The 41394-nt window shown below is 68.7% G+C and carries 42 protein-coding genes and 2 pseudogenes (1 of these 44 cut by a window edge); 29 read left to right on the forward strand and 15 right to left on the reverse strand.

The features are described from left to right. The 3 genes in view from ACWGCN_RS24285 to ACWGCN_RS24295 are tightly spaced (at most 40 nt apart) and all read left to right on the forward strand, a layout consistent with a single transcriptional unit that may run on beyond the window. Nucleotides 1–509, forward strand: the final stretch of a protein-coding gene (locus ACWGCN_RS24285; RefSeq protein WP_379313050.1) for a sensor histidine kinase. It extends 706 nt beyond the left edge of the window; the window shows 509 of its 1215 coding nt (coding positions 707–1215); its start codon lies off the left edge, out of view; its stop codon occupies nucleotides 507–509. Continuing rightward, nucleotides 509–1534: a hypothetical protein gene (locus ACWGCN_RS24290; protein WP_379313051.1), complete on the forward strand. Its 1026-nt coding sequence runs from the start codon at nucleotides 509–511 to the stop codon at nucleotides 1532–1534. The genes ACWGCN_RS24285 and ACWGCN_RS24290 overlap by 1 nt, the downstream gene beginning before the upstream one ends. A gap of 40 nt (nucleotides 1535–1574) precedes the next feature. After that, nucleotides 1575–2774: a winged helix-turn-helix domain-containing protein gene (locus tag ACWGCN_RS24295; RefSeq protein WP_378992370.1), complete on the forward strand. Its 1200-nt coding sequence runs from the start codon at nucleotides 1575–1577 to the stop codon at nucleotides 2772–2774. Nucleotides 2775–2787: 13 nt separating this feature from the next. Here ACWGCN_RS24295 and ACWGCN_RS24300 read toward each other — a convergent pair whose 3' ends face one another. After that, entirely contained in the window at nucleotides 2788–3234 is a 447-nt protein-coding gene (locus tag ACWGCN_RS24300; protein WP_378992372.1) for a hypothetical protein, read from the reverse strand. Between the two features lie 114 nt (nucleotides 3235–3348). On the opposite strand from ACWGCN_RS24300, the gene dapA reads away from it, so the two are divergent. Together dapA and ACWGCN_RS24310 are read left to right on the forward strand one after the other, a co-directional pair. After that, nucleotides 3349–4257, forward strand: coding sequence for a 4-hydroxy-tetrahydrodipicolinate synthase (gene dapA / locus ACWGCN_RS24305; RefSeq protein WP_378992374.1), 909 nt, complete (start codon nucleotides 3349–3351; stop codon nucleotides 4255–4257). Continuing rightward, a complete protein-coding gene (locus ACWGCN_RS24310) occupies nucleotides 4254–6356 on the forward strand; it encodes an RNase J family beta-CASP ribonuclease (RefSeq protein WP_452459912.1) in 2103 nt (700 codons plus the stop codon). The genes dapA and ACWGCN_RS24310 overlap by 4 nt, the downstream gene beginning before the upstream one ends. Before the next feature lie 120 nt (nucleotides 6357–6476). Here ACWGCN_RS24310 and ACWGCN_RS24315 read toward each other — a convergent pair whose 3' ends face one another. Further along, nucleotides 6477–7031 carry a hypothetical protein gene (locus ACWGCN_RS24315; RefSeq protein WP_452459911.1) on the reverse strand — a complete coding sequence of 185 codons (555 nt, stop codon included), beginning with the start codon at nucleotides 7029–7031 and terminating at the stop codon, nucleotides 6477–6479. Between the two features lie 34 nt (nucleotides 7032–7065). Then, nucleotides 7066–7449 carry a DUF4189 domain-containing protein gene (locus tag ACWGCN_RS24320; RefSeq protein WP_378628262.1) on the reverse strand — a complete coding sequence of 128 codons (384 nt, stop codon included), beginning with the start codon at nucleotides 7447–7449 and terminating at the stop codon, nucleotides 7066–7068. Nucleotides 7450–7746: 297 nt separating this feature from the next. On the opposite strand from ACWGCN_RS24320, the gene ACWGCN_RS24325 reads away from it, so the two are divergent. Both ACWGCN_RS24325 and ACWGCN_RS24330 read left to right on the forward strand, forming a co-directional pair. Then, complete coding sequence (locus tag ACWGCN_RS24325) at nucleotides 7747–10293, forward strand: DNA translocase FtsK (protein WP_378992377.1); 2547 nt, start codon at nucleotides 7747–7749, stop codon at nucleotides 10291–10293. A 425-nt stretch (nucleotides 10294–10718) separates the two neighbouring features. Further along, nucleotides 10719–11699 carry a TerC family protein gene (locus ACWGCN_RS24330; protein ID WP_379313901.1) on the forward strand — a complete coding sequence of 327 codons (981 nt, stop codon included), beginning with the start codon at nucleotides 10719–10721 and terminating at the stop codon, nucleotides 11697–11699. Nucleotides 11700–11764: 65 nt separating this feature from the next. On the opposite strand, the gene ACWGCN_RS24335 is transcribed toward ACWGCN_RS24330, so the two are convergent. Both ACWGCN_RS24335 and ACWGCN_RS24340 read right to left on the reverse strand, forming a co-directional pair. After that, a complete protein-coding gene (locus ACWGCN_RS24335) occupies nucleotides 11765–12049 on the reverse strand; it encodes a YciI family protein (protein WP_378992382.1) in 285 nt (94 codons plus the stop codon). Nucleotides 12050–12077: 28 nt separating this feature from the next. Next, nucleotides 12078–12644: an amino-acid N-acetyltransferase gene (locus ACWGCN_RS24340; RefSeq protein ID WP_378992384.1), complete on the reverse strand. Its 567-nt coding sequence runs from the start codon at nucleotides 12642–12644 to the stop codon at nucleotides 12078–12080. 255 nt (nucleotides 12645–12899) lie between these two features. Here ACWGCN_RS24340 and pgsA point away from each other — a divergent pair, with 255 nt between their 5' ends. The 5 genes from pgsA (at nucleotide 12900) to pspM (ending at nucleotide 16683) form a co-directional block, all read left to right on the forward strand. Beyond that, nucleotides 12900–13535, forward strand: coding sequence for a CDP-diacylglycerol--glycerol-3-phosphate 3-phosphatidyltransferase (gene pgsA, locus ACWGCN_RS24345; RefSeq protein WP_378992386.1), 636 nt, complete (start codon nucleotides 12900–12902; stop codon nucleotides 13533–13535). Then, the gene (locus ACWGCN_RS24350; RefSeq protein ID WP_379313904.1) at nucleotides 13532–14023 is read left to right on the forward strand and encodes a CinA family protein; all 492 of its coding nucleotides are present in this window, start codon (nucleotides 13532–13534) and stop codon (nucleotides 14021–14023) included. Before pgsA ends, ACWGCN_RS24350 begins: the two co-directional genes overlap by 4 nt. Nucleotides 14024–14114: 91 nt before the next feature. Further along, complete coding sequence (locus tag ACWGCN_RS24355) at nucleotides 14115–14567, forward strand: helix-turn-helix domain-containing protein (RefSeq protein WP_378626573.1); 453 nt, start codon at nucleotides 14115–14117, stop codon at nucleotides 14565–14567. Between the two features lie 196 nt (nucleotides 14568–14763). Further along, nucleotides 14764–15582: a phage shock protein PspA gene (gene pspA / locus ACWGCN_RS24360; RefSeq protein ID WP_101466599.1), complete on the forward strand. Its 819-nt coding sequence runs from the start codon at nucleotides 14764–14766 to the stop codon at nucleotides 15580–15582. Between the two features lie 225 nt (nucleotides 15583–15807). Next, entirely contained in the window at nucleotides 15808–16683 is an 876-nt protein-coding gene (gene pspM, locus ACWGCN_RS24365) for a phage shock envelope stress response protein PspM (protein WP_452460068.1), read from the forward strand. Between the two features lie 67 nt (nucleotides 16684–16750). On the opposite strand, the gene ACWGCN_RS24370 is transcribed toward pspM, so the two are convergent. From ACWGCN_RS24370 to ACWGCN_RS24405, 8 genes are all read right to left on the reverse strand, one after another. Beyond that, nucleotides 16751–18244 carry a carboxylesterase/lipase family protein gene (locus ACWGCN_RS24370; protein ID WP_449967468.1) on the reverse strand — a complete coding sequence of 498 codons (1494 nt, stop codon included), beginning with the start codon at nucleotides 18242–18244 and terminating at the stop codon, nucleotides 16751–16753. A gap of 68 nt (nucleotides 18245–18312) precedes the next feature. After that, nucleotides 18313–19008, reverse strand: coding sequence for a maleylpyruvate isomerase family mycothiol-dependent enzyme (locus tag ACWGCN_RS24375; protein WP_452460069.1), 696 nt, complete (start codon nucleotides 19006–19008; stop codon nucleotides 18313–18315). Between the two features lie 100 nt (nucleotides 19009–19108). After that, a complete protein-coding gene (locus ACWGCN_RS24380; RefSeq protein WP_449967462.1) occupies nucleotides 19109–19858 on the reverse strand; it encodes a GntR family transcriptional regulator in 750 nt (249 codons plus the stop codon). 19 nt (nucleotides 19859–19877) lie between these two features. Beyond that, nucleotides 19878–21092 carry a M20 family metallopeptidase gene (locus tag ACWGCN_RS24385; protein WP_452460070.1) on the reverse strand — a complete coding sequence of 405 codons (1215 nt, stop codon included), beginning with the start codon at nucleotides 21090–21092 and terminating at the stop codon, nucleotides 19878–19880. After that, on the reverse strand, nucleotides 21089–22096 hold the full coding sequence (locus ACWGCN_RS24390; protein ID WP_452460071.1) for an asparaginase: 1008 nt from the start codon (nucleotides 22094–22096) through the stop codon (nucleotides 21089–21091). The genes ACWGCN_RS24385 and ACWGCN_RS24390 overlap by 4 nt, the downstream gene beginning before the upstream one ends. Continuing rightward, nucleotides 22093–23055: an ABC transporter substrate-binding protein gene (locus tag ACWGCN_RS24395; RefSeq protein WP_452460072.1), complete on the reverse strand. Its 963-nt coding sequence runs from the start codon at nucleotides 23053–23055 to the stop codon at nucleotides 22093–22095. Before ACWGCN_RS24395 ends, ACWGCN_RS24390 begins: the two co-directional genes overlap by 4 nt. A gap of 40 nt (nucleotides 23056–23095) precedes the next feature. Beyond that, a complete protein-coding gene (locus tag ACWGCN_RS24400) occupies nucleotides 23096–23869 on the reverse strand; it encodes an ABC transporter ATP-binding protein (RefSeq protein WP_452460073.1) in 774 nt (257 codons plus the stop codon). Continuing rightward, complete coding sequence (locus tag ACWGCN_RS24405) at nucleotides 23866–24618, reverse strand: ABC transporter permease (protein WP_387442387.1); 753 nt, start codon at nucleotides 24616–24618, stop codon at nucleotides 23866–23868. Before ACWGCN_RS24405 ends, ACWGCN_RS24400 begins: the two co-directional genes overlap by 4 nt. Before the next feature lie 401 nt (nucleotides 24619–25019). Between ACWGCN_RS24405 and ACWGCN_RS24410 the strand changes: the two genes are divergently transcribed. Both ACWGCN_RS24410 and ACWGCN_RS24415 read left to right on the forward strand, forming a co-directional pair. Beyond that, nucleotides 25020–25187, forward strand: coding sequence for a hypothetical protein (locus ACWGCN_RS24410; RefSeq protein WP_358072878.1), 168 nt, complete (start codon nucleotides 25020–25022; stop codon nucleotides 25185–25187). Nucleotides 25188–25210: 23 nt separating this feature from the next. Continuing rightward, nucleotides 25211–25921, forward strand: a complete 711-nt coding sequence (locus ACWGCN_RS24415; protein WP_378988511.1) for a PIG-L deacetylase family protein — start codon at nucleotides 25211–25213, stop codon at nucleotides 25919–25921. A 56-nt stretch (nucleotides 25922–25977) separates the two neighbouring features. Here ACWGCN_RS24415 and ACWGCN_RS24420 read toward each other — a convergent pair whose 3' ends face one another. Next, nucleotides 25978–26535: an HD domain-containing protein gene (locus tag ACWGCN_RS24420; protein ID WP_452460074.1), complete on the reverse strand. Its 558-nt coding sequence runs from the start codon at nucleotides 26533–26535 to the stop codon at nucleotides 25978–25980. A 119-nt stretch (nucleotides 26536–26654) separates the two neighbouring features. On the opposite strand from ACWGCN_RS24420, the gene ACWGCN_RS24425 reads away from it, so the two are divergent. From ACWGCN_RS24425 to ACWGCN_RS24435, 3 genes are all read left to right on the forward strand, one after another. Next, on the forward strand, nucleotides 26655–27806 hold the full coding sequence (locus tag ACWGCN_RS24425; RefSeq protein WP_378988515.1) for a glycosyltransferase: 1152 nt from the start codon (nucleotides 26655–26657) through the stop codon (nucleotides 27804–27806). A gap of 229 nt (nucleotides 27807–28035) precedes the next feature. Continuing rightward, entirely contained in the window at nucleotides 28036–28227 is a 192-nt protein-coding gene (locus ACWGCN_RS24430) for a DUF3046 domain-containing protein (RefSeq protein ID WP_062988054.1), read from the forward strand. A gap of 7 nt (nucleotides 28228–28234) precedes the next feature. Beyond that, a complete protein-coding gene (locus ACWGCN_RS24435) occupies nucleotides 28235–29455 on the forward strand; it encodes a phosphotransferase (protein ID WP_378988517.1) in 1221 nt (406 codons plus the stop codon). Between the two features lie 11 nt (nucleotides 29456–29466). Here the strand turns inward: ACWGCN_RS24435 and ACWGCN_RS24440 are convergent, their stop codons facing one another. After that, the gene (locus tag ACWGCN_RS24440) at nucleotides 29467–29982 is read right to left on the reverse strand and encodes a CGNR zinc finger domain-containing protein (RefSeq protein WP_449967436.1); all 516 of its coding nucleotides are present in this window, start codon (nucleotides 29980–29982) and stop codon (nucleotides 29467–29469) included. 129 nt (nucleotides 29983–30111) lie between these two features. Here ACWGCN_RS24440 and ACWGCN_RS24445 point away from each other — a divergent pair, with 129 nt between their 5' ends. The 12 genes and pseudogenes from ACWGCN_RS24445 to ACWGCN_RS24500 all read left to right on the forward strand — a co-directional run bounded on the left by ACWGCN_RS24445 (nucleotide 30112) and on the right by ACWGCN_RS24500 (nucleotide 41356). Continuing rightward, nucleotides 30112–30573, forward strand: coding sequence for a VOC family protein (locus ACWGCN_RS24445; RefSeq protein WP_387442396.1), 462 nt, complete (start codon nucleotides 30112–30114; stop codon nucleotides 30571–30573). 38 nt (nucleotides 30574–30611) lie between these two features. Continuing rightward, nucleotides 30612–31493: a pyridoxamine 5'-phosphate oxidase family protein gene (locus tag ACWGCN_RS24450; protein WP_378988523.1), complete on the forward strand. Its 882-nt coding sequence runs from the start codon at nucleotides 30612–30614 to the stop codon at nucleotides 31491–31493. Between the two features lie 19 nt (nucleotides 31494–31512). Continuing rightward, nucleotides 31513–31962 (forward strand): nuclear transport factor 2 family protein, encoded by a 450-nt coding sequence (locus ACWGCN_RS24455; RefSeq protein ID WP_378988526.1) that lies wholly within the window; start codon nucleotides 31513–31515, stop codon nucleotides 31960–31962. Nucleotides 31963–32134: 172 nt separating this feature from the next. After that, complete coding sequence (recA, locus tag ACWGCN_RS24460) at nucleotides 32135–33172, forward strand: recombinase RecA (protein ID WP_067460620.1); 1038 nt, start codon at nucleotides 32135–32137, stop codon at nucleotides 33170–33172. A gap of 508 nt (nucleotides 33173–33680) precedes the next feature. Beyond that, nucleotides 33681–34127 (forward strand): annotated as a pseudogene (locus ACWGCN_RS24465) (regulatory protein RecX); the annotation flags it as partial. Between the two features lie 216 nt (nucleotides 34128–34343). Continuing rightward, nucleotides 34344–34502: pseudogene (locus ACWGCN_RS24470) on the forward strand (recombination regulator RecX); the annotation flags it as partial. A gap of 205 nt (nucleotides 34503–34707) precedes the next feature. Further along, a complete protein-coding gene (locus ACWGCN_RS24475; protein WP_378628265.1) occupies nucleotides 34708–35358 on the forward strand; it encodes an ABC transporter permease in 651 nt (216 codons plus the stop codon). Further along, on the forward strand, nucleotides 35351–36520 hold the full coding sequence (locus ACWGCN_RS24480; RefSeq protein WP_452460360.1) for an ABC transporter ATP-binding protein: 1170 nt from the start codon (nucleotides 35351–35353) through the stop codon (nucleotides 36518–36520). The genes ACWGCN_RS24475 and ACWGCN_RS24480 overlap by 8 nt, the downstream gene beginning before the upstream one ends. A gap of 247 nt (nucleotides 36521–36767) precedes the next feature. Beyond that, nucleotides 36768–37541 carry an ABC transporter permease gene (locus ACWGCN_RS24485; RefSeq protein WP_378989117.1) on the forward strand — a complete coding sequence of 258 codons (774 nt, stop codon included), beginning with the start codon at nucleotides 36768–36770 and terminating at the stop codon, nucleotides 37539–37541. After that, the gene (locus ACWGCN_RS24490) at nucleotides 37538–38518 is read left to right on the forward strand and encodes a glycine betaine ABC transporter substrate-binding protein (protein ID WP_387442403.1); all 981 of its coding nucleotides are present in this window, start codon (nucleotides 37538–37540) and stop codon (nucleotides 38516–38518) included. Before ACWGCN_RS24485 ends, ACWGCN_RS24490 begins: the two co-directional genes overlap by 4 nt. 174 nt (nucleotides 38519–38692) lie before the next feature. Further along, nucleotides 38693–39553, forward strand: coding sequence for a 3-hydroxyacyl-CoA dehydrogenase (locus tag ACWGCN_RS24495; protein ID WP_452460359.1), 861 nt, complete (start codon nucleotides 38693–38695; stop codon nucleotides 39551–39553). 36 nt (nucleotides 39554–39589) lie between these two features. Next, nucleotides 39590–41356 carry an oleate hydratase gene (locus ACWGCN_RS24500; protein WP_452460358.1) on the forward strand — a complete coding sequence of 589 codons (1767 nt, stop codon included), beginning with the start codon at nucleotides 39590–39592 and terminating at the stop codon, nucleotides 41354–41356. Nucleotides 41357–41394 lie beyond the last annotated feature (38 nt).

Here is a 41394-nt window from a genome sequence, read left to right on the forward strand (position 1 = left end):
AGGCCTCGCGGGCGCAGCAGTCCTCGCCGGTGCTGCGCAACCAGGCCGCGCGCACCCTCGAACAGCTCGAGCTGTCGCGGACCGCGCCCGAGATCGACCACCTCGACGCCGCCGCGGCGATCGAATTCCTGCGCGAGGCGGTGCGCGAGGTGGAATCCGAGGTCCCGGTGCAGGTGTCCTCGCGGCGCGCGGCCGATCTGTGCCTGCCGATCGAGGCCGCCCAGGTGCTCGGGGCCGCGCTCTCGGAGGCGGTGCGCAACAGCGTGCGTCATGCCGACGTCCCCGGTCGGACGGTGCGGCGCGGTGTGTCGGTCACCATCGCGACCGGCGGCATCCGGGTGGTGCTGTCCGATGACGGCGCCGGGTTCGACCCGGCGCGGGTGTCGGCCGATCGGATGGGGATCGCGGGCAGCATCCTGGGCCGGATGCGGGCGCTCGCCGGTGGCGCGGCGTTCGTGGAATCGGCGCCGGGCGCGGGAACCGTGGTGACACTGGTGTGGGGTAGCTGATGGTCGATCGGGATCTGCCGTTCGCGATGCGCGATCTGTTCGGCCTCAGCGACGGCACGGCGTGGCTGTTCGTGGTGATCTTCGAAGCCACCATCGTGATGTACCTGCGGGTGAATTTCGATATCGCCCCGCCGGCGGCCGCGGCCGCCGCGCTGGTGCTGATGGCCGTGGCCGCGCTGGTGGTGCTGGTGTTCCCGGTGGACCCGCTGCCGTGGCCCGCCACGATCTACGTGGCGTGTGCCGGACCTGCGGCGATGGCGCTCACCGTGCCGTGGCTCGAGAGCTCGTCGGGGTTCGCCCACCAGCTGTGGACCGCCTATCCGACGTCGTATCTGCTGGCGATGCTGGTGCTGCGCGGGCGGATCGTGTCGGCCTGGCTCGGCGTGGCGGCCGCCGCGACGGTGCTGGTGACGATGGGGGTGTTCACCAGTTGGCACCCCGAAACCGTGGTGCGCGCGCTGACGCCGGTCGCCACCGTCGGCGCGGTGACGGTGTTCATGTCGATCGTGCGGCCCACCCAGCGTTCGCTGCGGGAACTGCGCAGCGAGGCCAATCGACGCGCGGCGACCGAGGCCGCGCTGGCCGCGGCCACTGCCGAGCGTGATCGTCAGCTGGGAGCACTCGACCGGGTGGCCGGGCCCCTGCTCGCCCGCATCGCCGCCGGGATCGAGCTCACCGACACCGAACGCGAACAGTGCAGGCTGCTCGAAGCCGAGCTGCGCGACGGGCTCCGGGCGCCGCAGCTGGTCACCGATCGGCTCAGCGCCGCCGCTCGGGGGGCGCGATCGCGCGGCGTCGAGGTCACCCTGCTCGACGACGGCGGCTTTCTCGGGGTCCCGGAATGGGTGCGCCACCACGTGATCGAGGCCGCGGTCGACGAACTCGACATGGCGGGAGCGGGCTCGGTGACCGTGCGCGTGCTGCCGGTCGGCAGACGCTGGGTGGCGACCGTGCTGGCCGCCGCGCCGGGCGGGGATCGGCGGACCGAGATCGACACCGCGGGTGAGGTCCGGGTCTCCACCTGAGCGCCGAAAACCTGTCGGACCCCTGTGTCAGGCTGAGCGAATGCAGCGGATGAATGCGGCGCAGGCCCGTCGAACGGCGCTGGCCGCGCAGGGCTTCGGCAAGCGAAGGCCCACCAACCCGAAGCGTCGGGCCGTGCTCGATGTGGTCGCCAGAACCCGTCTGCTGCAAATAGATTCGGTCTCGGCTGTGGTCCGCGCGCACTACGCGCCGGTGTTCAGCCGGATCGGCCCCTACGATCGCGGCCTGCTCGACGGCGCCGCCTGGAGCGACAGCGCGAAGGCGCGACGGGGGCTGGTGGAGTACTGGGCGCACGAGGCGGCGCTGATCCCGGTCGCCGACTGGCCGCTGATGCGCTGGCGGATGCGGGAGTACCGGCACGGGCGCTGGTCGGGGATGCGCACGATCGTCGAACGAAATCCCACGCTGGGCAAGGACATTCTCGATGTCGTGACCGAGGTGGGCGCGGCGAGCGCCGGGGAGATCGAACGTCATCTGGAACTGGACAAACCCCGGCCGAAGGGGACCTGGTGGAACCTGAGCGACACGAAGATGATCTGCGAGCAGCTCTTCGCCGCCGGTGAGCTGTCCACCGCCCGCCGGGTCGGGTTCACCCGGCATTACGACCTCACCGAACGGGTCGTCCCGGCCGATGTACGCGACCGGGAGATCGCCGAGGACGACGCCGTGCGCGAGCTGATCCGCCGGTCCAGCCGGGCCCTCGGGATCGGCACCGAGGCCGACCTGCGCGACTACTACCGCCTGGCCCGGCGCCAGAGCGCCCCGGCGATCGCCGACCTGGTCGACGCGGGCGAACTACTGCCTGTCGACGTCGACGGCTGGGATGCGCCCGCCTACCTGCACCCGGAGGCCGCCACCCCGCGCCGGATCACCGGGACCGCGCTGTTGTGCCCGTTCGATCCGCTGATCTTCTTCCGCCCACGTACCCAGCGGATCTTCGACTTCCACTACCGCATCGAGATCTACACCCCCGAACCCAAACGGGTGCACGGCTATTACGTCTTCCCGTTGCTCGTCGACGGCAAGCTCGTCGGCCGGGTGGATCTGCGCGCCGAACGCGCCACCGGCCGACTGCTCGCCCCCGGCGCGTTCGCCGAACCCGGCTACGCGACCGCCGAGACCGCCCAGGCTTTGCGCGGGGCACTGCGGGAAATGGCCGACTGGCTCGAACTCGACGAAGTCGTTATCGGCGAACGCGGCGACCTGGCCCCACTGCTGTGATCTCGGACGCCGCCTACCAGCCCTTGCCGCCGTAACCGCGCATCTGATCCTTCAACGCGCCACTGACGGCGCCGGAGAGCCAGGAGTTGAGCGACTGCCCGTTCTGCTGGGCCGCTTCCTCCGCGCGGGACTTGAGCTGTTCGACCAGTCGCAGGGTCACCCGGCTGATGTCGCCGGTCATTTCCTCGAAAGTCTGGGGTTCCTCCGCGCCCGGCGGCGTGTTCTTGCGCACGTCGGCCTTCGCCTGCGTGCCTTCCAGGCGGACGTGCACGGTGCGGTCACCGAGTTCGGTACTGATCTCGGCGGCCAGTTCCGACAGCGCCGACAGCAGCACCAGGCGGCTCGAACTCTCCACCGCGGCGGCGAGTGCGGCGGCGGTGGCCTGCGTTTTCTCGTCGCCGAGCGCGGCGGCGGCGATCAGTTCCTCGCGCAACCGCGCGGTATGAGCATTCAGATCCATGACATCATTGTGACGTCATATGTGACATCACGCAAGGTGAAAAACACCCACCGGCAGCCGCTTCGGGCGCTAGGGTGTCGAGGCGCATCCGGCGACCGGGTAGCCTTTCTGACCATGACGAACGGTGAATCGACGCCAACGGAGCTGCGCGCGTCCGGCACGGTCGGTGTCGCGATGGTGACCCCCTTCAGCGCTGCGGGCAAGCTCGACGTCGATGCCGGTGTCGCACTGGCGGCACACCTGGTCGACCGTGGGGTCGACCTGCTGATCATCTCGGGTACCACCGGCGAATCGCCGACCACGACCGAAACCGAGAAGCATGATCTGCTGCGGGCGGTCGTCGACGGCGTCGGCGACCGGGCCACCGTGGTCGCGGGCGCGGGTACCTACGACACCGCGCACTCGATCGAACTGGCGCGTGCCGCGGAGAACGCGGGCGCACACGGTCTGCTCGTGGTGACCCCGTATTACTCGCGGCCCACACAGGAGGGCCTGATCGCGCATTTCACCGCGGTCGCCGACGCCACCGCGCTGCCGATCACGCTCTACGACATTCCACCGAGGTCGGTGGTGCCTATCGCCATCGACACGATCCGGCGCCTTGCCGAGCATCCCAACATCGTCGCGGTGAAGGATGCCAAGGGCGATCTCGTCTCCGGAGCCGATCTCATCGCGACCACCGATCTGGATTTCTACTCCGGTGACGACGGACTGAATCTCCCCTGGCTCTCGGTCGGTGCGGTCGGGTTCATCAGCGTCATCGGACACCTCGTGCCGGAGCGACTGCGCGAGATCCACCACGCCTACACCATCGGTGACGTGGCCAGGGCGCGAGAGATCAACGCGACACTACTGCCGCTGTACGCGGCCATGACCCGCCTGGGAGGTGTGGCGATGTGTAAGGGAGGACTCCGATTGCTCGGCATCGACGTAGGTGAGCCCCGGTTGCCCCAGCTGATGCCGACGCAGGCACAGCTCGAGGAGCTGGCGCTGGACCTGCAGGCCGCGGGGGTGTCGGCATGACCGAACCCGTAGCCCGTAAGCCCCGCCGCCGTTCGGCATCGCGTGCCGCCGGTGCGCCGGAGCCGACGCCGGTGGAGACCGCGCAGGCCGCGGTGAAGAAGGTGGTCGCGCCCGAGGAAGCCCCCGCGGCGAAGGAACCGGCGATCGCCGAACCGATCGCCGAGGTCACCGCGGAAGCGAACCTGGCCGGTAGTGCCGAAGTGGGCACCGACCTGCTCAGCGTCGCCGAAGAACAAGTGACCGCGAAGAAGACCGCGCCGCGGCGCGCGAGGACCAAGCCGGCTACCGAAGTCAAGGGCAAGCAGGCCGAGGCCAAGAGCAAGCCCGCCGCCGAGCAGTCCCGCGGTGGCGGCCGTGGCAGGCAGGGCGGTGGACGCGGTCGAGGTTCCGCGCCGGTCGCCGAGCCGCGCGAGAAGGCGGCCCACGACAAGCTGGGCCCGCCGCCGAAGCTGGTGAAGAACGGCTTGCGCCTGTTCGCCCTGGGCGGCATCGGCGAAATCGGCCGCAACATGACCGTGTTCGAATACGGCGGCAAGCTGCTGATCGTCGACTGCGGTGTGCTGTTCCCCGAGGACCAGCAGCCCGGTGTCGACCTGATCCTGCCGGACTTCGGGCCCATCGAGGGCCGGATGGCCGACGTCGAGGCCATCGTGCTCACCCACGGCCACGAGGACCACATCGGTGCCGTGCCGTTCCTGCTGCGCCTGCGCCAGGACATCCCGGTGATCGGCGCCAAGTTCACCCTCGCGCTGGTCGCGGCCAAGGCGCGCGAGCACCGGTTGCAGCCCAAGCTGCGCGAGGTCGCCGAGGGCGAGACCACGGTGCACGGCCCGTTCGAGCTCGAGTACTTCGCGGTCAACCACTCGATTCCCGACGCGCTGGCCGTGGCCATCCGCACCGGTGCCGGCGTGGTCCTGCACACCGGCGACATCAAGCTCGACCAGCTGCCCCTCGACGGCCGCCTCACCGACCTGGCCGGTTTCTCCCGCCTCGGCGACGAAGGTGTCGACCTGTTCCTGGTCGACTCCACCAACGCCGAGGTTCCCGGTTTCGTCACCCCCGAGCGCGAGATCGGTGGCGTGCTCGACAACGTCATCGGCAAGGCCACCAACCGCGTCATCGTGGCGTCGTTCGCCAGCCACGTGCACCGCATCCAGCAGGTCGTCGACGTCGCGCAGAAGTACAACCGCAAGGTCTGCTTCGTCGGTCGCTCGATGGTCCGCAACATGGAGATCGCGCAGGACCTCGGCTACCTCACCGTGCCCGACAACGTCGTGGTCACTCTCGATCAGGCCGCGAACCTGCCCGGCAACCGCCTGGTGCTGATCTCCACCGGCTCCCAGGGCGAGCCGCTCTCGGCGCTGTCACGGATGGCGCGCGGCGAGCACCGCCAGATCAACATCCGCGCCGACGACCTGGTGGTGCTGGCGTCCTCGCTGATCCCCGGCAACGAGAACTCGGTGTTCGCCGTGGTCAACGGCCTGGCCAGGCTCGGCGCGACCGTGATCACCCAGCAGAACGCGAAGGTGCACGTCTCCGGGCACGCTTCCGCCGGTGAGCTGCTGTACCTGTACAATGCGGTGCGCCCGACCAACGCCATGCCCGTGCACGGCGAATGGCGGCACCTGCGCGCCAACGCCGCACTGGCGGTGGCGACCGGTGTGCCCGAGGAGCGGGTCATGCTGGCCGAGGACGGCGTGGTGGTCGACCTGGTCGACGGCATCGCCTCCATCGTCGGCCGTGTGCCGGTCGGACACGTCTACGTCGACGGCCTCTCGGTCGGCGACGTCGGCGAGTCGACCCTGTCGGACCGCCTGGTTCTGGGCGAGGGTGGGTTCATCTCGATCACCATCGTCATCGACTCGACCACCGGCAAGGCGGTGAGCACGCCCGAGCTCAACGGGCGCGGCTTCTCCGACGACCGGACCGCGCTCGACGGCGCGAACGAACTGGTCGAGGCGGAGCTGCTGCGCCTGGCCGGTGAGGGCATCACCGACACCCACCGCATCGCCCAGGGCGTGCGCCGGGTGGTCGGCCGCTGGGTCGCCGACGTCTATCGTCGCCGCCCGATGATCGTGCCGACGGTCGTCGCCGTCTGATCGCCTGATCAACAGATCAACAGATCAACAGATCAACTGAAAACCGCTGGGCGACTATGTCGTCCAGCGGTTTTCTTGATATTCGGACCCGATATTTCGGACCGATATTCGGACCGTGACTCAGGCCTGGCAGGCCGCGGAGTCGAGCTGCGCCGACTTCACGATGTTGCACGCGAACACGTGCGACACCTTCCAGGAATCGTCCTCGGCGACGAAGTCGACGAAGGCGTCCTTGACCGGGGCGCCGTCGATGGTGACATCGGCGTTCGCCTTGAGCTTGCCATCGGCGGGGTCACCGACGGTGGTGATAGCGACCTTGACGTTGTTCTGCTTCGCCGCCTCGACGAACTTGTCGACCAGCATCGGATCCTGGTCGGCGTCCTCGATGTAGGTCTTCTTCTCCTCGCCGGTGAGCTGGCCCGCGAGGGCCTTGTTCAACCGGGCGTTCAGCTCGGCGGCGGTCGGCTTGGGCAGGTTGGGCACCGTGGTGGCCGCGGGCTCACCGCCCTCTTCCTTGCCCGACTTGGCGTCGCCCGTTTCGAAGGCGCCGCCCTTGCTGGTGGTGGTTCCCGCGCTCGTGCTGGTCGAGTCGGCGCCGGAACTGCACGCGCTGAGGCCGAGCGCCGCGACGATCGCGACGAGAACGGCAGCGTATTTCACTGGACGGTTGTTCACTACAACTCCCATGATCATGGTCGAAACGGTCGGGCTAGAGCTGGTAGCCGCTGGTGCAGTTCCAGTGCTTGATGTAGGCGTTGCCCGGATTGTTGTTCAGCGCTTCGCGTTTCGCGCCGCCGATCGTCGACGCGGAGCCGTAGCTCCACCACCCGCGCGAGATCGCGATGGCTCCACACCCGTTGCGGTAGGACACCTTCACGTCGCACCCGCCACCACCGCCGCCACGCAGGCAGGCCGACATGGCACCGGCCTCGGCATCGGCATAGCTGCCGTAGTCCGTGGCGTATCCGTAAACCCCCGGTTTGACCGACACCGCGATGGCGCCGTAGTTGCCCGACTGCGCCTGGGCCGGTGCGATGTGCCCCGCGAACACTGCGGCTGCGGTGGCACCCAGCACGGCCGCGCTGGTGAGCATTCTCTTCACTTGTAGCGTCCCCTTCATCTGCACGGGTCGACGACCCGATAGAGCGCAGTCAACGTACCGAGGGTTACGGCGCCCCCGCTAGACGCGCGAGCCCGCTCACGCCCGAATCAGTGGCGATCGACAAGGATTCCGTAAGTTCGGGCCCGCGAAACGCGGTTCCCGGCGAGATTTCCCCGCGCTGACCGGGGCGCTGCGACCTGCGCATCCACCCTGGATCACCGCGGCGAGCACGGTGGGACCAGTGTTGCGGATGGTCTCGGAGGTGTTCGAGCGGCTAGCCTGATGGTCATGGCAGGTAAGTCCCGCAGCACCACGACCTCTCGTGCGCGGGCGGGATCGACCAGGGGGCAGACGCCGGCGGCGCGGTCTCGTTCGGCGACCCCGCGAGCGACGGCGGCTCCGCGTGGGCGCACCACGCCCGTACGCAGGCCGGTCAAACGCGCCTCCAACACCGCACCGCTGGCGGTGATCAGCCGCGGGATCGGGAGCGGTTGGACCATGCTGGCGCGCGGCGTCGGCGCCACCACCCGCACGTTGAGCCGGGCAGGCGACCTGGACCACGGGCACCGGCGCGACGGCATCGGCCTGGCGCTCATCGCGTTGAGCGCGATCATCGCCGCCGCGATGTGGCTGTCGGCGGGCGGACCGGTCGGCCGTTTCCTCGAAGACATCGTCCGGGCGATCGCCGGTTCCGCGGCCGCGCTGGCGCCGATTCTGCTGGTCGCGCTCGCGGTGGTGCTGATGCGCACCGAACCACATCCGGAGATCCGGCCACGGCTGGTCCTCGGTGGGCTACTCGTCGTGCTTCCCGCCCTGGGGGTCTGGCACCTGGCAGCTGGTTCCCCCACCGGCGCGGACGGCCGCGCCACCGCGGCCGGCGCGCTCGGCTATGCGATCGGCGGACCGCTCGGCCAGGGGCTCACACCATGGCTCGCGCTGCCGATCCTGTTGCTGGCCATGATGTTCGGCGTCTTGCTGCTCACCGGTACCACGGTGCGCGAGGTGCCTGCCAAGCTGAGCGAATACTTCGGCCTCGGCGAATACGCCGACGACGGCGACCCCTACGACCCGGCCAACTACGACGCCGACGGATTCCCGGTGCACCGCAACCGAACCCGTCGCCGTGGCCGCAACCCCGACGACAACTACCCGCCCGACGAGTTCGGCGGCTCCGACGCGGTCACCGAATCACTGGGCGAACCGCCGCTGCGCGATGCCAAGCCGATCGAGGAACCGCCCGCGCCCGCACCGAAACCGGCGCGCAAGCGGCCGGTGGTCAAGCCGGTCGACCAGACCCCGCCGCCGCCACCGGAACCGGAGTTCGTCACCGATCGGGTCGTCGACGGCGACTACACGCTGCCCCCGCTGACACTGCTGCTCGACGGCGACCCGCCCAAGAAGCGTTCCGCGGCCAACGAATCGATGATCGAGGCGATCACCGAAGTCCTGGTGCAGTTCAAGATCGACGCCGCCGTCACCGGGTTCGTGCGTGGCCCCACCGTCACTCGCTACGAGGTGGAGCTCGGTCCCGGCGTCAAGGTCGAGAAGATCACCGCGCTGGCCCGTAACCTCGCCTACGCCGTCGCCACCGAGAACGTGCGCCTGCTCGCGCCCATCCCCGGTAAGTCGGCCGTGGGCATCGAAGTGCCCAATGCCGACCGCGAATTGGTGCGCCTGGCCGACGTCCTGAAGTCGCCGCACACCCGCAACGACCACCATCCGCTGGTGATCGGTCTCGGCAAGAACATCGAGGGCGAGTTCGTCTCGGCGAACCTGGCCAAGATGCCGCACCTGCTGGTGGCCGGTTCCACCGGTTCGGGTAAGTCGAGTTTCGTGAACTCGATGCTGATCTCGCTGCTGCACCGGGCCACCCCCGAGGAGGTCAGGATGATCCTGATCGACCCGAAGATGGTGGAGCTCACGCCGTACGAGGGCATTCCACACCTGATCACGCCCATCATCACCCAGCCGAAGAAGGCCGCCGCCGCGCTGGCCTGGCTGGTCGAGGAGATGGAGCAGCGCTACCAGGACATGCAGGCCAACAAGGTCCGCCACATCGACGACTTCAACAAGAACGTGCGCTCGGGCAAGATCACCGCGCCGCTGGGCAGCGAACGCGTCTACCGGCCCTACCCGTACATCCTGGCCATCGTCGACGAGCTGGCCGACCTGATGATGACCGCACCGCGCGATGTCGAGGACGCGATCGTGCGGATCACCCAGAAGGCGCGTGCCGCCGGTATCCACCTGGTGCTGGCCACCCAGCGGCCCTCGGTGGACGTGGTGACCGGTCTGATCAAGACCAATGTGCCCTCGCGGCTGGCGTTCGCCACCTCCTCGCTCACCGACTCGCGCGTCATCCTGGACCAGCCGGGCGCGGAGAAATTGATCGGCATGGGCGACGGTCTGTTCCTGCCGATGGGTCAGGGCAAGCCGACCCGGTTGCAGGGCGCGTTCATCTCCGACGAGGAGATCCAGGCCGTCGTCGAGTTCAGCAAGACCCAGGCCGAACCCGAATATCAGGAGGGTGTCACCGCGGCCAAGGCCGGCGAGGTCAAGGACGTCGACCCCGATATCGGCGACGACATGGACGTGCTGCTGCAAGCGGTGGAGCTGGTGGTCACCTCACAGTTCGGTTCGACCTCGATGCTGCAGCGCAAGCTGCGCGTCGGCTTCGCCAAGGCGGGCCGGTTGATGGACCTGATGGAGACGCGCGGCGTGGTCGGGCCCAGTGAGGGTTCCAAGGCGCGTGACGTGCTCATCAAGCCCGACGAATTGGACGGGTTGCTGTGGTCGATCCGTGGCGGCGATCCCGGTGCGTCCGAGGACGAGTGACGCCGTTCCCGGTTTGCTCTGACCGTGCCGGAAGCAGGCGGCGACGAACGAGGAGGGACCTGGCACGGCTCATGGTCGGGACTGGCCCGGGGTCGGGCGAAAATCGCCTGTCAGGCGATGAAGCGGGCGCGCGCGAGGCGGGTACCCGACTTCACGGCACCGGGGCTGGGCCGGTGCATCGCGGTGGGGCGCTGGTTCTGCGCGGTGGATTCGTACACGGCTCGCTCCTCTCGGGGCTGTGGTCGGGGTATGCGGTGACGGTAGCAGCGCTCGCGAACCGGGCGAAAGCGCTTTTCCGTGTGCGCGGCGGGTGCGTCGGCCGCCGATGTGTGTGAAATCATGACGGGCAATCGTTCCGCAAAGCCGACTGAAACGGACAATTCGGGCATGATGGGCGACATGAACTTCATCGATCGGACCACCACATGCAGGTGACCACGCTCGAGTGGGTGATCACCGGACTGGTGATCCTCGGCCTGTTCGTCTTCGACTTCTTCGCCCACGTGCGCACCCCGCACGAGCCCACCTTCAAGGAATCGGGCATCTGGTCGGCTGTCTACATCAGCTTGGCGCTGCTGTTCGGCCTGTTCGTCGCCTGGAAATGGGGCGGCACGTTCTCGGGGGAGTATTACGCGGGCTTCGTCACCGAGAAAGCGCTCTCGGTCGACAACCTGTTCATCTTCCTCATCATCATGAGCACCTTCGCCGTGCCGCGGATCTACCAGCAGAAGGTGCTGCTGATCGGCATCGTGCTGGCGCTGGCGATGCGCGGTGTGTTCATCGCGGTCGGCGCGGCCGCGATCAGCGCGTACAGCTGGGTGTTCTACCTGTTCGGCGCGTTCCTGATCTACACCGCGATCAACCTGCTGCGCGAGAGCGGGCACGAGGTCGAACACGAGAAGAAGCGCGACAGCTACATCGTCTCGCTGGCCAAACGGATCCTGCCCACCACCGACGAGTACGACGGCGACAAGCTCGTCACCCGGATCAACGGCAAACGCGTAGTGACGCCGCTGCTGCTCGCGCTGCTGGCGATCGGTTTCGCCGACCTGCTGTTCGCGCTGGACTCGATTCCGGCGATCTACGGTCTCACCGAGGAGCCGTACCTGGTGTTCACCGCCAACGCCTTCGCGTTGATGGGCTTGCGCCAGCTGTACTTCCTCATCGGCGGCCTGCTCGACCGCCTGGTGTACCTGTCCTACGGCCTGGCCGCGATCCTGGCGTTCATCGGTGTGAAGCTGGTGCTGCACGCGTTGCACGAGAACACGCTGTCGTTCATCAACGGCGGTGAGCACGTGAGCGTCCCGGAGATCTCCACGGCGTTCTCACTGAGCGTGATCATCGGCATTCTGGTCATCGCGACGGTGGCGAGCCTGCTGCGCACCCGTAACACCAACAAAGCCTGACACCACCGCGGACGACGCTGCCCGGAACCCCGAGGGTTCCGGGCAGCTCTGTCTCCGGGGCTGCGCTACTCGGCGAAGGCGCCCATCACCGGCAACCACTCGACCACGCGGACGGCGTCGATCAGGTCCAGTTTCGCGAACGGGTCGTTGCCCAGCAGTTCGGTCAGCGAGGGCGCGTCCTCGGCGCGGAACAGCAGCAGTGCGCCCGAACCGTCGGGGTAGGGCCCGCTACTGAGCACCGTGCCGGCGTCGACGAGCGCGTTCAGCCAGCCGCGATGCTCGGGTCGGTTGGTCGCGCGGTCGGCCGCCGTCGCATCGGAGTAGGTGTAGTGGACAGCGAAGATCGGCACAGTCGATCACTTTCTCGCGAGGGATTCTCTACAGGGTCAGCAGCATGCGGGTATTGCCGAGGGTGTTCGGCTTGACGAAGCTGAGGTCGAGGAATTCGGCGACACCGGTGTCGTAGGAGCGGCACATCTCCGCGTACACCTCGGCGGTGACGGGCGTGCCGTCGATCTCGACGAACCCGTGCCTGCCGAAGAAGTCCACCTCGAAAGTGAGCACGAACACACGCTGCAACTGCAGTTCGCGGGCGACGGTGACCAGGTGCTCGACCACCGCCCCGCCGACTCCGCGGCCCTTGACGACGGGATCCACTGCGACAGTGCGCACTTCGCCCAGATCGGCCCACAGCACGTGCAACGCGCCGCAGCCGACGACGCGCCCGTCGAGCTCGGCGACCCAGAACTCCTGCACCGATTCGTACAGTGTGACCAGGTTCTTCTCCAGCAGGATGCGCCCGGCGTACTCGTCGACCAGGCGCTTGATCTCGGGGACATCGGAGGTTCGCGCTCGTCGGACGACCACGCCGGAAACAGGCGCCACAGTGGGCGCGGCAGTATGCGCGTCGCTGGTCGAACCGCTCAAGGGTCCCCGTGAGGTCATGGGTGCACAGTAGTCGGCCGGGTTACCGATAGTCTGAACATGTGCCGCACATCCTGTCGTTCCGCTCCTCGCATCGCGCCGGGCTCGACGACCGGATCGCGCGGCACCGATCGTGCGAGCAAACAGCTCGCGAAACCGTTGGATTTCGGCGCAGTGCCGGTGAGTGCCGAGAGGGCAGCGCATGAACGGTCAGCGTCTGGAGGCGGTAGCTCGCGTGGCCACGCGAGGCGCCCGGTCATGCCACGAGGACAGGGCATGAGCGTGCGACCCGAAGAGATCGATCGTGGGTCGAGTGCGGTGACGCCGATGCACGGGGTGGCGGAGACGCAGGTTCCGCTGCTCAATATCGCCAACGTTCTGACCATCGCGCGCATCGTGCTGGTGCCGCTGTTCGTGCTGGCGCTGTTCGCCGAGGGCGGGCACGACACCCGCTGGCGGGTCATCGCCGCGGCGGTCTTCGGCCTGGCCGCGATCACCGACCGCTTCGACGGGCAACTGGCCCGCAAATACGGTTTGGTCACCGATTTCGGCAAGCTCGCCGACCCCATCGCGGACAAGGCGCTGATCGGAGCCGCGCTGATCGGGCTCTCGGTACTCGGGGACTTGCCGTGGTGGATCACCCTGGTCATCTGCGGCCGTGAAATCGGCATCACGCTGCTGCGGCTGGTGGTGGTGCGGCGCGGGGTGATCCCGGCCGGACGCGGAGGCAAGCTCAAAACGCTGGTGCAGTCGGTGGCGATCGCGCTGCTGGTGCTGCCGCTGTCGGGGGTCTTCGCCACCGCGGGCATGTGGCTGATGTACCTGGCCGTGGCGCTGACGGTGGTCACCGGCCTGGACTATGTGGGGCAGGCGGCCAGGGTGTGGCTGGCGGGTGGACGGTCGCGCTCGTGAGCGATCCGCTCGTCGACGGTGCGCCGGTCGCCGAACTGGTCGAGGCCCTGAACGCGGCGGGTCAGACCGTCGCCACGGCCGAATCGCTCACCGCGGGCCTGCTCGCGGCCACGGTGGCGGGAGTTCCCGGTGCGAGCGCGGTGCTGCGGGGCGGCTTGATCGTCTACGCCACCGACCTCAAGAACAGCCTGGCCCGCGTCGACGACGAGCTGCTCCGTACCGACGGACCGGTCGCCGCCTCGACCGCCGAACAGCTCGCTGTGGGGGCGCGGGAGCAGTGTGGCGCGGACTGGGGTCTGGGATTGACCGGGGTCGCCGGACCCGATTCCCAGGACGGGCATCCCGTCGGCACGGTATACCTCGGGTTGGCCGGTCCACATCACAGCGAAGTGGTCCGGTTGAAACTGCACGGTGACCGGTGGACGATCAGACTCGGTGCGGTGCACAGTGCGGTGCGGGAGTTGCTGCGCTGTGTCAGTGTGAAGTAGCCCGGTTCGGGAACCACCGGTCCATGCTCGACGTTGTGCCAGAAAGAGGTGAGCACCGCTACGGCGGTGACACGAGGTGGAGGAGAACGAGATGACGCTGCTGCGGGAGGCAATCGGGGACAGTCTGCGGCGTGCGCGTCTCGCCCAGCATCGAACGCTGCGCGAGGTGTCGACCTCGGCGCGCGTGAGCCTCGGCTATCTGTCGGAAGTGGAGCGCGGCCGCAAGGAAGCCTCCAGTGAACTGCTCGCCAGCATCTGCGAGGCACTCGACGTGCCGCTCTCGCGCGTGCTCTGGGACGTGAGCACCCTGATGGCGGGCGCCGACGGCTCCGCGCCGCGCGAACCCGCGCTGACCGGCCCCGCCGCCGAGCGCGAACCCGCCGAAGCCGAGCCCGCCACCCTGCCCGAACCCGCCGCGGGCGAGGCTTCCGCCTCCGCGAGCGCGGCGGCCGAGCAGGGCGCGCGCATCGGCATCGCCGAAGACACCCGCATCGTCATCCCGGCCCCGAGGGCCGAGATGCTGGTACTGGTGAAGGGAATGTGACGCGGCGAACCCTGCGCCCGGCGCGCGAGACGCTGCACACCGCTGGTGAGAACGGATAGATTCTCATCAGGCGTCGATCGGTCCGGCCACTGCCGGTCCGGGTGCCGCATGGTGAAGGATAAGCACGTATCTGGTGCGTGACGGTCGCGTACCACCAGTCGCACGAGCGACGCACAGATGGAGGCGGGATCAATCGATGGCTAATCCGTTCGTGAAGGCCTGGAAGTACATGATGGCCCTCTTCGACTCCAAGATCGAAGAGCATGCGGATCCGAAGGTCCAGATTCAGCAGGCTATCGAGGAGGCGCAGCGTCAGCATCAGGCGCTGTCGCAGCAGGCGGCGTCGGTGATCGGTAACCAGCGTCAGCTGGAGATGAAGCTGAACCGCCAGCTCGACGAGGTCGAGAAGCTCAACGCCAACGCCCGTCAGGCCGTCACCCTGGCCGATCAGGCACAGGCGGCGGGCGACACCGAGAAGGCGATCCAGTACACCAACGCCGCCGAGGCGTTCGCCGCCCAGCTGGTCACCGCCGAGCAGTCGGTGGAAGACCTCAAGGTGCTGCACGATCAGTCCCTGCAGGCCGCCGCACAGGCCAAGAAGGCGGTCGAGCAGAACGCGATGATGTTGCAGCAGAAGGTCGCCGAGCGCACCAAGCTGCTCAGCCAGCTCGAGCAGGCCAAGATGCAGGAGCAGGTCTCGGCCTCGCTGCAGCAGATGGATTCCACCCTGTCCGCGCCGGGCTCCACGCCCAGCCTGGACGCCGTGCGCGACAAGATCGAGCGCCGCTACGCCAACGCGCTCGGCTCGGCCGAGCTGGCGCAGAACACGGTGCAGGGTCGCATGATGGAGGTGCAGCAGGCCAGCGTCCAGATGGCCGGGCACAGCAAGCTCGAGCAGATCCGCGCCTCCATGCGCGGTGACGCGTTGCCCACCGGCAACAACAACGCGGCGATCAACCCGGCGCAGCCCAAGGCCGCACCGGCACCGAACATCGACAAGGGCCAAGCGCTGTAATATTCGGAGCGCTGGCGCGCTCGAGTTCGCGGCCCCTTGTGTCCCGTCGATCAGGCACCGTTGCTTGCTCCTTCGTCGCCTACGCAACGGCACCTGATCGACGGGACGGCCGCGAACCGCCGCTTCGCGGCGGACCCTCCTCGAGGTCGGGTCTTACGGGGTTGGGAAGGCCGGCGTCGGTACCTGCGGCAGCAGCGGGTGCTCGAGCAGCGGAAGGATGAGGGGATGAACGGCAACAGGCGGCGCGCGCGTGCCGAGATCGTGGATCCGGCGGCGATCGCGCAGGTCGCGGTGGCGGGCTCGATGCCCGCGACGCTGCGGGGGGTCGGTGAGCAGGCGCTGGTCGCGGTGCGGCGTTGGGCCGACCCGCGTGAACGGGAGCTGCGCCGTCGGCGCCGGGTCCGCAGGCGCAGTTTTCAGCTCGGCACCGCCTCCGGTATCACCACGGTCGGCGCGGTCGGTCTTGCCGTGATCTCGGCGCCCGCCTGGGCGGTCGTGGTGATCGGTGGTGGCGCCATCGCCTTCGTCACCGGTACCGCTCTCAGCGCCCGCCGCTACCTGGAGTTGCGCAACAAGCCCTTACCTCAGGCGGCTTTCGTCGCCCGCAAGTCGCCCGGCCTGCGATCGGCCGCGCGCGCCCCTATCCAGCGCCTGATCCGTGCCGAACGGGCGCTCTACGACCTCGGTGCCCAGATCGCGCGCACCCGCCGCCTCCCCGAAGACGAACTGCGCGACCTGCTCGAGACGGCCCGCTCCGGCGCGGCCGCCCTGCACGCGCTCGCCACCGACGTCGTCGCCATGGAACAGGCCGCCGACACCGTCGGCCGCGCCAATCCCGACACCGTCGCGGCGCTGAAAACCACTGTCGCCGGCGTGCTGGCGCGCCTGGAGACCGGTGTGGTCGAGTACGAACAGCTCGTTGCCGCCGCGGCCCGCATCCTCGCGGTTCCCGAGGACTCGGTCCTGGCGTACCAGTTCAACGGCATCGTCGCCGATCTTCGTGAAGCCGCCGACCGCCTCGACGGCTGGGCCCAAGCGCTCACCGAGATGGCCGACCAGGGCCCCGACTTGTTCGCCGGCGGAACGGATTCCGTCCGCTAGCCCCTCTCGGACCATCGCGACTTCCGGTCGGCACGCCGGTTCGGGACGCGGCGTGCCGACCGAAGGGTCAGGCTGGGGCGATGGCCTTGCGCAGGGCCGCGAGTTCGGTGGCGCGGGGATCGGTGACGGTGGCGGACTCGGGGTTGTCGAAGATCCGGACGTTCTTCTCGTCGGTGGTGAACGGGGCCCAGCCGGTGGTGCCGTCGGTGGCGAAAGCGACCCAGGCGGCGTGGATTTCGTCGGCCAGCGCCTGAGGTGGGGTGGGTCCGGTCAGGGTATGGGCGTCGTCGATGGTGTCGAAGACGAACGGGACCTCCAGGACGTGGCAGGCGCCGAGGCCGGGAAGTCCGGTGGGCCACGCGAATTCGTACACATGGGTGGGGACGGTGGCGGCGCAGGCTTCGGCGAAGTCGTAGGTGCCGGAGCGGAAGCTCATGTCGGTGAGGACGGCGTTGAAGATCTCGGCGGGGGTGGCATCCGGGCGCTCTGTCGAATAGACCTGGGCGACAGCGGGATCGATGCCGTAGCGGGTGAGGACGAACGGCAGGGTGTCGGTGGTGATGGCGGCGGCGAGCCCTGCCGGGACGGTGAAGAAGCGGAACTCGTCGGCGGTGGTGCCCGCGATGAGGGGGACCGCGCGATCCGGATGGGCGCGCAGCACCTCCGTCGGCGGGCCCGCGACGATGTCGTCGTCGATCACCGGGAACAGGCTCATGATGCCGCCGCCCAGCTGGATCACCGAGTCGCCCCACCGCTGCGGATCGGGGTCGGTCATCACGGCCAGCGCGACGGCGTTCTGCGCGGTGCGCAACTCGTCCGGACCCAGTTTCCCGAAATCCTGCGCGGTAGGCGAGATTCCGAGCTCGGCGGCCAGCGCGGCCGACACCTTGCGCGCGTCCTCGGGATCGGCGGCGACCGCACCGTTGCCGCTCTGCATGATCGCCCGGCGGAACAGCCCGGCCGTCTGCGGTGCGGCGATCAGCGCCGCCACACTCATCGCGCCGGCGGACTCACCGAAGATCGTCACATTGTCGGGGTCGCCACCGAAGGCGGCGATGTTCTCGCGCACCCAGCGCAAGGCGAAGATCTGGTCGTGCAGACCGCGATTGGACGGTGCGCCCTCGATCTCGGCAAAGCCCGACACCCCGAGCCGGTAGTTGATCCCCACCATCACCACGCCGTCGCGCGCGAAGGCCGAGCCATCGTAGATTGCCCGCGCGTTGGACCCGCGGACGAACGCGCCACCGTGAATCCACACCAGCACCGGTAGACCCGAAGCGGCGGAGTCGGGCGTCCACACGTTCGCGTTGAGGTACTCGTCGCCAGGGATACCGTCACTGCCGATGAGGGCGTGGATCGGCGCGGGATACGGCGTCTGTGCGCAGGTGGCGCCCATTTCGGTCGCGTCTCGCACGCCGTCCCAGGCGGGCGCGGCCTCGGGCAGCTGGAAACGTTTCGGCCCGACCGGCGCCGCCGCGTACGGCACCCCGAGAAAACGGGTGATCCCGGCCTCGGTGTGGCCGCGGATCGCGCCGCTCGTGGTCGTGACGATGGGTTCCATGACAAGTCCTCCTACGCGCGGTGAGCCCCGATTATGGGCGCTTGTCCGGTTCGCCGTCAGTCGTTTGCCTACGGAACGAGCGGTCCGGCGAGTACTCGCTCGCCCGCCGCGCGGTCGCCGTCCCAGGTGAACTCCGGGTCGTCGCCGGATTTGCGTCCCCACAGGGCCAGGAGCAGGTCCGACGCGGTACCCGCCAGCTCGGCTACCGACTCGCCCGGACCGTAGGTCCAGGTGCCGCCGGTATCGGTGGCCCGCAGCCGCAGCGCCACCTCGGGTTCGACCGCCAGGCCGCGGTGGATCATCCGCGGCGCGAACAGTTCGAAGACCTCATCGATGCCGTCGACAGCGAGATCGGCATCGAACGGGTCGGCCTTGCCGAGCGCGTTCTGACCGTCCCACAGGTGCATGAGCGTCTCGTGGGCGCGGCGCCGCCGCCAGAAACCGACGGTGCGTGGCATGGACCGGGTGAAGGTCCAGGCCTCCCGGTTCTCGTCCGCGGACAGCGAGGTCACCATGGCGTCGGCGGTCGACTCGTACCACTCGCGCAGGGCGGCGGGATCTCTCGGCGCGGGCTCGCCCTCGAAATCGCCGCGCAGCTCGGCCACCGCGGTGACCACCCACAGATTGCCCCGCCCGACATGGTCGACGAGGTCGTAGAACGCCCAGTCGCCGCAGGACGGCACCGGCGCGGCCAGATCGGTGTCGGGGGTGATGAGCTCACCGAAGGCGGTGAGCTTCGCACAGAGCAACGCCAAGTAGTCCATGCCGATCACGGTAGCCCGGCACTCGACACGCTGCCGGTCGGCTCTACCGCGAGACGAGGCGGGCCCGGCACCATGGGGCCTTCGGATGTGACGTTCGCCGTCAGGTCGCGGGCGCGGACATGCGCAGGGTGATCCGGTCACCGCGCATCCGGACGAATTCCAGGCAGGCAGGCGAACCGTCGCTGAGCCGTGTCGTGCGCTGCAGAACGAGAAGCGCGCTGCCCGGCGTCACGCCGAGAAGCGCCGCGCAGTGTTCGTCGGCGTTGACCGCGTCGAGGTTGATCGAGACTGTGGTGAGGCGGTCGTCGGCCGCGCGCTCGATCAGCGCGAAGAGGTCTTCGGTTTCCAGATCGGCCTGCAGGAGCGCGGTGCCGATGTCGAGTGGCAGGTAGGTCAGATCCAGGGAGATCGGTTCCCCGTCGACCCGTCGCAGGCGTTCGATGTAGCAGACGTGCGCGCCCGGCTCGAGTCCCAGCGCGGTCGCGACCGCGGTCGGCGGACGCACCTGACCGGCGGTGCGGACCTGGTTGACGACGGTCCCGTGCCCGCGCAGCGAGGCGGCCAGACCCCGGGTGGCGGCGATGGTGTGTTCGAGCTTGGGCCGCCGCACCACCGTGCCGACGCCGGGCAACCGGTCGACCAGTCCTTCGCGCCGCAGGATCTCCAGCGCCTCGCGAATGCTGTTGCGCGACACACTGAATTCGCGCTGCAGGACGGCCTCGGCGGGTAGTTTGGCCGCGACGGCACCCTGGGCGATCTGCTGACGCAGCACGTCGGCGACCTGCCTGGCCCGATCCGAACGCGATCGCCGCCCGGGGTGCGCGCGAATCGGGTCGGGCCGGTGTGTCACGCGCCGAGCATAACCAGCGTCATCCCGGCCGCCGCAGATACCGGCCGACGGCGGCGGCGAGCGCTTCGGCGGCGAACTCCATCGTGGTGATGCCGATGCTCTCGTCGTAGACCGCCCAGCCGTCGTCGCCCGGTCCGAAGGTCACCGCGGGGATGCCCGCGTGCCGGAATCGGATGGTGTCGCAGTAGGCGGGTTTGGTGTAGGTGCGGGCTGGTCCACCGCCTGCGTCGTGATAGCCGGCCCTGAGCGCGGCGACGATCGGTTCGTCGACATCGAGGGGCTCGGTGCCGGGGACGAAGGTCGGTCCCGGCGCGTAGGTGACGTGGACATCGGTGCCCGCCGTCGGGTGGTCGCGGGCGATGTCGGCGATCCGTTGCAGCAGCTCGGCGCGGTTCACCTCGGGCCCGAGCCCGACGACGGCGATCCGGGCCGACGCGGTGAGCGGGGTGAACTGCGCCATTCCGGCCTCGCCCGCGTCGAGCCCGACCACACTGTGTCCCCAGCCCTCGGGGAGTGCGCTCAGGCCGCCGAGCACCGTGAGCAGGGCGTGGGCGGCGTTGATTCCGGTATCGGGTCGCCAGATGTGGCTGGAGCGGCCGCGCACCTCGATGTCGATCAGCGCGTGCCCGGTGTGCTGGGTGGCGATCGCGACGCCGGTCCCCGACTCGTCGGTCCAAGCGGTGGGCTCCACGGTGATGCTCGCGTCCGCGCGCAGCCCGTGTTGCTCGAGCAGGTACAACGCGCCTTCGACGCCGTTGCGTTCCTCGTCGACGGTCAGCGCCACCACCAGGGTGCCCGTCTCGGGCGGTTCGGCGCAGACCCGGGCGACCGCGCTGAGCAAGGTGGCGAGGTTGCCCCGGGTGTCGGAGGTACCGCGCGCGTACACCCGGCCGTCCGCGACCACCGCGCGGAAGGGGTTGTCGCACTTGGTCCACCGGCTCGGTGGACCGGAGGGGTAGGTGTCGAGGTGATCGTTGAGCAGCAGGGTGGGCCCCGGTCCGAATGCCTTGGTGGCGAGCAGATTGGCGCGCGTCGGGGTTCGTCCCACGAGCCGGGTCTCGAAGCCCAGTTCGGTGAGCAGCGGCGCGATCTCCTGCGCGGCCCTGGTCTCCTCGGGTTGTCGGGCAGGCCCGTCGAGACTGTTCTCGCACCAGGGCTGTCCGGCGGGGACCAGCAGTTCGACGAGTTCGGTAAGGCTCAGGGCGGCCAGGCGGGGGGTGTGCACGATGGTCACGTCAGCGACTCCAGATGGTGGATGAGGGCGGACCGCACCGCGTTCGCGGTCAGTCCACGGGACACGGCGACGGTGAGGAAGACCCGCACCTGGTGCGGGGTGATGTGATCGGCGAGCACGATGCCCGCCTCGACGAGTCGTCCACCGCCGCCGCGATAGCCGTAGACCGCGGCGGTGCGGCTGTCGGCGGCACGGGTGGCGACCACGACGAGGGTGCCCGCGGCGGCCAGTTCGATCGCTGTGGAGGCGAGTGCGGGCGGCAGATTCCCGGCCCCGTTGCCCGCGATCACCACCGCGTCGGCGTCCACCGCGACCGCCCGGAGCGCGAGGTCGTCGGCGCCCAGCGCCGCCCCGACCAGCGGGACCCGGGCGATGCGAGCGCCTGGCGGTCCCAGCACCGTCGCCGGCGCGGGCGCCGGGTGCTCGGCCGTGACGACGGCACCCTCCTTCGTGGCCGACGCCGACCGCGCGGCGGGGCCTTTCACCTGACCGAGGGCTGGTCGGCCAGGGGTGGCGAACGCGTCGAGGCCGATGCCTGCCACCTTCTGGACGCCGCGTCCGAGCCAGATCGCCCCGGCGAACGCGACCACCGGTTCGCTCGACACCGGTGTGTCGACGGCAGCGAGGGCGGCCCGCAGATTCGCGACGGCATCGGAACCGGGCTCGCCGCCGGGTTCCATCGAGCCGGTCACCACCACGGGCACGGTCCACGGCCCGGTGTAGGTGAGCCAGGCGGCCACCTCCTCGATGGAATCGGTGCCGGTGGTGACGATCAGCCCGGTGCTGCCACGGTGCTGCGCGGCCGTCATGGCGGCGTGCAGGTCACGCAGGTGATCGAAGTCGACTTCGGAGCCGCCGACCCGAGCCACCTCTACGGCGTCGAGGACAGGATCGCCGCCGAGGAGTCGCGCGACGCCGACGGCATCGAGGGTGGGGACGGCGAGACCGTCGACCAGTCGCATGCTGATGGTCCCGCCGAGAGTGAACAGCGTGGGGGTGCTCATGACTGCGGCAGGGCGCTCGCGTCGAGCAGGCGCGGGTAGTCGGCAGTGGGAACTGCCGGATCGAGATAGTTCTTCGAGCGGGCCCACAGGGCGAGCGCATCGAGATTGCCTGCCAGCTCGGGGCGCAGTTGCAGCGTGAAATCGAACTCGCGCAACACCTTCTCGACCAGGGCGGACGCGAGTTTCGTCGCGTCGGCGACCGCCGCGACGGCGGCCGCGTCGTGCTCGGCGAGCGCGGTGCCCGCCTCGGCGATGGCGTCGAAGAACTTGCGGAACGTCGCGGCCTTCTGCTGGGCGACGCCCGCCTGCGCCAGGTACAGGCTGTGCTGGCGGTACGGGTCGGCGGTCACGTCCAGCTCCACCGCGTCGCCGCCGAGCACTTCGATGGCCTGGGTCTGGTAGGGCTGGAAGATCGAGACGGCGTCCACATCGCCCTTGCTGATCGCGGTGGTGATCGTCGCGGGCGCCACCTGGACCAGTTCGGCCTCGACTCCGGCGCCTGCCAGCGCCTTCGCCGCGAAATAGGCGGCACTGGTGCCCAGCGGCGTGCCGATCTTCTTGCCCGCCAACTGGTTCAGGCTCTCGATGCCGCGCCGGGCGACGATCCGCGACCCCATCCAGCGTGACCCGTCGGCCACCACCCGCAGATCGCCGGACTTGGCCAGCGCGCTGGCGGTCGGGACATCGGCGGCGGTGGTGATGTCGACCTGTCCGCCCTGCAATGCCTGCAGGGCCTGCACACCGGTCGAGAAGTTCACCACTCGCACGGTGACCCCGTGCCGGGTGAAGATGCCGCCCTGCTGAGCGACCGGGATCTGCGCCCACGACGGGTCGACGACGAAACCGACGGTGAGCGTGTCGGTTCCGGTGGTGGCATCACCCACGCACCCGGCCAGTGACAGGGCGGTGGTGGCGGCGACGAGCAGGGCGGCGCAGGCTCTGCGCAGTGATCCGGACATGAGTGACCTCCGAGAGTGGTTCGGTACGAACAGAAGTGGTTCAGTGCGACAGGAGATCGTCTGCTTCGAGCCACAATTCGGCGTGCAGACGGCGACGGAGTGCGCTGTATCCCGGCAACTCGGCGAGCCGGTCGGCGGGACGCGGACGGGGCAGCGGGTTGTCGAACCGGGCCCGGATGGTGCCCGCGCCGAGGATGACGAAATGGTCGGCCAACCGGATCGCCTCGTCCACGTCGTGCGTCACGAACAGCACCGTGCGGCCCGAATTCGCCCATAGCTCGGTCACCAGATCCTGCATGTGCAACCGGGTTTGGGCGTCCAGTGCGGCGAAGGGTTCGTCCATCAGCATCACCTCCGGGTCACCGGCGAGCATCCGGGCGACACCGACTCGCTGGCGCATACCGCCCGACAGTTCGTGCGGTCGGCGGGTGGCGACGTCGGCGGGCAGGTGCACCGCGGCGAGCAGTTCCGCGATCCGTGCGGGCCGTGCCCGCCGCGGCATACCGGCGGCGCCGAGGACGAAGTCCAGGTTGGCGCGCACACTGCTCCAGGGGAACAGCACGTCACGCTGGAACACGACACCGCGTCGTGGCGCCGGTCCGGTGATCGGTACCCCGTTCTCGGTGACCACACCGGAGTCGGGTCGGCGCAGGCCGGCAAAGCAGTCGAGCAGGGTCGATTTGCCGCAGCCGGACGGCCCGACGAGCACGGTGCACGAGCCGGCCGCGACGGTGAGCGAGAGATCGTCGAGGACGGGGGTGTCGCGGCGGGCGAATCCGACGGTGACGCCGCTCGCGGTCAAGGTGAGGCTCATCGTTCTTCCTTGTCCCAGCCGATGAACGGGGCCGCGGCCCGCGCCACCACCTGATCGCACAGCACCCCGAGAACTCCCAGTACGAGCAGGCAGAACAGCATGCGATCGACTTGCGAGAACAGTTGCGCCTGGGCGATGCGATAGCCCAGTCCCTCGGTGGTACCCGCCATTTCCGCGACCACGATCAACACGAATGCGGTGGCGGTACCGACCCGCAATCCGGTGACGATATCGGGAAATGCCTCGGGGAGCACCACCCGAATCAGCGTGCGCCAACGGGAAGCGCCCGCGCAGCGCGCGACTTTCAGGAAATCGGCGGGTGTCGCCGAAAGTCCGGAATGGGTATTGATCCATACCGGGACGAACACACCGAGCGCGATCACGAACTGTTTACTGCCTTCGCCGAGCCCGAACCACAGAATGGCCAGGGGGACCAGCGCGACCGTCGGCACCGGCGCGAACAATCGCAGTACCGGCTGCACGACCAGACGGCCCACCCTGGTGGTGGCGGTGAGCGCGCCCACCGGGATCGCGACCAGCACACCCACCGCGAAACCCCGCACCACCCGGTCGAGGCTGGCCAGTGAATCCGCGCGCAGGGTTCCGTCGCGCCACATCGCGGCGCCGGCCGAGGCGATCTCGTCGAGGCCGGGAAATAATACCGCCGGGAAAATTCCCCACCTTTCGATCGCGGTCCAGATCAGCGCCACGGCGAGAATGCCGATTCCCGCGGTGATTGTCCGAGCCACGGGAACGGAAATCACGGTGAGTGCGTGGCGCCGCGGTGATTCCGCCGTTGATATCCCCGGGGCGGGTATTTCGAGGGTTTCCGTTGTCACGGGCTGTCCCACCTTTCCTGCGTCAGGAATGTTATAGAGCGGCGGTATTACGCCGAGGTGTCCGCGAACAGGTCCGGCGTGCTACGCCACCTGCGCACCCGGGAACCGGCCGATGGCGGGCGCGCGAGAGGACGGATACGCCACCGGATTCACCGTGATCCGAAACGTCGTACCGCTGCGCCCGAGATCTCGGGGTGAACCCTGATCTACACCCGGATATCGGTGCTGACCTGGTGATCTATTGCTCGCCGGGTGGGAGGATCGGAGGAGTCGGATCGCTGGACGGCGGTCGCAGAGGTGAAGGAGTTGTCATGGTCTTGAAAGTCATCGGCATCGTCGTGGTCGCGGTGATCGCGTTCTGGATTCTCGGCGCGCTGATCGAGGCGCTGATGCCCATCCTGGTGATCGGGGCGATCGGCACCGGCGTGTACCTGCTGTACAAGGCGGTGTCGGGGAGCGACAAGACCCCGATCAGTTAGTCGTCTGTGGTTAGCATGGCGGGGTGGAACAGGTACCCGAGGACTGGCAGCGCGGACTGGTGATCGTCGCGCACCCCGACGACATCGAATACGGCGCCGCGGCGGCGGTCGCGCGATGGACGGGGCAGGGCAAGGACATTCGCTACCTGCTCGTCACGCGCGGCGAGGCGGGGATCGCCGGGATGCCGCCCGCGCAGGCCGGGCCGTTGCGGGAGATCGAGGAGATCTCGGGCGCCCGTGAGGTCGGCGTGCACACCGTCGAATTCCTCGACCATTCCGACGGCCGCATCGAGGAAGGTCTCACCCTGCGAAGGGAACTCGCCGCCGCGCTGCGCAGACATCGCCCGGAGATGGTGGTGCTGTTCAACTTCGGCGACACCTGGGCGCCCGGCGTGGTCAACAGTGCCGATCACCGGGCCGTCGGCCGATCGGCGATGGACGCGATCTCCGACGCGGGCAACGAGTGGATCTTCCCCGAAATCGCTGATCTGCCATTGTGGTCGGCGCGGTGGGCCGCCGTGGTCGGTCCCGTGGCCACCCATGCTGTCGACGTGAGCGCTCAGCTGGAGCAGGCGCGCGCGTCGTTGTCGGCGCATCGGCGTTATCTGCAGGTGCTGAGCCCGGTGCCGGTGGAGGAGCAGGTGCGCGAGATCGTCAGCTTCGCCACGGGTCCCAAGGAAGGGTTCCCCGCCGAACACGCCGTCGGGTTCGAACTGTTCACCTTCGGCGGCTGATCAGCGACTCGCGCATCGATGATGTTGCGGTGCAAGGGCACTGGGTGTCGTCGGCGTCAGAGCCGTCGGGCCGCGACGCGCTCGACAAGTGGCCGCCACTCCTGAAGCGGCGCGACCCGTAGGCCGACCACCTTGCCCGCGTCATCGGCCCTTCGCAGCGCCAGGGCCGCGGCGAAGTCGGGGTCCGCGCGGAACGAATCGGTCTCGGTGGGCGTCATCGGGCCGCCCTGTGCGACGAGCGTGCGGTGACTCGAGGCCGACAACCCGGCCGCGTGTGCTGGATCCGTTGCCACCAGAAAGCGTTTCGCGGTCACGTGGAGTTCGATCAGGCGCGCTACCCGGGGGCCGAGCAGCGCACGCACCGCCTCGGCGCCGTGCCTGCCGTGGCCCGCGTCGTCACCGGGGAAAAGTACATGGCCGATGTCGTGCAGCAGACCCGCGACCTGGAGTTCTTCGTCATCGGGGAAGTCGCGGCGGAGCAACTGCGCGCACTGGCGATCGTGATCGAGGATGTCGACCGGGTCGCCGGTGCGGTCCGCGGTGTCCCAGGCGTCGGCGCACCGCTCGAGCAGCGCGAACAGGTCGTCGACGGTGTCGATTCCGGGGTGTCGCACGTGCTCGCTCCTGATGGTGTCGCTCGGACGGATCGGTCTCGCGGCGGTCAAGGTAGCGCAGAAATCGTGGATCGGTCGTCCGAGGTGGGCGGGGTCTGGCGGTATGGCAGGGTGGGCGGATGCGAATAGCTGTGGTGGCCGGGCCCGATCCAGGGCATGCGTTTCCCGCGATCGCGCTGTGCCTGCGATTGCTGGCCGCGGGCGACGAACCCGTGTTGTTCACCGGGCCGAGATGGCTGGATCAGGCGCGCTCGGCGGGGCTCAGCGTGCGCAAGCTCAAGGGTCTCGCGCCGCGCCCCACCGACGACGACGCCGACGCGGGGGCCCGGATCCACGAGCGCGCCGCCCACATCGCTACCGAGAACCTGCCCGAACTCAGCGCGATGCTGCCCGACCTGATCGTCTCCGACGTCCTCACCGCGGGCGGCGGGATGGCGGCCGAACGGCTGGGCCTGCCGTGGGTCGAGTTGTCACCGCACCCGCTCTACCTGCCGTCGAAAGCCTTGCCGCCCATCGGTAGTGGCCTGGCGCCGGGGGAGGGTATGCGTGGCCGGATGCGCGACGGTGTCCTGCGCACGATGACCGCGCGCGCGGTCCGCAACGGACATCGTCAGCGTTCGGCGGCCCGCGAAACCATCGGCCTGCCCGCCGAGGACCCCGGTCCCGCCGCGCGCCTGGTCGCCACCCTGCCCGCGCTGGAGATGGACCGCCCGGACTGGCCTGCCGACACCCACGTCGTCGGGCCGCTGCTGTGGGAACCGACCGATGCCGTGCTTGCGCTGCCCCCCGGCGATGCGCCGTTGGTGATGGTGGCGCCGTCGACCGCGCACACCGGCGTCGCCGATATGGCCGATATCGTCCTGTCCGGCCTGGCCGGACTCGGTGTGCGCGCGGCCATCTCGACCCTCGATACGCCGCCCGCCGATCTTCCCGACTGGGCCACCGCCGGCCTGGGCCGCCAGGACGAACTGCTCACGCACGCCGCGGTCGTCGTCGGTGGTGGTGGCCACGGCCTGCTCGCCAAATCCCTGTCCGCGGGCGTGCCGGTGGTGACCGTCCCCGGCGGCGGTGACCAGTGGGAACTCGCCAATCGGGCGGTGCGACAGGGCAGTTCGGTGCTTGTGCGACCGCTCACGCCCGAGGCGGTCGGTGCCGCGGTGCGTCAGGTACTCGACGACCCCGCCTATGCCGAAGCGGCTCGGCACGCCGCCGCCGGTCTGGCGGAAGTCGAAGACCCGGTCCAGATCTGTCACGACGCCGCGAAGCGGTAGTTCGACCCCGGTCCGGCCGAGTTCGAGGGCCTGGTCCCGGTCTGTCACGACGCTGCGAAAGCGGTAGTTCGCCGCCGGATCCCGTCCGTCGTGCGTCTCTGGGCGTTAGCACAGACGAGTCGGAGAGTGGCCCTGAGCAGGGTGCGCTCGGACGATCCTGGGTGTCGCGACGGAGGTGCGCTGAGCGGGGCCCTGTCGGCTCTGGTCCAGCGCGAGTATCTTGGGCAACGTGCGATTGACCGAATTCCAGGAGCTGATGCACACCGAGTTCGGCGTGGCGCGCGCCGACGCCATGCTGACCGATCACGTGATACCCCAGCTGGGGCGCACGGGGGCGGTGGCGATCGACAATGGTGTCGACCCACGCGACGTCTGGCGGGCGCTGTGTGCCGACTTCGACGTACCTCCGAACCGGTGGTGACCAGGAAATGGCCGTGACAGCGCAGAACCCGGACACGCGACCGTATCGGTTCGACGAGCGGCTGCGGATGATCCCGGTCGACGCCGAAACCCTCGCGGCCAGGGTCGCCCTCGCCGACCCGCACGATTTTCCCGGCCTGCGCAGGCTCGGCATCGCGCTGATGCTGCTGGGGCGCTACGACGAGGCCCTCGACCGGCTCGATCAGGCCCTCGAACTGGCCGACACCGAGCGGCGCCGGATCACCGTCTGGATCAACCTGGCCGATGTCTACCGCTATCACGGCGAGCCGGGGCACGCCGAGATCCTCTACCGCCGGGCGCTGCACGCCAGTCGCGCGCTCGACCCCGAGCTCGTCTCCTTCGCCGCCCACCACCTGGGCAAGTCACTGGCCGAACAGCACCGTCCGCTGGAGGCGCGCGAGCTGCTCAACGAGGCCATGCGGCTGCGGGTGGCCGACGGCGATTCCGAACTCATCGAGTCCACCCGCGCGGCCCTCGACCATCTCGACGAGCTGGCCGTGCCGCTGCCGCCGGTGATCGAGGAGCTCCTCGGGCCGGTGCCGGAGTGGTCCGACGATCACGAGGGCTGTGACGGGAACCTGGTGCGGTCGGGTGAGTACTGGATCAAGCGTGGTCCGCGGGCGGTGGCCGAGCACGCCCGGCTGACGTGGTTGCGTGACAACGGGATCGCGGTGCCGGACGTGGTCGCGTTTGCCGAGGACGTTCTCGTTCTCGCGGATGCCGGTGGATCGCTCGCCGGACAGACCGATCCGGCCGAAGTCGGTGCCCAGATGGGCCGCGCCCTGCGGTCGTTGCACGACCTCCCGGTGCCGAGTTGCCCCTTCGCGGGTGGTCTGGATCTCAGCCTCGCCCGCGCCCACCGCCATGTGGTCGAGGGGTTCGTCGACCCCACGGATTTCGACGACGATCATCGCGACCTCTCACCTGCCGCGATACTCGAGCGCCTGCGGGAGCGGCGCCCGGCCACCGAGGATCTGGTCGTCACGCACGGCGATTTCACGCCGGGCAATGTGCTCACCGGCGGCTTGCTCATCGATGTCGCGACGCTGGGCACCGGCGACCGCTATCGCGATCTGGCGCTGGCCGAGCGCGACCTGGCCGGGGACTTCGGCACCGAGGCGGTCGCGGCGTTCTACACCGCCTACGGCCTGACCGAACCCGACCGCGTCAAGCTCGACTACTACCGGCTGCTCGACGAACTGTTCTGACGAGGCGCTGCTCAGCTGGTCTTGGCGTAGTGGCGTGCGGCCTTGGTGCGGTTGCCGCAGGTCGCCATCGAATGCCAGCGGCGGGTGCCGTTCTTGGACGTGTCGTAGAAGAACAACACGCAGTCGGGATGTGCGCATTGGCGGATCCGCTGCGGTGCCTGCGCGATCAGGTGCAGCAGATTGTCGGCGGCGAGCCAGCCGGGTAGCCACGCCGGGTCGTCGACCTCGGGGATGTCCTGTGGCCCCTCGTCGGTGAGCTCGCGCCGGATTCGCCCGTGGTCGAGGACCCTGTTCAGTGCGGTGTGATCGGCGCGAGTGACGGCGTCGTGCACGGCTGCGCGCGCGGTGTGCAGCGCGGTGAGGGCGTGGTTGTCGGCGGGTACGCGGTCGGCGAGCCCGAGGAGCTCCAGCCAGGTGCGCAGCCCGTCGAGATCGGCGAGCAGGTCGCCGGGTTCGGCGCCCGCCCACCGGGTGTTGAGCAGGTCGAGAGCAGGGGGTTCGCCGGTGTGCGGACGGGGATCGCGCATGCCCGAGGTTATCAACACGCCCCTCCTAACTGTCTAAAAGTATTTCAAGGGTTGACGAAGTGGGTGAGCTCATTCTATGTTCTAACTGTTCAACAACCGATAGGCAGTTAATCATTCCGGGAGGAAACCATGACCACCGTCGCCGCACCTGTGCTCACCACCGGTCATATCGGACTCAACGTCGCCGACCTCGACCGTTCCGTCGACTTCTACCGCCGTGGCCTCGGCTTCGAACAGCTCGGCACCGGCGCCGACGGCGAACAGCGCTGGGCATTCCTCGGCCGGGGCGGTGCGCTGGTGCTCACGCTGTGGCAGCAGAGCAGCGGCGAGTTCTCCACCAGCACGCCGGGCCTGCATCACCTGTCGTTCCAGGTCGACGACGTCGACACAGTGCGGGCCGTCGAGTCGGCGCTGCGCGCGGTCGATGCCGAGTTCTTTCACGACGGGGTGGTCGCCCACGGTGAGGGCGCGTCCTCCGGTGGCATCTTCTTCGCCGATCCCGATGGCATTCGCCTCGAGGTGTTCGCGCCGCTGGGCGCCGATACCGCTCCCGCGCCGGCCGGACCCGCCCCGACGTGCGGATTCTTCTGACCCACGGGCAATTCACGTCGTAGACAGGGAGGGTGAGGATGTTTCACTCCGGAGAACTGGCTGTGCAGCAACGCCTGGGGCAGGCCGACGCGGCTGCTCGCGTCGGCCGTTCGATCCGAACCGGGATTCCGGCGGTCGCCGCGTCCTTCCTGGCCGAGCAGCCGATGGTGGTGCTCGGTGCCGCCGATCCGGCGGGGCGGCTGTGGGCGAGCCCGCTCACCGGTCCCGCCGGGTTCGTGCACGCGATCGATGACGCGACCATCGACATCGACACGCTGCCCGAGACGTCGGATCCGCTCTCGGCGGCGATGGCGGGTGACGTCGACGTCGGGCTGATCGCCCTGCAGCCGCAGCGCCGCAGGCGGATGCGCGTCAACGGTACATCGGTGGTGCGCGACGGTGGACTGCGGATCACCACCGAGCAGGTCTACGCGAACTGCCCGAAGTACATCTCGCGCAGGCAGATTCGGGAGGTGTCCGCCGCCGGGGAGCCCGGCCCGGTGTGGCGTGGCACGGCGCTCACGCCCACCGCGGTCGAGATGGTGGGGGCCGCCGACACCTTCTTCGTCGCCACCGCCGACAGTGACGGGCACGCCGACGCCTCACACCGCGGTGGCAATCCCGGTTTTCTGCAGGTGCTGTCGCCGACCCGGTTGCGCTGGCCGGACTATCGCGGCAACTCGATGTTCATGACGCTGGGCAACCTCGCCGTGCAACCGCGCTGTGGGTTGCTCGTCGCCGACTGGTCGACCGGCGCGCTGCTGCAGCTCACCGGCCGCGCCGAATTAGTCTGGGACAGCGCGGCATTCACTACCGGCGCGCAGTGTGCTGTCGACTTCACCGTCGAGGAGGCGATCGAACGGCCCGGTGCGCTCGCTGTGCGCTGGGGGCCGCCCGAGCTCTCCCCGAACAACCCCTGATCACATCGAAAGGTCTTCCATGCGTCCACCATTGCCACCCTTTGATCTCGACTCCGCGCGCGCGAAGGTGCTCGCCGCCGAAAATGCCTGGAACACCAGGGATCCCGAACGCGTCGCCGCCGCGTACACCGAGGATTCGGTCTGGCGCAACCGCGACGAGTTCTTCACCGGCCATGCCGCGATCGTCGACTTCCTCACCCGCAAATGGTCGGCCGAGAACGGCTACGCGCTGCGCAAGGATCTGTGGGCTTTCCACGACAACCGCATCGCCGTGCGCTTCCAGTACGAATGGCACGACGAATCGGGGCAGTGGTGGCGCAGCTACGGCAACGAGCAATGGGAGTTCGCGGCGGACGGGCGGATGGCACGGCGCGAGGCCAGCATCAACGACGTGCGCATCGAACAGTCGCAGCGGCGGATCTTCGGGCCACGCGCCGAGGGCGACGACTCGGTGCTGCCGCAGCGCTGACGACCGGTATCGCTCCCGGATTGCTGGTCGGAGCGGCTGCTTCGCGTGTTGCCGGGCGCGTCGCTTGACTCGAATGGGTGTTCGACTAACCTGGGCGCCAGAACTTGTCGGTGCCGGCCTCTACTGTGGGCGCCAACCAGAGAGACACTCACCTCGAGAAGGGGCACACATCATGGCACCGCAGGCCTACGATCGCGACAAAGCGCTGGAACTGGCACTGGCGCAGGTGGAGAAGAGCTTCGGTAAGGGTGCGGTCATGCGCCTGGGCGAAGAGACCCGCCAGCCGATCGCGGTCATCCCGACCGGCTCCATCGCGCTCGACGTCGCGCTCGGTATCGGTGGGTTGCCGCGCGGTCGCGTCGTGGAGATCTACGGCCCGGAATCCTCGGGTAAGACCACCGTCGCGCTGCACGCCGTCGCCAACGCCCAGGCCGCGGGCGGTGTCGCCGCCTTCATCGACGCCGAGCACGCCCTCGACCCCGACTACGCCCGCAAGCTGGGCGTCGACACCGACGCGCTGCTGGTCTCCCAGCCCGATACCGGTGAGCAGGCCCTGGAGATCGCCGACATGCTGGTGCGCTCCGGCGCCATCGACATCCTCGTCATCGACTCCGTCGCCGCCCTGGTGCCGCGCGCGGAAATCGAAGGCGAGATGGGCGACAGCCACGTCGGCCTGCAGGCCCGCCTCATGAGCCAGGCGCTGCGCAAGATGACCGGTGCGCTCAGCAACTCCGGCACCACCGCCATCTTCATCAACCAGCTGCGCGAGAAGATCGGCGTCATGTTCGGCTCCCCGGAGACCACCACCGGTGGTAAGGCGCTGAAGTTCTACGCCTCGGTCCGCCTGGACGTGCGCCGCATCGAGACCCTCAAGGACGGCAGCGACGCGGTCGGCAACCGCACCCGCGTGAAGGTGGTCAAGAACAAGGTCGCCCCGCCGTTCAAGCAGGCCGAGTTCGACATCCTCTACGGCCAGGGCATCTCCAAGGAGGGCTCGCTCATCGACATGGGTGTCGAGCACGGCTTCATCCGCAAGTCCGGCTCCTGGTACACCTACGAGGGCGACCAGCTGGGTCAGGGCAAGGAGAACGCCCGCAAGTTCCTGCTGGAGAACACCGACGTGCGCGACGAGGTCGAGAAGAAGATCAAGGAGAAGCTGGGCATCGGTGCCGTCCTGACCGCCGAGGCCGACGCGCCCGCCGACTTCTGAGCCGATGACCACGCCGAGCCCCGGCGGCCACCGCGATTCGGCCGACCCGGTCGAACAGATGCGCAGGCAGCTGGCTCGCCTCGGTATCGAGGTCGAGCCGGAGCCGGTCATACCGCCCGCGGTAAGGCGCGGCAGGGGCACGGCCGATGAACTCGTCCGGTCGGCTCGTGACATACGAGCCGACCCGGACGCGGAGAGGATTCGGTCGGGTGCGGGCGATCCGCAGCGCGCGCACCCGACCGGATTCACCGATGGTGACAAACCACCGCGTTTCGCTGCGCGGGTTGGTGATGATCATGAAGAGTGGGGGAGCGAGGGTCGGCGACGACCCCGCGGCGCACGACGCGAACGCAAGTCCGCGCGGCGCGACGAAGTCTCCCTGTCGACCGTCGTCGGTGGTGACGACGGACGGCAGGCGGATCCGGTGGCGGCCGGATCCCAGCCGGGAGAGCCCGACAGGCGGGCCGGCGCACGCCGGCTCGCCCCGGGCGACCGTCCCGATGCGACCTTGGAGCAGGCCAAGGACGTGTGCCTGCGATTGCTCTCGGTACGTGCTCGCAGCCGCGCGGAATTGGAGAAACGACTCGGCGAGAAGGGCTTCCGTATCGAGGTGACCGAGGCCGCTCTCGAGCGGTTCACCGAAATCGGCCTGATCAACGACGCCTCGTTCGCTGAACAGTGGGTCCACGAACGGCACACCTACTCCGGCCGGGGCAAGAAGGCTCTCCACCGTGAATTGCGCGAGAAGGGTGTCGCCCCGAGCGACGCGGAAGAGGCGTTGTCGATGGTCACCGACGACGCCGAAAACGCTCGCGCCGCCGACCTGGTCCGCCGAAAACTACGCACCCTTCCCCGGGAGATAGAACGCGACAAGGCAGTCCGCCGACTCGTCGGCATGCTGGCCCGCCGCGGCTACGACCAATCCACCGCCTTCGCCGTCGTCACCGCCGAGTTGGACGAAGCGGGGTTCGAACGCACCGCGCCCCGCCCCCCTCATGCTGGCGGCGAGGGGGAGCAGGCGCCGCCTACCGACGCGGCAGGTGGCTCGTGGCAGACACGCCGTTCGCTGTCGCGCGGTGCTGGTTTTTCGGACGCCGACGAAACCGCCGGTGAGACGGACGAAGCGGATAGCGCCCGCCCCTCGCGCCCGGCTCCCGGCGACGAACAGGCCGCGATCGACCTGGTTCGGCGCAAACTCCGTTCCATGCCCGCCGATCTGGACCGCACCAAGGCGACACGACGCCTGGTCGACATGCTCGCCCGCCGCGGCTACAGCTCGTCAACGGCCTTCGCGGTGGTGAAAGCGGAACTGTCGCAGGCGGATCGGTGAGGTCCGCGGAGACAAGCGCCGAACTGCCACGAGGGCGGTACGCGGCGCGTAAGATGATCACGCTCGGCGAAACCTGTTTCAGCGCAGGCTGATTCGCCGCGTCGGTGACGATGCGGATGTGGGGACGAGATGTTTCACCCGGTTCGGGGTGGGAAATCCGGGGAGCAGGGCCGTAGGCGGCCGCCGAACGACGGGGAGGTGGACCCTGGACGCGTTGTGGTCGTTCGTGGTGAACCGGCGGGAGCAATTGCTGGTCGATTCCTATCTGCATGTGTCGGCGGTGGTGCAGTCGCTGGTGCTGGCGACCGTGATCGCGGTGGCACTCGGGATACTCGTGTATCGAAGTCCGCTCGGGTCAGCTGCCGCTACCGCAATGGCGGGGGCGATTCTGACGGTGCCCTCGTTCGCGTTGCTCGGGTTGCTGATTCCGTTTCTCGGGCTCGGCGTCGGGCCCACGATCGTGGCCCTGGTGCTCTACGCGCTGTTGCCGATCCTGCGGAACACGGTGCTCGGGTTGTCGTCGGTGGATCCGGCGGTGACCGATGCCGCGCGCGGTGTCGGGATGAACCGGTTGCGCCTGCTGACCAAGATCGAACTGCCGCTGGCATGGCCGTCCATTCTCACCGGAATGCGGGTCAGCACCCAGATGATCATGGGCATCCTGGCACTGGCGGCCTACGCGAAGGGGCCCGGCCTCGGCAACGTGATCTTCTCCGGACTCTCCCGCCTCGGCAGCCCGAACGCGGTGCCGCAGGCACTCACCGGCACCGTCCTCATCGTCGTGCTCGCACTCGCACTCGACGGCGTCCTGGTTCTGCTCGGACGGCTCACTATCCCGAGGGGAATTCGTGACTGACATCGAAACCACCAACGCGGTACGCGCTTCCGCGGTCTCCGGGGTCGAGATCGTCCTCGACCGGGTCACCAAACGCTATCCCGAGCAGCCCGAACCCGCGGTCGAGGAGGTCTCCATGACCATCCCGGCCGGGGAGATCGTGGTGCTGGTCGGCCCGTCCGGCTGCGGCAAGACCACCACCATGCGCATGATCAACCGGCTGATCGAACCCACCTCGGGCACCGTCACCATCGGCGGCCGCGACGCCGGCGCGATCGACGCCGACGAATTGCGCCGCGGCATCGGCTATTCGATCCAGCAGGCCGGACTGTTCCCGCACATGACCGTCGCCAAGAACATCGCCACGGTGCCCGGCCTGCTCGGCTGGGACCGCCGCCGCACCGCCGAGCGCACCGATGAGATGCTCACCCTCGTCGGCCTCGACCCCGGCACCTACCGCAACCGCTACCCCCGCCAACTCTCCGGTGGACAGCAGCAGCGCGTCGGTGTGGCCAGGGCACTGGCGGCCGACCCGCCGGTCCTGCTGATGGACGAGCCGTTCGGCGCGGTCGACCCGATCACCCGTGGGCTGCTGCAGGACGAATTGCTCCGGCTGCAAAGCGAACTCGGCAAGACCATCGTCTTCGTCACCCACGACTTCGGGGAAGCGGTGAAGCTGGGCGATCGTATCGCCGTCCTCGGCGACCGCTCCCGCATCCTGCAGTACGACACCCCCGCCGCGATCCTGGCGGCCCCCGCCGACGAGACGGTCGCCGGGTTCGTCGGCGCGACCGCCACCATCGACCGCCTCGGCCTCACCGTCCTCGCCGACCTCGACCTGGACCAGGGCATCACCGCCACCGGCGACACCACCCCCGCGGCCTTCACCGCCGCCCTGCGGGACGCGGACCGCGCCTGGGGCATCGTCCTCGACGCCCAGCGCCGCCCGCTCCGGCGAGTGACGACCGGCGAACTCGCCCACGCGGATTCGCCGCGCGACCTCGGCACCCCGATCGGCGCCACCCTCCCCGCCGACGCCACGCTGCAAGACGCGCTGGCCGCGCTGCTCACCGAACGCACCGCTTCCGCCGTCGTCGTCGACAACACCGGGACCTACGCCGGAACCGTCACCGTCGACACCCTCATCAACCACCTCGCCGCCACCGAATCGGCGCCGGCATGACGACCGAATCGCATCGATGGCCGGCCTCCTACGAACCTGCGGTGCCCGCAGGCCGTGCCGCGCATGATCGTGGTCCACACAGGGTGTGCCTGGTTCTCGCCGGCTCGGTGTCGGCGAGCCGAACCAACCAGATCCCGGGTGTCCGTGGTGTCGGAGCACAGTGGTCAGCGCTACGGTCACTGGTCGAATCGGACCGGGTGAGGAGATCGAGATCGTGACGAATTCTGTTGCCACCTCTTCGCGTTCGATCGTCGACGTCCCCGCCGCGACCGCTGCCCCCGCCACCCAGCGTCGCGCGGAATACCTCCGCCTGCTGGCTCAGCCGGTGATCGTGCTGATCCTCACCGTCGGGGTGCTGGTCTGGGCGTTCCGGCGCGATCTCACCGTCACCCAGCAGGCCAGCATCAGCGTGCGCAATGTCGCCCAGGTGACCTGGCAGCACATCTTGATCACGGCGGCGGTCGTGCTGATCGTCGTGGTGCTGGCCGTGCCGCTCGGGACACTGCTCACCAGGCACCGATTCCGCCGTCTGGCCCCGATTTTCGTCGGCATCGCCAATATCGGGGCATCGGCGCCGGCGATCGGCCTGATCGTGCTGTGCTACCTGGTCACCCGCACCACCGGGTTCTGGGTGGGTGTCGCGCCGATCGCGTTCTGCTCGCTGCTGCCGGTGCTGCGCAATACGATCCTGGGCTACCAGGAGGTCGACCCCGCCCTGATAGACGCGGGCCGGGGACAGGGCATGTCGGCGGGACTCGTGTTGCGCCGCATCGAGTTCCCACTCGCGGTGCCCTACATCCTGGCCGGCCTGCGGACTTCGTTGGTGCTGGCCGTCGGCACCGCCACCCTGTCGTTCATGGTGAGTGCGGGTGGACTCGGCATTCTCATCGACACCGGTTACAAACTGCGCGACACCGTGACTCTGACGCTCGGCGCGGTGCTCGCCGTCGCGCTGGCGCTGTTCGTCGACTGGCTGGGCGCGCTGGCCGAACAGTTTCTCGGTCCGAGGGGGTTGCGGTGAGATTCACCGGATTGTTGCGCGGACTGGTCCCGGTGCTGAGCGTCGTGGTGCTCGCGAGTTGCGGTCTGCAGTCGGGCGGTTCGGTGCCGCTGCCCGTGGGACCGGGCAGTATCGAGCCGGTGCCGGAACTCGACGGTGTCGCGGTCACGGTGGGCTCCAAGGACTTCACCGAGGCCAACATCCTCGGCTACATGATCGAATTCGCCTTGACGGCCGCGGGCGCGAATGTGCGTGACCTGACCAATATCCAAGGCTCCAACAGCCTGCGTGACGCGCAACTGAACGGCCAGATCGACATCGCCTACGACTACACCGGCACCGGCTGGATCAACTACCTCGGCAAGGAGAAGCCGATCCCCACCGAGGCGGCGCAGTTCGACGCGGTCCGCGACGCCGACCTGGCCGAACACAACATGGTCTGGGCGGCGATGGCGCCGATGAACAACACCTACGCCCTGGTCACGAGCAAGGGCACCGCCGAGGAAACCGGCGTGCGCACGCTGTCGGACTACGCGAAACTCCTCGCGAAAGATCCCGCTGCGGCGGCCACCTGCGTCGGCACCGAGTTCAACGTCCGCCCGGACGGCTATCCCGGTCTGGCTGCCGCCTACGGGATCGACCCGGGCAAGGCCCAGCGCCAGATCGTCCAGGACGCGCTCGTCTACCAGGCCACCGCCGACGCGAAGCAGTGCCGCTTCGGCTCGGTCGCCGCCACCGACGGCCGCATCCCCGCGCTCGAACTGGTGCTCCTCGAAGACGACAAGGCCTTCTTCCCGAAGTACAACGCGTCGCTGGTCATGCACCGCGATTTCGCCGACGCGCACCCCGAGGTCGTGCAGGTGATGGCACCGATCTCCGCCCGCCTCACCAACGAGGTGATCACCGAACTCAACCGTCAGGTCGACATCGACGGTCGCGAACCCGCCGATGTCGCCCGCGACTGGATGGTCGCCGAGGGCCTCGTCACCGCCGGCTGACCCACTGTGCCGGTTTGCCGAACTGTTACCAGCATCTGCCCGAGATGTCCGGAACGCGTGGGTCGCTCACACCAACGCCTCAGCTTCTCGGTCCATGATGGACTGCGGTAGAGACACCGGAAACCAGGACGCGCAGCGGTGGGGGTGCCCGCGTCCAGACTGGGAGGCTGACGCATGACCATCGAATTCCGCAAGGTGACAGTCCTCGGGACGGGGGTGCTCGGATCCCAGATCGCCTTCCAGACCGCCTTCCACGGGTTCGACGTCACCGCCTACGACATCGACGACGCGGCGCTCACCGCCGCACGCACCCGATTCGATGGACTCGCCGCGGTGTATCAGCAGGACGTGGCAGGCGCCGATGCGAGCAACACCGCGGCGACCGCGGCGGCCATCACACTGACCACCGACCTGGCCACCGCGGCGGCCGAGGCGGACCTCATCATCGAGGCGGTGCCGGAGGTACTCGAGATCAAGCGCGACCTGTACGGCAAGCTCGGTGCGCTCGCACCCGAACGCACCGTGTTCGCGACGAATTCCTCGACCCTGCTGCCCAGCGACATCGTCGACTACACCGGGCGCCCCGATCGGTTCCTGGCGCTGCACTTCGCCAACCACGTCTGGAAGTTCAACACCGCCGAGGTGATGGGCACCGAGCAGACCGATCCGGCGGTGTTCGCGGCCGTGGTGGAGTTCGCGAAAGCGATCGGCATGGTGCCGATCGAATTGCACAAGGAGAAGGCGGGTTACGTCCTCAACTCGCTGCTGGTGCCGTTCCTGAATTCCGGAATCGAGCTCGCCGCGGGCGGATACGCCGAGCCCGCCGCGGTCGACGAGACCTGGCGCATCGCCACCGGCGCACCCATGGGCCCGTTCCAGATCCTCGACATCGTCGGCCTGACCACTCCGTACAACATTCTGATCAACGGCAGCGCCGCCCACAAGAAGCTCGCGGCCTGGCTCAAGGAGAACTACATCGACAAGGGCAAGCTCGGTGCCGCCACCGGAGAGGGGTTCTACCGCTACAGCGCATAGTCCCGCTCGACTTTCCGGAACGGACAGAGGAGACGGATGTACTACAGCAGTGGCAATTACGAAGCGTTCGCCCGGCCGCGCAAACCCGAAGGGGTGGACGCCAAATCGGCCTGGTTCGTCGGTGCCGGGCTGGCCTCGCTCTCCGGCGCGGCGTTCCTCATCAGGGACGGGCAGCTGGCAGCCGACAAGATCACCGTGCTGGAGCGGCTGGCTCTGCCCGGCGGCGCGCTCGACGGCATCAGGGAACCGAAGAAGGGGTTCGTCATTCGTGGCGGGCGCGAGATGGAGAACCACTTCGAATGCCTGTGGGACCTCTATCGTTCGGTGCCGTCGATGGAGATCGAGGGCGCCAGCGTGCTCGACGAGTTCTACTGGCTCAACAAGGACGACCCGAACTTCTCCCTGCAGCGGGCCACCGTGAAACGGGGCCAGGACGCGCACACCGACGGCCTGTTCACGCTCACCGATCGCGCGCAGAAGGACATCGTGAAGGTGTTCCTCGCCACCCGCGAGCAGATGGAGAACAAGCGCATCGACGAGGTGTTCGGCCCGGACTTCCTGGCCAGCAACTTCTGGCTGTACTGGCGCACCATGTTCGCGTTCGAGGAATGGCACAGCGCGCTGGAGATGAAGCTGTACCTGCACCGGTTCATCCACCACATCGGCGGCCTGCCCGACTTCTCCGCGTTGAAGTTCACCAAATACAACCAGTACGAGTCGCTGGTGCTGCCGCTGTACCGGTGGCTGCTCGACCAGGGTGTGCGATTCCGCTTCGACACCGAGGTCACCGACGTCGACTTCGACATCAGCGGGCCGCGCAAGCAGGCCACCCGGCTGCACTGGGTGTCCGAGGGCGTCGAGGGCGGGGTCGACCTGACCGCGGACGACCTGCTGTTCGTCACCATCGGCTCGCTCACCGAGAACTCGAACGAGGGCGATCAGCACACTCCCGCCCGGCTCGACGAGGGACCTGCCCCGGCCTGGGATCTGTGGCGGCGCATCGCCGCCAAGGACCCCGCGTTCGGCCATCCGGAGGTCTTCGGCGGCCACATCCCGGAGACCAAATGGGAGTCGGCCACGGTCACCACCCTCGACGAGCGCATTCCCCGCTACATCCAGAAGATCTGCAAGCGAGACCCGTTCAGCGGCAAAGTGGTCACCGGCGGCATCGTGACGGCGAAGGACTCGTCCTGGCTGATGAGCTGGACGGTGAACCGGCAGCCGCACTTCAAGCAGCAGCCCGCCGATCAGATCGTGGTGTGGGTGTACGCGCTGTTCGTCGATCGGCCCGGCGATTTCGTGAAGAAGTCGATGCAGGACTGCACGGGTGCGGAGATCACCCAGGAATGGCTGTACCACCTGGGTGTTCCCGAAGCCGAGATCCCGGAGATGGCCGCGGACGCCGCGACGTGCGTCCCGGTGATGATGCCGTATGTCACCGCGTTCTTCATGCCGCGCCAGGCCGGTGACCGCCCCGACGTGGTGCCCGCGGGCGCGGTGAACTTCGCCTTCATCGGCCAGTTCGCGGAGACCACCCGCGACTGCATCTTCACCACCGAGTACTCGGTGCGCACCGGTATGGAAGCGGCCTACACGCTGCTCGGTGTCGAGCGGGGAGTGCCGGAGGTCTTCGGCTCCACCTACGACATCCGGTCGCTGCTCGCGGCGACCAGCAAGTTGCGCGACGGCGAGGAGATGAGCCTGCCCGGACCTGAGTTCGTCCGCAATCGACTGCTGAAGAAGCTCGACGACACCGAGATCGGGCCACTGCTGCGCGAATTCGGCCTCATCGGCGAGGACTAGGAAACGACAATCGGGGCCCGATCCGGACGGATCGGGCC

The sequence above is a fragment of the Nocardia sp. NPDC055050 genome (genome assembly GCF_053608345.1).

What these genes read in the sequence shown, in the direction of transcription:
- ACWGCN_RS24500 (WP_452460358.1), top strand. Translation starts at nt 39,590, where the DNA reads ATGTACTACAGCAGTGGCAATTACGAAGCGTTCGCCCGGCCGCGCAAA.
- ACWGCN_RS24290 (WP_379313051.1), top strand. Translation starts at nt 509, where the DNA reads ATGGTCGATCGGGATCTGCCGTTCGCGATGCGCGATCTGTTCGGCCTC.
- pspA (WP_101466599.1), top strand. Translation starts at nt 14,764, where the DNA reads ATGGCTAATCCGTTCGTGAAGGCCTGGAAGTACATGATGGCCCTCTTC.
- ACWGCN_RS24445 (WP_387442396.1), top strand. Translation starts at nt 30,112, where the DNA reads ATGACCACCGTCGCCGCACCTGTGCTCACCACCGGTCATATCGGACTC.
- ACWGCN_RS24410 (WP_358072878.1), top strand. Translation starts at nt 25,020, where the DNA reads ATGGTCTTGAAAGTCATCGGCATCGTCGTGGTCGCGGTGATCGCGTTC.
- ACWGCN_RS24400 (WP_452460073.1), bottom strand. Translation starts at nt 23,869, where the DNA reads ATGAGCCTCACCTTGACCGCGAGCGGCGTCACCGTCGGATTCGCCCGC.
- pspM (WP_452460068.1), top strand. Translation starts at nt 15,808, where the DNA reads ATGAACGGCAACAGGCGGCGCGCGCGTGCCGAGATCGTGGATCCGGCG.
- ACWGCN_RS24395 (WP_452460072.1), bottom strand. Translation starts at nt 23,055, where the DNA reads ATGTCCGGATCACTGCGCAGAGCCTGCGCCGCCCTGCTCGTCGCCGCC.
- recA (WP_067460620.1), top strand. Translation starts at nt 32,135, where the DNA reads ATGGCACCGCAGGCCTACGATCGCGACAAAGCGCTGGAACTGGCACTG.
- ACWGCN_RS24375 (WP_452460069.1), bottom strand. Translation starts at nt 19,008, where the DNA reads ATGGACTACTTGGCGTTGCTCTGTGCGAAGCTCACCGCCTTCGGTGAG.
- ACWGCN_RS24310 (WP_452459912.1), top strand. Translation starts at nt 4,254, where the DNA reads ATGACCGAACCCGTAGCCCGTAAGCCCCGCCGCCGTTCGGCATCGCGT.
- ACWGCN_RS24450 (WP_378988523.1), top strand. Translation starts at nt 30,612, where the DNA reads ATGTTTCACTCCGGAGAACTGGCTGTGCAGCAACGCCTGGGGCAGGCC.
- ACWGCN_RS24355 (WP_378626573.1), top strand. Translation starts at nt 14,115, where the DNA reads ATGACGCTGCTGCGGGAGGCAATCGGGGACAGTCTGCGGCGTGCGCGT.
- dapA (WP_378992374.1), top strand. Translation starts at nt 3,349, where the DNA reads ATGACGAACGGTGAATCGACGCCAACGGAGCTGCGCGCGTCCGGCACG.
- ACWGCN_RS24320 (WP_378628262.1), bottom strand. Translation starts at nt 7,449, where the DNA reads ATGCTCACCAGCGCGGCCGTGCTGGGTGCCACCGCAGCCGCAGTGTTC.
- ACWGCN_RS24390 (WP_452460071.1), bottom strand. Translation starts at nt 22,096, where the DNA reads ATGAGCACCCCCACGCTGTTCACTCTCGGCGGGACCATCAGCATGCGA.
- ACWGCN_RS24455 (WP_378988526.1), top strand. Translation starts at nt 31,513, where the DNA reads ATGCGTCCACCATTGCCACCCTTTGATCTCGACTCCGCGCGCGCGAAG.
- ACWGCN_RS24330 (WP_379313901.1), top strand. Translation starts at nt 10,719, where the DNA reads ATGCAGGTGACCACGCTCGAGTGGGTGATCACCGGACTGGTGATCCTC.
- ACWGCN_RS24495 (WP_452460359.1), top strand. Translation starts at nt 38,693, where the DNA reads ATGACCATCGAATTCCGCAAGGTGACAGTCCTCGGGACGGGGGTGCTC.
- ACWGCN_RS24300 (WP_378992372.1), bottom strand. Translation starts at nt 3,234, where the DNA reads ATGGATCTGAATGCTCATACCGCGCGGTTGCGCGAGGAACTGATCGCC.
- ACWGCN_RS24425 (WP_378988515.1), top strand. Translation starts at nt 26,655, where the DNA reads ATGCGAATAGCTGTGGTGGCCGGGCCCGATCCAGGGCATGCGTTTCCC.
- pgsA (WP_378992386.1), top strand. Translation starts at nt 12,900, where the DNA reads ATGAGCGTGCGACCCGAAGAGATCGATCGTGGGTCGAGTGCGGTGACG.
- ACWGCN_RS24325 (WP_378992377.1), top strand. Translation starts at nt 7,747, where the DNA reads ATGGCAGGTAAGTCCCGCAGCACCACGACCTCTCGTGCGCGGGCGGGA.
- ACWGCN_RS24440 (WP_449967436.1), bottom strand. Translation starts at nt 29,982, where the DNA reads ATGCGCGATCCCCGTCCGCACACCGGCGAACCCCCTGCTCTCGACCTG.
- ACWGCN_RS24370 (WP_449967468.1), bottom strand. Translation starts at nt 18,244, where the DNA reads ATGGAACCCATCGTCACGACCACGAGCGGCGCGATCCGCGGCCACACC.
- ACWGCN_RS24295 (WP_378992370.1), top strand. Translation starts at nt 1,575, where the DNA reads ATGCAGCGGATGAATGCGGCGCAGGCCCGTCGAACGGCGCTGGCCGCG.
- ACWGCN_RS24435 (WP_378988517.1), top strand. Translation starts at nt 28,235, where the DNA reads ATGGCCGTGACAGCGCAGAACCCGGACACGCGACCGTATCGGTTCGAC.
- ACWGCN_RS24340 (WP_378992384.1), bottom strand. Translation starts at nt 12,644, where the DNA reads ATGACCTCACGGGGACCCTTGAGCGGTTCGACCAGCGACGCGCATACT.